Source organism: Altererythrobacter sp. Z27 (assembly GCF_052683155.1).
In genome coordinates, this window is sequence record NZ_JBQYMC010000001.1 from 1,553,027 (window position 1) to 1,610,003 (window position 56,977).

Sequence of the window (56,977 nt, forward strand, 5' to 3'; positions counted from 1 at the left end):
GCGATTGCGCCCCAAAGGCCCGTGTCGCCCAATCTGTTCCGCAATTTGCTTGTGGCGCTGGTGCTGGGGCTTGGCCTTGCCGCAGTGCTCGCGATCCTGCGCGAAGTCTTCGACGACCGGTTGCGCACACTCGACGATGTCGAGGCCAAGTTCGGCGCACCTTTGCTTGGCCACACGCCCTACATCGCCGAAAGCCAGATGGAGGAAGAGGCGGCAAAGCCATTCGGCGCGCTGAACGAATCCTATTCCTCGATCGTCTCGACGCTCGAATACATGCTGCCGCGCGATGGCCAGGTGATCCAGTTCACCAGCAGCCAATCCTCCGAAGGCAAGACGACAACCGCCAAGGTGGTGGCAGAGCGCTACGCCCAATTGGGCCGCAAGACCCTGCTGATCGACGCGGACCTCAGGCGCCCCGCACTGGCAGGGGAGTTCGGGCAGGAGGGAGCCGAGAAGGGGCTGACCGAAGTGGTGCTGGGGCATTGCGACCTGAGCACCGCGCTCTTGCCCGGCACGCCGGACAATCTCGACGTGCTGCCTGCGGGCAAGCTGCCGCCCAACCCGGTCGACCTGCTTTCTTCCGAAGCTTTCGCGCGCTTCGTCCAGTCGGTCAGGCCGCATTACTCGCGGATCATTTTCGATACATCTCCCGTGATGGGCATTGCCGACGCACCGCTGATCTCGCGCCATGCGGACGGCACAATCTTTATCGTCGAGGCCAATCGCGTCCACTTCGGCCAGGCCAAGGCTTCGCTGCGCCGCCTGAAGAGCGTGGGCGCGCGCATCTGCGGCGTGATCCTTACCAAATATCGCGCGCTCGAAGCGGGCCAGTCTTCGGGCTATGAGTATCGCTATTACAGCTACTCTTCCGATTGATCATGCAGCAGGCGGCCACAAAGCCCGCATCGCCCGGCGCAGTCACTTCCGCCTTGCCGTTCTCGGTGATCATTCCCGCGCATGACGAAGCCGCCGTTATCGGGCGGTGCCTGAGTGCAATTTTCGACACCGCGCCGCCATCCGCCGAAGTGGATTTGGTGGTCGCGGCGAACGGCTGTTCGGACCGCACTGTTGAGCTCGCACGCGAAGCCGCGCCGCAAGCCCGCGTGATCGAGATCGCCCAGGCTTCGAAAACCGCCGCGATCAACGCAGCGCAGGCGCACTGCCGCTATTTCCCGCGGCTGGTGGTCGATGCGGACATCGTCTGCGACTATGCTTCGCTGGCGGCGACCGCGGAGGCGCTGCGCGAGCCGGGAATCATGGCCGCCTCGCCATCGGTGCGGGTCGCGCTCGACGATGCGAGCGCATGGGTCCGCGCCTATTATCGAACATGGCTGCGGCTGCCCTATGTCACCGACAAGCTGGTGGGTGGAGGGGTCTATGGCCTGTCTGAAACGGGTTTGCGGCGGATAGGAGAATTGCCGAGCGTGGTGGCCGATGACCTCTATGTGCGCACCCGCTTCGCCCCTTGCGAGCGCGCGAATGTGACCGAAGACGGCAGAGGGCGGCCGGTCTTCACGACGATAATCCCGCCGCGCAACTGGTTCACCCTGCTGCGGATCGAGGCACGCCGGCTGCGCGGAAAGCGACAGATCGACACCGATTTTCCGACCGCGCATAGCGGAACAATCAATGGAATCAGCGTGTTGATGGCCGCAGCGCGGCAGGGCGCAGGGATCGGCAATATCGCGATCTACATCGCCACCAAGCTCCTCGCCCGGCTCCTCCACGCGTTGGGCAGCGCCGCCGGGCGCAAGGGCTGGAGCCGCGACATGTCGAGCAGGTCGTAGCCGATGACCAGAGCCGCCGTCCCAACCTATCCGGGGATCGAACCGCTCCAGCCGCAGGCGGGCCTGCTGGGCATCCCCTGGCATGTCTGGCCTGCCATTCTGGTCGGCTATGCAGCGATGATGCCGCGCGAGCTCGCGATCTCGATCGGGAGCGCCAATCTCGACCCCTATCGCCTGGTGCTCCTGGCGACGCTTCCCTTGATGATCCGGCAATTGGTCAAGGCTCCGCTCCGTCCGCACTGGATCGACCTCGTCGCAGCGATAGTGTCGCTTTGGGTGCTCGTCAGCCTCCTCGTTCATGAGCCGTTCGCGCGCGCCATGGAGACCGGGCTCGCGCTTTCGCTCGATTTCGGACTTGCCTACCTCATCGGACGGGTTTCGATCCGCAGGTCGAAGGATTTCCAGCAGCTCTTCATGGCGCTCCTTCCGGGCCTCGCGCTGATCACGCTGGTCCTGTTCGCCGAGTCCGTCGCATACCGCCATTTGCTGCGCCCGTTCGTCGCCAGCATGGTCGGTCTTCCGCCACCGGAAATCCACGACCAGGCGCGATTGGGCCTTTACCGTGCGACCGGCCCGTTCCCGCACCCAATTCTCGGCGGGGTCTTCCTTGCTACCCTGTTGCCAATCGCCTGGTTTACCCTCGACGACAGGCGGTTTCGGATCGTCGCGATCATGGTTGCTTTCGGGATGATCTTCACCGTCAGCAGCTCGGCCATTCTCGCATTTCTAGTGTGCGCTGGCCTGATCGCGATCCACGAGATGCAGCGCGTGACCGGCCTGCCGCTATTCCCGCTGGTACTGATCGGCACCCTGACCTTCGTCGCGCTCATCCTGGTCTTTTCGGAGAGCGGGCTGCTGTCCTTCGCTGCGCGCAGGCTGTCGCTATCCGAGGCATCGGGCCAGTGGCGGGTGCTGATCTGGCAATATGCGGGGGCGGAAATCTTCAGGAACCCGGTGATCGGGATCGGCCTGCGCGATTGGATGCGGCCCGGCTGGATGCAGTCGGATTCGATCGATGCGCATTTCCTCAACTGGTCCATGCGCTTCGGCCTGCCAGCCGGGCTCGGAGCGATAATCGTGATGCTTGGGTCTGCGCTGAACCTGCTCCGCAACTCGCGCTTCCAGACAGCCAATGCAGCACGGGTCTCTATCGGGATATCGTTCTCGATCATTGCGATCGTGTTCAGCGGCTTCACCGTCGCCCTGTGGGAAGGTCTGGGCGCATGGATGGTCATGCTGTGCGGGGCAGCGGTGACGCTCGGCACGCCTCCGGCCAAACTTGATCTTCGCGCCGCCGGAAGAGGCGACAATCCGGGATGAGCAGCTTCGCCTTCGTAACCAAGAGCTATCGCGGGGATTTCGAACTTTGCCGGAGCCTCTGCCAAGGCATTGACCGGCATATGCCCGAAACGACGCATTACCTGTTGGTCGATGCGGCAGACCTGAAGCTTTTCGAGCCGCTTGCGACAAATCGGCGGAAACTCGTCGATTGCAGTGCCCTTTTGCCCAAGTTCAAGGAACTGGACTTGCTGGGCCGAAGGTTGTGGTGGCGCTTTCCAGCGACCTTCGTTCGCGGCTGGATCTACCAGCAGCTTGCCAAGATCGCTTTCGTCGCCGAGATGGAGGAAGGCGCCGCCGTGCATATCGATAGCGATGTCCATTTCCGTGCCCCGCTTGACGAGCGCTTCATTGTCGAAGGAGCGACAGCGCGGCTGCTGCGCAATCCCGGTGGCGGGGCCAGCGCGCAGCACGACGATTGGCATCGCATCGCCCAAAAATCGCTCGGACTACCGATCACCGGATATTCCGGCTGCGATTACATCGGCCCCGGCGTGGTCTGGTCACCCGACCAAGTCCGAGCCATGATCGAGCGGCTCGAAGCCGTATCGGGGCGTGCATGGTACGATACGCTTGCCGGGCATTTCCGGTTCTCTGAGTACCTGCTGTACGGCACCTTTTGCGACAAGCTGGGGCTGGATGGACAAACTGGCCTTCCTTCAGGCGACTGGAGTTTCTGCCATTTGTGCTGGGGGCACGACCTGTCGACCGAGCAGGGAGTGCAGCGATTCGTCGAGGCAGCGCAGCCTCACCATGCCTGTGTCCTGATCCAATCCAACCTCGGCATCGACTACGCGAAGCGATCAGAGATCCTGCATCGCATCGACGCCAGGCTGGAGCCCACCGAGTGACCCCGCGCTTGAGCATCCTGATCGTCGGGTTCAATTCGTCCCGCTTCCTTCCGGACTGCATCGGTTCGCTCGATCTCGCATCAAGAAGGCACAGCTTCGAACTGCTCTTCATCGATAATGGCGGCGATGGGTCAGCCGAAATGATCACCCGGCTGCAACCTGCTGCGATCGTGCTGCCGGGCAGAGGCAACATCGGCTTCGCAGCCGCCAACAATCTGCTGGCGCGGCAAGCAAGCGGCGAATGGCTACTCTTGCTCAATCCCGATACCGAGCTTTACCCGGGCGCAATCGATCTCATGCTCGATGCAGCGGCGTCCGCCGAAAATTATGGCATCCTCGGCGGGACGACCGTGATCGACAAGCAAAGCCAGGCGCTGCTGCCAGAACTCGAACTGCCCGATCATCGCACGATCCTGCGAGGCCTGGTCGGTCGAGCGCCACGGAAATCGGCACTGCCCGGGACCGACCCGGTGGCTTCAGTTTCCGCGACCAGCGGCGGCTTCATGCTGATCCGTCGTTCGGTCTGGAAAGAGCTCTCGGGCCTTGATGACCGCTTCTTCCTCTACGGGGAAGACATGGATTTCTGCCACCGCGCACAGGATGCCGGATGGAAGGTCGGGCGGGTTGCGGCAGCACGGATCTTCCACGATATCGGCAGCGGGGAATTCGTTTCGCCACAGCGGCTGAAATACCGCGAAACGGGAACGGCGACATACCACCATAAGCATTTCAGCGGTCCGCGCGCATGGGCGCATGTGGCGCTCATGTGGCTGTCCATTTTCGTGCGCACGATTTTGGCCGGAGCAGCGCAATTTGTCGGCACCGGCCAGCGGGCCAGGTTTCGCTCGCTGGCGCCGCTCGCCTTCAAACCATGGAGCTGGATGCGCGGCTATCGCCGGCACGGAGACAATAACGCCCCATAGACATCAACCATTGAACCCAATCGGTTCTTAATACAGTTTCTGTTTTCCTACACGGTTCTTCATTTGATAGTCGCTTTGACGAATCGAATGGAGCGAACGATGCCAAAGGACAATTTCCAGAACTCTGCCGACAGCCTGATCTCCCCCGCGCAGATCTGCTTTCCGATCGCGCCCAGCGATAGCGAAGAACTGCTGCAGGTCACCAAAGCGATCTATGTCGGCGAAGGCGGCGATGTGACTCTGCGCACGATCGACGGGCCGGGTGACGTTACCTTTGCCAATGTACCGACCGGTGCGATTCTGGATGTCCGCGTGCGCGCAGTCCGCGCCACCGGAACTACCGCTACCAACATCGTCGGGCTCGCCTGATGGGGCGGCTCGGTATCGGGTTTCCGGCTGGCCGCAGGCGACGAGCGCAATCGGATGGAACCGTCATCGCCACAATCCAGCCTGGCGCGACATGGAACGGAACGCCAGGTAGCGGCTTTGGCACCATACCCGCCGACCCGGTCCGCACGACCGCCAAGCCGGGCCTGCAATTGCTGGTGCCGCCAAGGCAGCGCTTCACTGAAAGCCTGACGGTCGGCGTGTTGGCGATGGCCAACAACCAGGGCTCACTGCTGGCCAATCTGGGGCTTCGCCATGTGCGGGTTCACTACGAAGGCGGCGTGCACGATATCGCGGCGCCAAGCCTGCATCGTTTCGTCGATGTCAACGGCGTCGAGCGGGCATACTTCGGATGGTGGATCACGCTTGAGCACAATGGCTCGCATGGCGAGGCGCAGGTCTATTTCGAAGCCGTCCCGGCAGACCCGACGATGCAGAACCGCGTGATCGGGCCGTTCAGCTTCTTTCCTGCGGCGCAGATGCATGATTACCAGATCGAGATCGCCCCCTCGCAACCGGTCCTCACCAACCAGCGCTACCAGACCATCACTGCCGCCGGGAATGCCTTGCGCACGCTCAATGCCCAGCACCCCCGCATCCTCATCACCGAGCCGGGCAGCTACGATCTGACCCCGATCAACGCGACCTATGTCGGTGCGGGCTACTGCACCATTGAAGCCAGCGTGCCCGTCACTATTGCTAAGGCGAGCTACGTTCCCGCCAGCGGATCTGGCGCGACCAACGGCCTGCTCCGGCTTCGCTATGATGGGCTCTGGTTCCGCGGCGCGAACATCACGTTCGACTTCGCCAACGTCCATTACATCTACCACGAGTCTCCCGCGAACATCCAACATGTGTTCGAGGGCGTGAATTTCACGGACAGCAACGGTCGCGGGGCGCTTTGGCTAAAGGGGCAGAAACCGACTTTCTACGCTTGCCGCGACAATCCCTATTTCCTCGAATGCAGCGTGTCGGTCGTCCAGAACGCCTTCCTCAACGCATCGCTGGTGCGCGGCTGCGACTATAGCGATGGCGCTCATGACTCCTTCAGCTATGCACGGTGTGTCGTGTCAAACCGGGTGACGGGGCACCACAACGCCGATTGGCGGGCACCGCTCGATGCCATGACCGTGCAATATTCCGGTGCCGCTGCTACGGCCACGATCGAGCTCTCGGGTGCCAATGACGCCAATAATCGCGTCTTCACCGCGAAGGAGAATGGCGGAACTATATCCACCTTCACCGTCAGGAATACAGACGCAGACTTCAACGCGGGGACGAACTACGACGTCGCCGATGTCGTGGCCTGGCTCAATGGCCTGACAGGGTGGCACGCCACACTGCTCGATGATACCCGCCGGACGACTTCGCTGATTCACGCCAGCGCAGCGACGCTTGGCGGCTCATTCGGGGCTGTTGATACCAAGACCGCACCTGTCACCTTCCAGACCGTCTTCGACGTCCACGGGGATATGTGGGCGATCAACAATGCGTCGTCCAGGAACGGCATATTCTACTCGAACCTGATGTTCGGTAACGATCTCCCAATCATGGGGTTCGGAGCAAGTGGCTCGGAGGACATGTTTTTCGTCAATAATGCTGCGCATACGGACGAGAGCATCAATCCCTATTTCGCAAACCAGATCAGCCAATGGAACAGGCCCGGTAGCCAGATTGTCGTGGCTCACAATAGCCTGGCGAACCAGAAATTCCTTCTTCGCGCCGGCATGGGGATGACAGCTGACGCCTGGTCGCTTGTGGCCAACAATTGCATGCTCGGTATTGAGTGGGACGGCTCCCCTGCGGCTGCACTACCAATCGCAGGAAACCACATCCATGCCGGGCAACCGGTTCCCGCCGGCAGCGTGGGGACAAGCAGCGGCGGAGACCAGGCGAGCCTGTTCGCCGATGCCTCGACCGGCGATTTCACGCCTGCCGGCAGCATGTTGGCGAACCGCAAACCTCCCGTCGTAAAGCATGACCGGACCGGGCGCACACGCAGATCGACCAGTGCCTCGGCAGGTTCGGAGGCTTAGGCCAGCGGTCTGTCAGCCCCTCTCAGGCTTTCCCATTGGAGCTTCGCTTCGTCGAGCAATGGATGCCGGGTAAGCCAAAGCGCAAACGGCCAGACGATGGCGGCGGAAGCCGCCATCAGCGCCAGAGCTTGCGGGGCTGACAGACCCTCCCCAACCCACAGGTTCAGGGCATAGGGTATCCCGCCGGTCATGGCTGCTGCCCACCAGCTCTTGTCGAGGCTGGCAATTGCCTGCGCGATCGAGATACCAAAGTGACGCCGCACCAGCATCAAATTGACCGCCAAGCTGAGCCCGGCGGCGACGGCCATCCCGCCAGCCACCGCCAGCGTGCTCATGTGCGCAGTGAAGAAAAGGATCAGCAGCAAAGGCAATTGCAGCAGGCCATCGCGAAGCAGCAGCAATCTCGATTGTCCGAACGCAGCGTGGAGCTGAGCGGACCAAGCCGTTGCGCTATAGAGCAGCCCCCCCAGCGCCAGCAGCGTGGCCAGCGGCGCCACCATGGCCCATTCCTCTCCAAACACGGTAAGAGTGAGCGGGCCGGCGCTGAACCCGAGCCATGCCAATGATGGCCAGGCGAGACCGGTTAGCAGGCTTGTGGCGCGGAGATAGACACGCTGCAGTTCCGCCTTGTCGTGCCGCACCTTCGTGAACTCCGACAGGACGATCGGCTGGATCGCGCCTTCCACGCTTGAGCGGAAGAACTGGGTGACGGTGCGCGCGCGATTGAAGAAGGCGGCCATGGCCAGCCCCTGGAAGCTGCCGATCAGGAGCGGGGTGAGCGCGGTCGACAATGTGATGACGAGGTGCGCCCCTGAGTATGGCACGCAGAAGTCGAACACTTCCCGGCTGCCGCGCGGTGACGGCGCGATCAGCCTGCTCTCACTGTGGACATACCTCAGCGCCAACAGTCCCACGACGCTTTCAGCGACCAGCCCCCATGAGAGCGCTTCTGGCCCGAAACCCGCCGCAAGCAGCCCGAGCGTAACGACCGCCCTGCCAACAGCGGCCCAGAGCTTGATCGCCGACAGCACGCCATAGCGCATATTGCGTGCCAGCACGGCCGCAGCAGGCACCGAGAAGGGCCGGATCAGGAAACCGATGCATGCGATCAGGAGGCACTCGACGATGGCTCCATCAGGGTACGTCAGCTTGAACAGCGCAGCGGCCACCAGGCACACCGCCAAAGCCACAAGCGAGCTTGCCCAGGCCGCGAAGCTCACTGCGCGCAATCCAAGCCTGTCGATCTGTTGGCGCTGGATCACGAAGCTCTGGATCTGGAACTCGTGCAGCGGCAGTACGATCAGGATGGCGACATAGGCCATCAGGAACACCCCGACGGCCTCCGGCGACAGGATCCGGGATACGGCCACCACCAGCCCAAGCGAAATCGCCAGCTGGCCGAAATGCGCCAGCGAAGACTGGATCACCGATTTGCCGACTTTAGCCATTCGGGCGCACCATGCCGTCGATCGCTTGGCTGCGGCCGTGCGCGAGCACAGCCCGGTCGGGCTGGCCATTTGCGCCTGTGATCACGACCCTCATTGCACGGGACTGCCCGAACATATGCGCCAGTTCAACCGTCGAGCCAATCGATCAGCCGATCGCGCTCGAGTGCGGTGGCGACAAGTTCATCGTCATTTGCGCCCTTCCAATAGCGCGCGCCCTTCTCGGCCAGCCAGGCCGGATAACCGAGCCAGCGCCAAAGGCTGTCGGGCGAACGGCCGGAAAGCTTAGCCAGTTGATAGCGGTCAGGCTGCAGGACGCGGGAAATAGCGGCGAACGGCCCGCTTCCCATTCCGCTACGCCGGGCAAGCCTGCGCTGCTGCGCGTGGCTTTCGACGGCTTCATCAGAAGCCAGCATGGCGCGGGCCGCAGCAAGGACAAGCGGCGATGCGACCTCAGAACGTTCCGCAAGCGAACCGGGCATCCATCGCGCACCCAATGCATGCGCCAGCGCAACCACGACCTGCAACGCCCGGCCAAGCTCGAGCCGCGCGCAATCCCGCTCGACCCGGTCCCAATCGAGCTTAGCTTCAGACGCCAGGAAGTGAAAATCCGCCAGTGTCAGCGGGCCGTTGGCGAAGGCATGGTGAAGCGTTGCATGCTCGAGCAAGTGCAGGAAATTGGCATGGGGTGATGGCACTCGCATTTCCTCGCCCAACAACATCACCGTCCCGGCCTCGTCGCGGATCATGGCAAGCAAGCCACCTTCCTGCTCCCAACCACGGGCGTTGAGGCGGTGATGCAGTTCGATAACGAGGCCTCTTTCCGTGTCTTCGATTTCGGGCAGCTGGTGCCCGTATTCGACACCGTAACGCCCCGCCCATGAAGCCCGGCGATAATTCGGGTGCGCCAGAAGCAGCTTCTGCGCGGCCAGCGCGTCCCCCGCTTCGAGCAGGAAGTCCACATCGCGCAGCGGGCGCAATTGAGGGGCGGGATAGGCCCCAAAGGCCAATGCCAGTCCCTTGAGTGCAATCGGTCGGAATCCTGCCTCGCGCAGGATTGCGACAACCCGCGCAATCGCCCGGCCCTGCTGCAGACTGTCCAGTGCCTGTCGGCGGGCATAGCCCGCAAGCCGCTCGGAGAATGCCCCGATGTGCACAGGCAGTTCAGCCGAGCGTTGCCAACCATAATCAAGCAGGCCGAATGTGCGGGAGCGCAGCGCCAGCGCTTCGATCTCCCGCACTTCGCTGTCGCCAAATTCTTCCAGCCCTGCGGCATGGCCACCCTCAGGATCGGCGCAACAGCGCAGCAGCAAATGCTGGGCCGAGGACAGTTCGCCGATCATGGAACCTTGCCCAGCGAAACGACGCGATCCGCCCGCGCCAGCACTTCGCGATCATGGCTGAGAAGCAGCACGGTGCATTGTCCCCGAAGTACCTCGATCGAATCGAGGATCGCCCGGCTGCTTTCCGTATCGAGCGCGGCCGTAACCTCGTCGAGGATCAGAAGGTCGGGCTTTGCAACCAAAGCCCGCGCAAGCGCAATGCGCTGAAGCTCGCCGCCTGAAAACTGCCGCCCGCCTTCCCCCATTGGAGTGGCCAGACCGAGAGGCAGGGAGAAAACGAATTCCGCGGCCGCACTCTGCAACGCGCCGCTCAATTCGGCGTCGCTCACACCATCGCGCCCCCATGCAAGGTTCTCGGCAATGGTGGCATCGAGGAAGAAGGGGCTTTGCTCGACAAAGCCCACCTGGCGGCGCCATCGACCACGCGCCTTTCCAGACAGCGGCATGCCATCGATCGTCACACTTCCGCGATCGGGAATGAGCAAGCCCGACAGCAAGTCGGCAAGGCTGCTTTTACCTGCTCCGGAATGGCCGGTGATGCCCAGAATACTGCCAGCCTCAACAGTCAGTTCGAAGCGATAGAGCGCAGGCCGGTCACGGCCTTCGAAGTGCAGTGTGACTCCCTGCAACTCGATTGCGCGTGTGAACGGCAGGCGCCCTTCCCCGCCAGTCGCCGCATCCCTGTTTTCACCCGCTTCCCGGACATGATTCAGCAAGCGATCGAGCGCGGGGACGTTGTAACGCCAGCTGCGCCGCGATTGATGGATCGTGCTGGCGAGCGGCACTGCACGGATTGCGACCACGATAAACGGCAGTAGCAGCGCCAGCGGCACGCTCCAGACCGCAAGCGCCAGGTACAGGCCCGCTGCCAGCATTGCCGCTGCGGCCACCTGGAACAGCATCTGAGTGCGATGACCGATCCGGAAATATGCGCGCTCAAGCTCTGCCAGGCGATCCGACCTGTCCGCGAACTCGCGGGCCACGATGGCCTCGGCACCGGCGATCCGCGCTGCACGCAAATGTTCGATCCCGTCGGAAAGCAAGCGCTGAAGCTGGGAATAGGCGTCCCAATAAGCTTCGCCTTCCCGGGCGCGCCGCGTTCGCATCATGGCCATCACCGCTGCAACCGGAACGACGAAGCACGCGAGCGCCAATGTCAGCAAAGGCGAGATGATCACCGCCGCCAGCGTAAGCATCGCCAGCGTGACCAGCGCGCTTGCCAATTGCAGGGCATCATTGGCGAGCGAGGCCGCACGGTCGGACTCGCCGATGATCATGGCCGCATGGTCGGCGCTGTGCTGCCGTGCGAGCCAGCGCCACTCGGCGCCCGCCATCGCACCATGCGCCATGCGGCGAAAACCGCGCGAAAGCTCAAGGCCAAGATTGCGGCGGCTTTCATTCGACGCGAATACGATCAGCCCGCGCAGGCTGACCAGTCCAACCACAGCCAGGAGCAGCAAGGGGAAGGAAATCCCGGCGAGCCAGCCAAGCCAGGCCGGAAGTTCCGCAGTTCCATCGCCTGCAACCAGATGCGCGACGGGCAACAACATGAGCAAGCCGATGCCTTCAGTGAGACTGGCTGCGGCAGCGAGCAGCGCAAGCGGAACCAGCCGCCGCCGGCCCGCCATGGCCGCCAGTTCTGCAAGTGCCTGTCGATCGGTCAGCCGCTGCTCAGCCATCATTACGCCCTTCGACATGCCGCACGAAGTGCGCCAAGGCCAGTCCGCGCGGAACCATGGCGGCAACGCGCAGCCAATCCCGCTCGCCATCGCCCTGCGGGCCCTTGCTCGCTTCGGCTATCCGCGCCATTCGATCGAAATCGAGTAGTTCCGCAGCGCTTCCCGCCGGTGCAGGCAGGCGAAATTCCCTGAGCAAGCGATCGCGGTCGCGATGGATACGGCCCAGCATGTCGGCGGACTGGATCCCCACCCGCTTTTGCCGTCGGACATCCTCGGGCACCTTGCCCCTCAGCAATTCGCGTGCAAGCGTTCGCGCTACCCCGCCTTGCAGGAATAGCTCGTCCGGCAAGCGAGCGCAGAGCTCCCACAGGGGGCGGTAGGCGGTCGGATCGCGTCGCTCGATGCCGTAGAGCAAGCGCAGCGCCAGGCTTAGCTCCGGCCCTTCGGACAGCGGGGCAGCGATCATCGCGTCGCGCGCCGCACCGCTGCTGCAGAAGCTGAAGTGATGAATGTCATGCCCCGCCGCTTGAGCGCGTGCGAGTGCCGCAAGGGTCTGCGGATGACCTGCGCGCAGGGGCGACCATTTCTCGAATGGCGATGCCAATTGTCCGCGGAGTCGATCGATCAAGCGGCGCAGCGCAGACGGCAGGCATGGCATCACGGCGTGCGCACAGGCCCTGCGCCACAATGGCCGCCCATCATCAAAGGCCCTCAGTTCGCGCAGCAGCTGCCCCCAGCGCCCACGTGCAAGCCATTGGGGAAAAGCGGCAAGGCCATCATAGCTGATCCCGCTGTCGCCGAATTCGCCGTTTAGCAACACATCGCAGCCCGAGCGCGCGGCGGTGCGGTGGATCGCATGCAGCCAATGCGCATTCATCTCATTGAGCACCGGCCAGCTTCCCAACAGCAGCATCCTGTCGAGCGTGTCGCCCGTCGCTGCCTCTTCGCCGGTGAGGAAATGTGGCTCAAGCGCAGGATAGCATTCGGCCAGCGCGCTGACATGGGCGCGCTCGTCATAGACCAACCGATGATCCGGCTTGGGCAGCCACGCTTCGACCGGAACCGCCGTGAATGATTGCAACTTCCCCTCGTCGCCTATCTGGCGAAGTGCAAAGCTCGCGACTGCTTGTGAATCCAGCCCGCCCGACAGCGAGACAGCCGGTTTGCGCGCGCCCTCCAGCGTCACCTCGGTCGCCTGCTGCATCTCGGCATCAACCGCCTCGACCGCCGTTTGCGCATCCGGAATCTCTAATGGTGTTAGGCCATCCACCGACCAATAGCGGCGCGCCTCCTTTCGGTCAGGCGAATGGACAGCGATTGCGCCGCAAGGCACCCGCTCGAGCCCGACATAATAGCTGGCTGCGGCGTCCCTGAAGTTGAGCAAACCGGCATCTGCCAGGCGCGCTGGGTCGATTTGCGGCCTGACACCGGATGCAAAGATCGAGCGGGGCAAGGAAGCGGCGACCATGCGGCTTCCATCACGCCAGACATGCAAAGGCGGCGCCTGCAGCGGCGAACGCGCGAGCCGCAAACACCGCTCTTCGGGGAACCACTGGATCGCTGCATACTCTCCGACAAGCGCGCGATCGCACTCCTCTCCCCACGCATGATGGGCAGCTGCGTAGAGTTCGCCATCGCCTTCGGGCAACGCAATGCCAAGTCGGCTGGCGAGTTCCGCGCGATGCATGATCCGGCCAGCCAGAAGAGTGTAGCTTCCATCAGGCGAGCGCGAGCTTGTGAGCCGTCGTTCAGCGGGGTTTTCATCGCCCGGCAAGCGGTCGAGCCGCACCGCCAAACCTGCCCCGGTGAATTCTCCGCTGAGGATGTCTCCCGCCTTGCCCAGTCGCATGCTCGCGACGATCCGAGGCCAGCAATCGGCGAACCAATTGCCTCCTTCCAGATCGACTGCAGCACAGATGAGCAGGTTGCGCGACATTAGGGGTGAGCGGCCATCCTTCCCTTGGCGATGCCTAACCGAACTGGGCGAAGCTGGCGACGCTCGAATAATTCTCGCGGTCGCACTGCCCGATCACCATCTCGCCACCGCATTGCACCCAGGCATGGTATGCGTGGTCGCCCTCGCGGTCATGGCGATGGATCGCGATCACCAACGTCGACGCAATAGCTTCGGCCCGCAGTAGCCATTGCAATGCGACCGCCTGCGGCAGGCATTTGCTGTGACCGGGCAGCCGCATCGCCGATCGCTCGACGCGGCGCGCCAGCGCGCGGGCTTGCAAGATCTGGCCTCGCTCCATGTCCGGGACGGCGCCTGGATTGTCGTCATCGGCAAGTTGCCCCAGGCTCGCTCGCCATGACGATAGCGGCAACCAGCGCACCAGCATCCGCGCTGCCACAAGCAAGGCCGCCGCACGCAAGGTCTGCCAGCGCTGGTGCGCAAGGGTTGGGGCAATCGCCATTCGATCACGCTTATGCGCAATCACGCAAGTTCAGCAAAGCCCGCTTGCACCAGTTCGTTGGAAAAGCGCTCTACCGCTGCGCGGCATTCGCTGTCGTCAACTGCATAGATTGCAGCAAGCCGCTCGCAAATCGTATCCAGTTCGGCTTCTTCGTCGAGCAAGCGCCAGATGACGAGGCCCGTCTCGGCGATCGAGTAGAAGGCTCCGCTATCGCCATGGATCAGGATCAACTCGCCATCCAGTTGGCTGGCGATGAATTTGCTCGGAAGTTTGCGAAGCAAGCGCGCCATGAGTGATGCTGCCGTCGAGCCTATGACCCCGGCGGAACGAGCGACTTGCCGGACCCGCTATTTCCATCTCCGGGAGGGAAGACATGTCCGGACACGGCGCTGAGGTCCGCCGTCAAGCGCCTCAGCACAGGAGGCGACCAGGTTCTGAGGTAGTCTGACGATCCCGACTCCTTTTGCCCCATTGCCCGTCTCCAGAGTTCCCTAACAATCGTCTACGCGTTTTCACGTAGCATACGGATCAGCGGAACTCTCGGCAAGCAAAGCCGCAGAACGAGTCACAATGCTTGACTATCGCCGCGCGGCGCCTTCAGCCTTGCGCTTCAAGGCGCGACAGGCGGGTGGTGATGTCATCGGTCAATTCATCGAAGCGCTCCACATCCAGTGGACGGCGCAGGATCCAGAAACGCACATTCTGAGCGATCAGCAGCATCATATGCGCATGGAAATCATGGTCGCCGCGAGCAGTATGGACGAAGCCGCGATAGATCGCTTCGGCCAGCTGCTCCAGCTTGTCAGCGCCGGTGATCGGCTCGAGCGACACCTCATCCCCCTGTTCGAGTATGATGAAGTGCTTCAATGGGCACGGTTCGCAATGTGGAACCGGAGGCTCCGCGTAATGCTTGCCGGGGAGCAACGGCACCTCGCCTCCGGCCTCGACCCCTGCAAGCCCCAGCGCATCGGACCAAAGCTTCGCCGGTTTCCCGTCGAGTATCGCGAATGGCGTTCCATCCTGCTCCGCAATGACCAGCGTATCGTCGCACAAATGGCGAAAGCCGCGGCTGGCGAGAGCGGCAGCAAGTGTCGACTTGCCCCCACCCGAAGGCGCCGTGAAAGCGATCGCCGATCCGCCGTGCTCCACCGCGCTGCAGTGCAGTGGCATCATGCCGTTGAGCCATGCCACGGCCCCCATCACAGTGCCCCACAAGTAAAGCTGGCATTCGCCCTCCAAAGACGGGTCAGGGCATTCAAGCGTCACTTGCGCGCTCTGGCGATAGTGGATCCGCGCCCCGCCTGGGGTCGTGAACACAAAGGCCTCGCGGGTCATGCGGAAATAGGGATTCTCGTAGATCACTTCGCCCGTGAGTCGAGGCGACGGCCCTCTTTGGACACGCATTGCGTCACGCAAAATCGCTTGTGCACCTTCCGCTCGGTGGAATGGCGCCACGCCGGATTTGTCGGTTACGCGGTCGATCAACTCAGGTCACCAATCCTGCCACGGCTTGCTCCAAATCCCGCACGGGAATCGGCTTCAGGCCAAGCTGCGCGGTAACGCTTTCCTACAATTTCCTCGCGCAAAACTAAGTGGTTTCCCGTAAATTCGGTTGAAGAGTGGGCGGTCCGCAGATAGTTTTCGCCCGTCGGAGCCGATCCGGAGGAACATCGTGGCCTATTTCCTCAAGAATGCCTGTGCAGCACTTGCTGCCTACGCTGTAGTGGCTACTCCCTCGACAGCGATGGCCAACACACGAGCGGGAGACCGCGGGGCCTATTACACCGCAGCTTCGACAGCACAGGTGGCCGCTTTTCCCGAGAGTGTGTGGTTTCTCCCGGAAGAACGCGACTCCGCTGAGGTCTGGAAATGGCTGACCGCGGGGGCAGCGGGTTTCCTGCTGCTCGCGGCAGTCATCTCGAAAAGCCCGGACCGCCGCCCGCCCAACCGCTCGAACGGCGCCAACTGACGAAGATATTCGGAGCCTCGCAAGGCGAAGGGGACGCAAACTGGCGCCTTCCCCTCGGCCTCGCCATTCTCTTTGCTGCGGCGATCCTCTTGGGAGGCGGCGGCGTCGCCTATGGGTTCAACAACCTCACGGTACAGCTCGCGGCTTTGCTGATATTGGCGCTCAACCGCACTGCCTTCTTTCGATTTTGGCGAGTAGCGCCAATTTCACTGCGGGCGCTCACCGCGATGGCTTTGGCCCTGCCGATCATCCAGTCGATCGCGCTTCCGCCGCAAGTTTGGCAGGCATTGCCCGGGCGCAGCCTGGTGACCGAAGCATTGGCGGCAGCCGAATTGCCGATCGGTTGGCGGCCGATCTCGCTCGATCCGGCAAGGACGCTCCTCGCCGCGCTGGGGCTGATCCTGCCACTGACCCTGCTCACCCTCGGCTGGCAATTGCGGGGGGAGCAACTGGTTCGGTTGGCCTGGTTCGTCGTAGCGCTTGGGCTGTTGCATGTTGCATGGGGTATCCCGCAGGTCCTTTCGCAGGGCGAAACAGCCATCTTTTATCGGGAAAACCCCATGCCCGGCGTGTTGTTCGGCGGTTTTGCCAATCGCAATTCAACCGGACTTTTCCTGGCTGTGTGCCTGCTTTTCGCCTTGACCCTTAAGCTCCCGGATCGGCTCGCGCCCTGGACCTGGTTGCTGCGCATCGGTTTTGGCAGCCTGTTTTCTGTTGCCATAATCCTTACCCAGTCGCGCAGCGGCATTGCGCTAGGTCTAGTCGCGTTGGCCATTGTGGGGTCACGGCATGCTCTTTCCTATCTGTCTGCACGTCGGCAGGCTTCAGGCAATGCCATGTCGATTGCACTACTTGCCTTCGTTGGCGCGGCATTGGTTGCAGCCGCCCTCGCATTTGTCCCCGGGAGCCGCGTGGAAGATGCGTTCGACCGCTTCGGCAGCGGTGATGGCCAGAGGGCCGAATTGTGGGAGGATGCTGCATACTCGGCCCGACGCTATTGGCCGGTCGGAAGTGGCATGGGCACGTTCGACGAGGTGTTCCAGTTAGACGAATCGCTTGAGCATCTGTCGCTGCGCAAGGCCGGGCGCGCGCATAATGAATATCTCGAATTGGCGATCGAGGGCGGGCTGCCCGCGCTGCTGCTCGCGATCGCGTGGATCCTTCTCGTCGCTTCCTTCGCAGTCCGGGCAAGGAAGCAGCCGGGCAGATGGACTGCCTGGGTGGGAGGTGCAGCGCTGCTGATGATCGCTTTGCAATCGACCACGGATTACCCGTTCCGCAGCCAGGCCATGCTTGCCATGGCGGCATTGGCGATGCTGCTGCTTGGCAGGTTTTCCGAACCGGCGGCGAGCGAGACGACATGAGGACCGGCCTGGCATCCGCTCTGTGGCACTTCGCGCTGGCCATTATCGCGCTGGTTGCGATCGGGGCGCAGCTTGACCGGCAGTCACGATACCAGCCGGAACTTTCCAGGTGGGTGCCTGGCCCGCTGCGCGCGTTCAGCCAATACCATATCGCTCTTGAGGCCTCGCAACTGCAAGACAGGCAGGTGGCGTTAAGCGAAGCACGCAGGCTGATCGCGCGGCGACCGGTTCCGGCCGAGCATCTTGCGCTTCTGGCCGCGTTGCAATTGCAGGATAACCCGCAAGGTCGAGGCCTGGTTACAATCCAGCAGGCCGCAAAGCGTGGCTGGCGCGAGCCCTTGTCTCAGCAAGCGCGACTACGCCTTGCCCTCGCCGCCGGTGACTATCGTGAAGCGGCGCTGCGCCTTGCGGCGATATGGGCGCTCCCCCACGATGACGAGACGCTGGAAGAACTGGCGCCGCGTGTGTTGCAGCATGCTGAGGCACGGCAAGCTCTCGCCGGACTGCTAGCCGACAGGCCTAAATGGGAGGGCGCCTACCTGAGACGCGGCAAGGAAATACTCCCGCCGGAGATAATGGCTGACATCGCCGCACGCACCCGACGTGGGACGCTGGCCCCTGAAATCAACGGTTCTGCCGCCCCTCGATAAGCCGGTCGACCAGGCTCGGGTCGGCCAGCGTTGAAGTATCTCCAAGCGAACCATAATCATTCTCGGCGATCTTCCTGAGGATACGCCGCATGATCTTGCCGCTGCGCGTCTTGGGCAGGCCGTCGGTGAACTGGATGTGGTCGGGCGTTGCGATCGGGCCGATCTCCTTGCGCACATATTGGCGCAATTCGGCGGCGAGTTCGTCGCTTCCCGCTTCCCCCGCGTTCAAGGTGACATAGCAATAAATGCCCTGCCCCTTGATGTCGTGCGGATAGCCGACCACCGCCGCCTCTGCGACAAGCGGATGTAGCACGAGCGCGCTTTCGACCTCTGCCGTGCCCATCCTGTGGCCGGACACGTTGATCACATCGTCGACGCGACCGGTGATCCAGTAATAACCATCTTCGTCGCGGCGGCACCCGTCACCGGTGAAATATTTGCCTTTGTAGGTGCTGAAATAGGTCTGCACGAAACGCTCGTGATCGCCATAGACGGTCCGCGCCTGGCCCGGCCAGCTATGCGTGATGCACAAGTTTCCGCTGGTCGCGCCTTCCAGAACTTCACCCTCGGCGCCCACCAGCTGTGGCTGCACGCCGAAGAAGGGCAGTCCGGCGCTGCCGGGCTTCATGTCATGTGCCGCGGGGAGTGTGGTGATCATGATCCCGCCGGTCTCGGTCTGCCACCAGGTGTCGATGATCGGCAGGCGCTTTTCGCCGACTACGTCGAAATACCAGCGCCAGGCCTCCGGGTTGATCGGTTCGCCCACCGTCCCCAGCAAGCGCAGCGATTTCCGGCTTCGGCTTGTCACGAAGTGATCGCCTTCGCGCATCAGGGCGCGGATTGCCGTGGGCGCGGTATAGAGAATGTTGACCTGGTGCTTGTCGATCACATCCCAGAAGCGGCCATGGTCGGGGTAGTTCGGCACGCCTTCGAAAACGAGGCTGGTCGCCCCGTTCATGAGTGGGCCGTAGACGATATAGCTGTGCCCCGTGACCCAGCCGATATCGGCGGTGCACCAGTGGATTTCGTCCGGCTGGTAATCGAACACGTAATGGAAGGTCGTGGCGGTCCAAACGCCATAGCCGCCGGTCGTGTGGAGCACGCCCTTGGGCTTCCCGGTCGAGCCTGAAGTGTAAAGGATGAACAGGGGGTCTTCCGCGTTCATCGGCTCGCACGGGCATTCCGCATCGGAAACAAGCTCGTGATACCAATGGTCGCGCCCCTCGGCCATTGCGACATCCGTACCCGTGTGCCGCACGACCAGAACGCCGTCGACTTCGACGCCTTCGTGATCGAGCGCGGCATCGACATTGGCTTTCAGCGGAACGACTTTCGCGCCCCTGAGGCCGGTATCCGCAGTGATGACAAACCTGCTGCCGCAATCGACGATGCGCCCGGCCAGCGCCTCCGGCGAGAAGCCGCCGAACACGACGGAATGGATCGCGCCGATGCGCGCGCAGGCAAGCATCGCCAGCACCCCTTCGATCACCATCGGCATATAGATCGTCACGCGGTCGCCCTTGCGCACACCCAGCGCCTTGAGCGCGTTGGCCATGCCCACCACTTCGGCATGGAGTTGGCGATAGGTCAGGCTGCGGCCAGGGCTAGCCGGGTCATCGGGCTCGAAGATCAGCGCAGTCGTATCGCCGCGCTGGTCCAAATGCCGGTCGACCGCATTGTGGCAAAGGTTGAGCTTACCGTCGGCAAACCACGCGATTTCCACCGGGTCATAGGACCAATCGCCTCCCTTGGTCGGCGCCTTGAACCAGTCGAGCCTATTGGCCTGGCCCAGCCAGAAGGAATCGGGATCCTCAACCGACTGGCGGTAGAGGCCCTTGTACTGCTCTGCCGTGCAATATGTGGAGCGATCCTGCTCGGGCCGGATGACGAAATCGCTCATGACATGGTTTCTCCCTGGTCGCTCACCATAGCGCTTAATGCCCTCTTATCGCCTTCGGTCAAAGGCCAATGGGGCGTCGGCAAGTACACAACTAGCGCGGATTTCCGCAACCGCTTCCCCGCAAAAGGCAGAGGCAGCGATCAATGGAACGCCGCTTTATGCTTGCCACATCTGTAACCAAATTGCCGCATTTGGCGCACGAAACGATCTGCACCGATGCCCCTCACGGTATTGAATTGCCATTAGTTATGGACAACCAGAGGGAAACTATGGTGCTTAGCCAGCAAATCCCCCTCATTTGGCGGGATTTGTAAGTCAATGGGGGCAAAGATCATGCGCATTGTTACCTTTAAGTCCTTACTTGCAGCCGGATCAGCGCTGGGGGCGCTAACGGCGCTTCCCGCCGCAGCAATGGCCCAAGGCCAATCGAGCGACGCCACGGCTTCGGTCGCCGGAAATTCTGCGGCGCAAGGTGAGGAATCGAGCCCGATTCTTGTCACCGGTTCGCGCATCAAGCGCGATCCGACGCAGAGCGCCCTGCCGCTAACGGTGATCGGCACGGAGGACCTCCAGCGCGAGGGCATCAACAGCCCCGAACAGCTGATTTCGTTCCTTTCGACCAACGGCAACGGTGCCGATAACCTCGCCTCAAACAGCGACGTCACCAGCGGCGCCCAGCGCGGCACCAATGGCCTGTCAGCCGCGAACCTCCGCGGCCAGGGCTCGGCCGCGACGCTCGTTTTGCTGAATGGACGGCGCGTAGCCGCTCACGGCCTCACCGGCTCGGCCGTCGACGTAAACCAGATCCCCATCGCCGCGATCGAGCGCGTTGAAGTCCTCAAGGATGGCGCTTCGGCAATCTACGGCACAGACGCGATCGGCGGTGTCATTAACTTCATCACCAAGACCGACTTCGAAGGTATCGCGGCATCGGGCTTTGCGGACCTCACCGAAGCGGGAGGCAGCTCGATCTACCGCCTTTCGGGAACCGTGGGTTATGGCGACCTTTCGGATCAAGGCTTCAACATCATGGCCTCGGTCAGCAAGAGCTGGCACAAGATCTTGCGCGGCGAAGATCGCGATTTCGTCAATGGCAACCAGCCGGAACGCGGCCTTTCGATCGACACCCGCGGCACGCCTTTCGCAACTGCAATGCCTAACGGCGCGAATGCGCTTTTCGCACCCACCGGCAGCTTGCTGAGCGGCGTTTCGCTTCCCATTCCCGGCCAGACGTTCACTGCCAGCGGAGGCATCAACGTGCTCGATCTGCCCGGCGGTGCAGGCTGCGATTCGATGGACGGAGGCATGGCCTACGACCACGAACTGTGGGCGTTCAACGGCGCCTATTATGCCTGCGCATGGGACACCGGTCGCGCGGCAGTGCTGCAGCAGCCGCTCGACACGCTGACCTATTATGGCCGCGCTACCGTCGCGCTGGGCGATCACCAGATTTCCGCGGAAGTGACCGGATCGGACGCGGATTCATCGAAGCAGTTTTCGGCCAACCAGTATGCCGGAAACACGAGCACCACTCCGCTCTACTATCCGCTCAACTCGCTGACGGCGGATACCTATAATTCGATCTACAACCAGATCCTGGCGGAATTTCCGTCGATCGCGGTGAACTATGGCAAGCCGATCGCCTATCGCTGGCGCTGCACCGTGTGCGGTCCGCGCGAATACAAGACCAACACCAAGACGTTCCGTGCAGGGCTGTTCGTCGAAGGACCGCTCGGCGGCGATTGGGATTACCAGGCCGGCGGTTCCTATGCGGAAAGCAAGGCGGTTTCGGTTCTCGGCTCGGGCTATTCCTATCGCGGCATCTTCTCGTCGAGCGCGCGCGCAGCGGCATCCGGCATTCCCGGAGCGGTGTCGGGTGGAATCGACACCCGCGCGCCGACGGCACCGGGTGCAAGCGCACCGGGCATTGTCGGCCTGCTCAACAGCGGTATCCTCAACCCGTTCTCGTTGGAGCAGTCGGCTGAAGCGCTCGCCGCGCTCGACGCGATCTCGGCTGAGGGCGTGATGCTCTACGGCGGCAAATACGATGTCTGGCAGTTCGACGCCTCTGTTTCGGGCTCGCTGTTCGACCTGCCCGGCGGCGCAGTGCAGCTGGCCGTGGGCGTCGACTATCGCCGCGAGGGCTACAGCTTCAACGGCTCGCCCGATGCCGAATTCGATCGCCCGGAAATCTTCAACGTGGCTTTCGACAACGCCAATGCGCTGGCGTCCAAGAACCGTACGGTGAAGGCGATCTACGGCGAAGTGCTGCTTCCGGTGTTCGACACCTTCGAAGTCACTGCGGCCGGGCGTCTCGATGACTACAGCGGCTTTGGAACGACCTTCAATCCCAAGATCACGGCGAAGTACCAGCCGGTCGACTGGCTGATGTTCCGCGGCTCTTACAACACGGGCTTCCGCGTTCCGAACTTCAACCAGATCTTCAACGGAGTCAGCCAATCGCCGAACCCCGGCAACACGCTGGTCGACCCGACGACCTGCCCTTCGGGCGCGGTTAGCGCCACTCCTGGCTGTGAGGCGATCACGCCAGACACGCTCACCGGCGGCAACCTCAACCTCGGCCCGGAAACATCGGATCAATACTCGATCGGCGTCGTCCTGCGTCCCGCACCGCGCTTCAGCGCCTCGCTCGACTACTGGTCGATCGCGGTCGATGACACGATCGGGGCGCTGACCTTGCGCCAGCTGCTCGACAACATTTCGTTCTTCGGGGACCGGGTGACGCGCACCAACGGGATCATCACACTGGTCGATTTGCGTGCCGACAATATCGGTTCGCGGCGGACCGAAGGCCTTGAGGTTTCGCTTCGGGGCGGAGTCGACGGCTTCGGCGGCTCGTTCTCTGCCGGGCTCGATGGCACCTACCTGCTCGAGAAGAAGGAAAAGTTCCTTCCCTCGGCTCCGTATAATGATGTGCGCGGTGTGTTCACCTATGCGGGCGATCTTGGCCTGAAGTGGAAGCACAATGCGTGGATCAACTTCACCAAGGACAATTACTCCTTCAACTTCTCGCAGATCTACCGCAACGGTTATGAGAACCAGGCGCTGCCGGGTATCGCGAACGGAACAGTGACCAGGCCTGACTACAACCCGCGTGTGAAGGCCTATGTCATCTACAACATGTCGGCTTCGGTCGAGATTCAGGAGCGTTTCCGCATCACTGCGGGGATCAAGAACCTGTTCGATACCGATCCGCCGTTTGCCATCACCTATGACAGCAACACCGGCGCGGGCAGCTCTTGGGAGCCGCGCGTTGCCGATCCGCGTGGACGGTCGTTCACGATCCTCGCTGAAATGAAGTTCTGATCTGGATTCCCGGAGCCGAGTAGCACTTGGCTCCGGGCCTTCCCCATGGGAAACGCAGATCGTACGGATCGGAGCGCGGATTTCCGGCACGATTCCGACAATTACAGATGCAATGCAACTCGCTGGAAGGGTACCGGGAAAGAGCTTCGAATCCTCTTCGCCTACGGGCTCGGCGTCCAATTCTTGGCGCGAGCGGCTCACGCGATTTCAGCTTAACATTGAGCGGTAGCCTTTTGCCCGAAGCAAGCCTCGCTGTGATGTCTGCAGTTGCTTCGCCAGCAAGCTGTCCATTCGGAGCGATCGCGATGCCAATCAAGCCATGAGTGATTGGCCCCACTCCGCTAGTTCCGGAAGCTGGGATCGATCCGGTCGAGCTTGCGCAGCAGGGCGGGCCAGGCAAGCCCGTTGGCGATCAGGGCAATGCCTTCCTCGGGGGTCTGGGCGTGCACCTTCTCGGGCGTGCCCTGCGGCGGGTTGTTCAAACCCTCACGCCCTGCGGAGAGCATCTTCACCTGCGCATCGCAGGCGCGCTCAAGGAAATAGAGCCGCAGGAAGCACTCGCCCACGGTCTTGCCGATTGCCAGCGTGCCGTGGTTGCGCAGGATCATGAAGTGCTTGTCCTGCATGTCCTCGACCAGCCGCTCGCGCTCGTCGAGGTCGGTCGCGATGCCCTCGTACTCATGGTAGGCAAGGTCCGCGAGCGCCACCATGGCGGTCTGCGTGTGCGGCAGCAGGCCGTCGGCCATCGCGCTCACCGCCTGGCCTGCGGGCGTGTGGAGGTGCATCACCGCATGCGCATCCTCGCAATTCATGTGCAGCGCCGAATGGATCGTGAAGCCAGCGGGATTGACCGGGTGCGCGGTCGGAAGCACGGGGTTCCCCTCGACGTCGATCTTGACCAGCGAAGACGCGGTGATCTCGTCGAACATCATGTCATACGGGTTGATCAGGAAGTGATGTTCCGGGCCCGGCACGCGCGCCGAAAGATGCGTGAAGATGAGATCGTCCCAGCCATAGAGCGCAACGAGGCGATAGGCGGCGGCAAGGTCGACGCGGACCTTCCATTCCTCTTCACTCACGGAGCTGCGGATGTGGGAATCATCGTTGACGGATTGGGTCTTGAGCAGGGTAGCCATCGCAATTCTCCTCGAAATTATTCGACTGCGGCTTTGTAGATGCTGGCGCGGGGGCGTTCGAACAGGCGCATGACCATGGGTTCGAAGAATTCGAGCGGCAGCGTGTCGTAATCGGGATCGAACGCCGGGCAGTCGTATTTTTCGATGAACTCGACTGTGGCTTCGAAATAGGGCGAGTCGGCATATTTGTCGCGCATGTCGCGATCGAGCCCGACGAAGTGGAAGAAGTTGTTGCCCTGGAAGATCGCGTGGTGCTCCACGATCCAGTGCAATTCCTCCGAGACGAAGGGCTTGAGGATCGAAGCTGCGATATCCGCATGGTTGTAGGCACCCAGCGTGTCGCCAATGTCATGGAGCAGCGCCATCACGACATAATCCTCCGGCTTTCCGTCGCGATGGGCGCGGGTCGCGGTCTGCAGGCAATGCGTCAGCCGGTCCACGGCAAAACCGCCGCAATCGCCTTCCAGCAGCCGCAAATGGTCGAGAATGCGCGCCCCGCCGTTCTGCGCGAAGGGCTTCATATGCGTCATGATGATGTCCCAGTCTTCCTGGGTGCCTTCCGCCATGGTGTGGAAGGCGGCGGTCTTTTCGAGCAGGTCGGTCATCGGTCTCTTCCCTTGGACAATTTTTCGCAATTGCATTGCTGTTGTTGCGAATCGCCATTTAGGGGCGCATGGATCGGAAGAATGCAAAGAACTTATCATTTGTCGAATTTCAGCCAGACACACGCGGAAGGGGACATCTTCGCCGCGCTGGTCGCGGTGGGGCGTCGGCAACGCTTTCCGGGCGGAGCGCAAGTGCTGCACCAGGGCGATCCGGGCAATGGCTTCTGGCTGATCGAACAGGGGCATGTGATGGCATGCCGCTACGGTCGCGAAGGCGAGCGGACCGTATTTGCCGTGCTGGGGCCGGGGGATCTGGTGGGCGAACTCGCCTGTTTTGCCGGAGTTACCCAGCAAGTGCATGCCATCGCCGAAGGCGAGGCGGTGCTGGCGTGGATCGATATGGCGCAGGTCGACCAGCTATTGGCGGAGGATCCGCGCTTTGCGCGCTGGCTGCTCGGCACGCTGGCGAACAAACTGCGCGGCGCGCTCGACCGTGTCGAGGAGGACCACAACCTCCCGGCGCAGGCGCGCATCGCGCGCGTTCTCGCCAATATGGCAGCGAATGGCGAGGTCCGGGTCGATATGACGCAGCAGCAGCTCGCCGATTTTGTCGGCGTATCGCGCGTGACGATCGGTCAGGTCCTTGCCATGTTCGAAGCGGAAGGGCTGATCGAGCGCGGCTATCGGCACATCCGCGTGCTCGCACCGGAACGCCTCGCATCGATTGAACGTCTAAGAACGAACGGACATTGAAATGCCTCCGCGTACGAAATGGAGACATGACATACCTGGCGGGTAAGTTGCTTCAATGCCCGATCGCGGCGTTGCTCGTGGGAAAAATCCGCTGCAGGTCAGGACTTAGGGTCTTTTCTCCCGCGCTTCTGCGGGCGCAAAAAGGTCGGCAAAAAAATCTTCCTCGTACCAGCGCGGCTCGACCTCGGCGGTGGCGATAGCAGGAGCAATAGATGCATTGACATCCGCGAATTTTGCGGCTGCCTTCCAGTCGATTGGCAGCCCAAAATCATCCGTGGGCTTGTGATAGTGCTGGCCGATGAACTCCATCATCGACCTTCCACCATCATTTCCAAGGCCGGGAAACAGATAGACGCTCGGAACTCCCTGCCTGATGAACATATATTGGTCCGACCGGATGAAGAGCCCCTCTTGCGGCATCGGATCGGGGGACAAAGTGATTCCGGATTTGATCGCTGCAGCTGCAACAAGCCCGCCAAGCGTCGAACGCTCCGCACCGAATGCGATGACATCGGAGAGATCGGTCATGGCGAGCCTTATAAATACCAGGCTATCGGCCCATTCCTTTGGCGGCAGGTCGGTGGAAGCGACAGGCTCGGGGCAACTGTACGAGATGGGAAGGCCGTACGTTTCTCCAATGATCTCCTGGCCGGCTTCATGGTCTTTGAGCGCGCGCCTGGATCCGAGTCTGCCACGTGGTTGTTGCCGGCGCTTTTAGCAGCCATTGCGGTGCTAAGCCTGACCGTGCTGGCGTGGCCCAGTCGCGGCAATCGCAAGGCCCACTACAAAGCATCCTATCCCTACGCGGGACGATTGAAGCTCGGTCATTTTCTAACGCGTTGTTTCAGTCTCGCCGCTCTCGCCGCAATTGCCGGATGGGGTTACGTCACCATGCTGCCAATGAGCGGCCTTAGTGGGCATGGCGGGTTCGAAACGCTTTCGCAAATGGATGGCCTGTTGCTGCTGTTCCAGTTCTTGTCGATCACAGGCTTTGTCGGGGGGGCGCTGGTTGCGCTGTTTAATCTCTACACGACGTGCACAGGAGCAACGATGTTCTTGGCAAAGATATGGAGCATCGCGCTTGTCTTTGCATTCCTAGTCCTCGCTTGGGTCGGCTGGCTGTCAAAGCTGTATGCTTTCACAACCAACTTCTAGCGAGACTTGTGGTGCAGATCGGTAAGTCGTCTTCCCCCATTTATGACCCGATCCCTGGCCTCACCGCGTAGGCGACCGCACGCGCTATCAACGTAGCGGAGGTGGCCACCTGGACACCTCTGCGCGGCCAACGCACCTGCATGGTCGCCTCGACATTTTTCAGAGGGTTCGATCGCCGCTGAAGACTGTGGCGCGACCGAGGTGGATACTGGTTACATAAAGCGCCCGCACGGCAGTTCCCATGTGCCGCTTTGGTTTGTGGCCGGGGGTACTCAACCCAGCCGACCAGTGGCAACCGGGCCCTCGCAGGGGTGGCATGTGGGGCGCGGCGTGCTCCTTGATCTCGCGAATGCCAACGCATGTGATGGGCTGGTTTCGGCTTATCTCAAAACGATTCAAGCGGGCTTGAAGTTTTGATATTTTCACAATAGCTTAACTCGTAGCCTCTGGGTCCCGACGCAGGCTTTGCGCCTGTATGATCGCAAGTTTGTCGCTCGTATGAAGCAGACCCGGACGCACAAAAAGAGATCGACCGAAAAGGTCATCCGCAGGGACGCAGATATGACGCCAGACCGGGCACTCGATTTCATGAATGAGATGTTGTGGTATGCTGCTTTGGCTGCTGGGCCAATCTTGCTGGCGACACTGCTCGTGGGGCTGGCCATTTCTGTTTTCCAGGTGGCAACGCAGATTCAGGAAATCACGCTTTCCTATGTCCCCAAGATCATCACCGCAGGGCTGATACTTGTCTTACTTGGGCCTTGGATGCTTGCGCAAATCATCGGCTACGCGCGCGAACTTTACCTGACGATTCCGTCGCTGGGCCTATAGCGTGAACCGGCCGAGAGTCTGAGAGTAATGGCCGACTATATTCAATTCTGGCTTGCGAGCCTCATGGTCGCGCTCCGACTGGCTCCTGCAATGGCGTTCGCACCGCCTTTCACCTTGTTCCGGATTCCGGCCACGATCAGGGTCTTGATCGCAATCGGATTGTCATTTTGGTTGGTCGCCGCCCGTCCCGAATTGACTGCTGACCGCATTGCCGGACGAAATCTTATTGGATTACTTTTCGGCGAAGTCGCGATCGGCATCGCGATAGCGCTGGGCCTGCAGATCGTGTTTGCCGCGATCGCGTGGGCCGGCCAGGCACTCGACATCCAGGCAGGGTATGGGCTTGCCATGATTGCCGACCCCACCACCAATGCGCAGATTCCGTTGGCGGGTACGATCCTTTCTTATGTCGCAGCAATGGTGTTCTTTACGACTGGGGGCCATTATGACCTGCTGTCCCTGTGGGTCGTATCGGTGGAAACGTTGCCGGTCGGCTACGGTACTTTGCGCCCGGATATAACCGCGATTGGGGCCTTCATGGGCGCAGCCTTTTTCATTGCTGTCGGCCTAGTTGGGGTCTCGATGCTGGCAATCTTCCTTGCAGATATCGTCATCGCTTTCCTAAGCCGGACCTTGCCGCAAATGAACGTGCTCTTGCTTGGGTTTCAGGTCAAGGCGATCGCCATGATCATCACATTGCCCATTTCGATCGGGCTAGCCGGCGCTCTGTTTCTCCGACTGGTGCGATTGGCCGTGTGGGCGCCCTCAAGTTACTGGGGGCATGCGGCATGAGCGACGAAGGCCAGGAGCAGAACAAATCCGAAGAGCCGACCCCACACAAATTAAAGCGGGCGCGCGAAAAGGGCCAAGTCGCCCGAAGCATGGATCTGGGCTTCGTTGGCAGTCTGACAGCGCTGGCAATTGTTGCTACGATTGGCGGGCAAGCATTCTTTGTTCGCCTTGCCGAGATGATGCGCTACAGTTTCACGGCCGGAATAAGCGGGAAAGGTGACCCCCTCGAGGCCCTCGGAGTTGTCGGCGCGACCTACTGGGGGGCGTTCCAGCCACTAATTGTGCTCGGGTTGGCTACAATGGTGGTCATGGTGACACTGGAGGTCATCCAACTCAGAGGTTTCATTTTTACAACTCATCCTCTCAAACCCGATTTCAAACGGCTGAACCCTGCCGCGGGGCTGAAGCGGCTGTTCAGCGTCAGAATGATCAAGGAAACGCTCAAGAATGTCGTCAAGTTCATCGTCTACGGCTTCGCCGCTTGGCTGATTATATCGGCTGCAATCGACACCTGGGGCCTGCGGCTGGTCGATGCGAGCTGGTTGGCGCGGGCAATGGAAGACGGCGGGACACGGCTGCTGTTTGCTTTTATCGTGATCGCTTCATTCTTCATGGTGATCGATCAGATCATCGTTCGCGGTGAATTTCGCAAGCAGATGCGGATGGGCCACAGCGAGCTCAAGCGGGAAACGAGAGAGCGCGAAGGCGAGCCCCGTCAGAAGCAAAAACGCAAGGAAATACATCGCCAAATGCGCGAGCAGGCCGACTCTCTCGGGAAGGTCGCCGGCTCGGACGTCCTCGTCGTGAATCCCGAACACTACGCTGTTGCATTGCGATACGATCCGGAAACCATGGATGCCCCCAAAGTGGTCGCCAAAGGCCGCGATCACTTCGCACAGCTTATGAAGCGCAAGGCATTGTTGCATTCCCTGCCCGTCATTCGCGACGTTGCCTTGGCCAGAAGGCTTCACTCGGATTGCGCGAAGGACGCAGAGGTCATGCCTGAGCACTACCAAGCAGTCGCGCAGCTATATCGCCTGATACAGAAGAACAATTCTCCTTCCGTAACGCAGTCGGTCGAACTTGAAACAGATTCCTTAGAGTAAAACGATTTTGGGACGCAAATACTAATGATGGAAAAATTCATCAAGAATAACAAAGATTTGACGCTAGTCCTTGGGACCGTATTGATCCTGACGATCCTGTTTTCGCCAATCCCGCCGGCGATCCTGGATCTGTCTATCATCATGAACTTCGGCCTGGCGTTCACGATCCTGCTATTAACGTTTTACGTTGCCAAGCCAGTCGAGTTCTCGACGTTTCCATCCATCTTGCTGATTGCCACATTATTCAGGTTATCTCTAAACGTCGCTTCGACCCGCCTCATCCTGACCGATGCCGACGCAGGCGATGTGATCGATTCAATTGGTGGCTATGCTGTCCAAGGTAACATCGTAATCGGCCTTGTGGTCTTTGCGATTCTTGTGGTCGTACAATACCTCGTCGTCACCAGCGGCGCCCAGCGCGTTTCCGAGGTTGCCGCCCGCTTCACGCTCGATTCCATGCCCGGTCAACAAATGAGCATTGACGCCGACTTAAACCTTGGCCTGATCGACCAGAAGGAGGCGCAGGCAAGGCGCAAGGAGCTGGAAAGCGAAGCCGCCTTTTACGGGTCTATGGATGGTGCCAGTAAATTCGTCAAAGGCGATGCGATTGCTTCCATCATCATATTGCTGATCAATCTCATCGCGGGGTTGATTGTCGGTGTCCTGCAAATGGGGATGACTTGGGGCGATGCGATGCATCGCTTTACGCTTTTGACTGTGGGTGACGGGATCGCCACCCAGTTTCCGGCACTCATTATATCGGTTGCAACAGGCATCATCGTCACGCGCTCGTCTGCCGACCGCGAACTAAGCACCGAGATATTCAAACAACTCGGCAGTGTGCGGCGCGTTCCCTTGATCGTTGCGGGCATCTTGTTTGCGATAATGCTGCTGCCAGGCATGCCAAAATGGCCGATTGCGCTGGTTGTTACACTCGCCGCCTTTGGTTGGCTTCGTAGCCGCAATGCGGGTCGCCAGGAATCTGCCCTTACCACAGATGGTGAACATGGTGCGGAGGATGAGGAGCAAGGCGACCTACGTGCGATCGAGATCCGTCTTGGTTCCGAGCTCATGGCTGCCTGGCACGACCGGCAAGCGATCCTCCTAGATCGAGTTGCAGCCCAACGAAAAACGATCGAGGCCAGTTTCGGATTCGCCTACCCAAAGGTGGTCATTGTGGAGCAAAGCGCGTTAGGGGGGCACGACTACCAGATTGCAATCCACGGCAGTGCCTATGGAGCGGGCCAACTGTTCCCCGACCGAATGCTCGCACTGCGCCAGAATGAAGACAGCAAGCCAATAGAGGGCATTCGGGGGCGCGATCCTGCGTTCGGTCTTGACGGCGTCTGGATTGAACCACGTCTTGCGCAAGAAGGCCGCGATGCAGGCTATAGTGTCATTGACCCGGAAACTGTTCTTACAACGCACCTCAATGAAGTGATCAAGGCAGAGATTTCGGTGCTTCTGACACGCGCAGCCACCATTGAACTGCTCGATGAAGTCAGGCGGCGCCAGCCTGGCCTGGTCGAGGAGCTCGTCCCGAATGTCATGACTCCGTCCGACATTCAGCGAGTGCTGCAGAATCTTCTGCAGGAACGTGTTTCAATTGCCAATATTGACCTGATCCTCGAAACGCTGGTCGATATCGGCAGGCATGATCGCGATCCTCGCAGCCTTGGAGAAAAGGTTCGTCAGAGCCTTGCCGTATCAATTTGTTCCGCGCTGCGCGGACATCACCGTGAACTCGCGGTTCTCAGCCTTGAGCCAAGGCTTGAAAACCGGATCATTACGCAGTCAGGAGACGGCGCAACTGAGAATCTTATCGCAGTCGAGCCGCGCCTGGTCGAACAATTGCTCAAGGCTTTGGCGCCGCTGGTCGACAATATGCTGCGTCAGGGCCGTACGCCTGTCCTTCTTTGTGCGGGTTCGGTTCGCAGAACCATGATGCGACTGACGCAAAGGACGATGCCCCAGCTGTCTGTAATCTCAGTTGAGGAGGTCCCAATGCGTATCTCTTTGGTCAGCTTTGCGATAGTCAAACTTGAAGACAACCCTGTGCCGGAATTGGCGGGCTGAAGGAGCAATGCGCGTGACGAATAGTGAGGCAGAGCAGCGACTGGCCACTCTCGCTGGCTACTTGGCGGAAGACCCGGAAAATGTGCCGCTGCTTATGGATTGTGCAAGCGCTTCGCTTGATGCTGGCGATTGTGACCTGGCCACCGAACTCTACCTTAGGATTGATGCGCTTGCGCCTTTGTCCGGCGTACTGGCCAACGCAGCCGGCATTGCCGCGATGCGCAGCGGCAAACAGGAGACTGCGCAAGGCTGGTTCGGCCGAGCCCTGGAAGAGGCGCCCGACGATGTGAACGTAAGGTTCAATCTGGCTTGGAGCATAGCGCTTGCCGGCGATTTCACGGGCGCTCGCGAATGGCTTGACCGCAATGTCGTGTTGCAATTGCCACAAGCGGCGATGCTGGATCTTCAGCTGGTTCATGAACTCGGCATGTTCGATGAGGCTGCACCATTGCTCACACAATATCTCGAAGCGCATCCGGATTACGCTCCATTGAATGCCGTGGCGTCAGTGCTCGCAATTGACCTAGATCGAGCCGACCTTGCCCGCACGGCGGCCCAAAATGGAGGCGATCATCCCGATGCGCTGACTACTCTTGGGACGCTTGATCTGGGTGATCGCAGCCTTGATGAGGCTCGCCTCAAGTTCGAAAAGGCGCTCATTCTGCGTCCCCATAATCCCCGCGCCGAGATCGGTCTTGGCCTCGTTGAGCTGGCCGGCGGAAATAAAAAAGCTGCGGTCTTGCGGCTCGACAAGGGTGCTGAACAATTCGAGGATCATCTCGGATCATGGATCGCTGCAGGATGGGCCCACTTTCTCGATGGCGATTTGGACACAGCGCAAGCGCGTTTTGCTACGGCGCTTGAACACGATAACACGTTCGGCGAAGCTCATGGTTCGATGGCCGTCGTCGAACTATTAAAGGGCAATATCAAAGAGGCTGAACGGCGAATGGAAGTAGCCAAACGGCTAGACCGAAAGGCGTTCTCAACGGCGTTGGCCAGCATGCTTTGGGAACAGTCGCAAGGCAATCCTGACAAGGCCGATCAAATCTTCCGCACTGCAGTTCAGCAGCGTGTTGGAGTTGGCGGAACAACTCTGCTGGATGAGCTGATCAAGGCAATGTCAGGGACATCAACGCTGCAGGAAATTTAGGGGCCGTTTCACAGGTCTTTTCTGACTTGCCGGAACAGGGCAGCGGTTTGGGGATCGGCCTGCATGATCGCGGCAGTACGATCCACTATTTCCAGAAAATTCGCGGAACTGCCTAACCTCTCACCAAGTTCCTCTTCCAGCAGATACCGAACCATCCCCCTGGCAAACTCTTCATCATTGAGGCCGTCGATTGCATTGAGGGCTGACAGCCGCTCTGCTGGCGTCATCCTAGCCTTGGCGGTTCGCGCCGCATTTCCCGGTGACGAGACCTTCGAACTCTTTACCATTCGCTGCAAATGGTTGCGAATGACCGCGAGGACCTGGTCTGAATTGGTTATGCGTGTCATGGCCTGAGGTCCTCAACCATCTCCAGCATCAATTCAAGGTACGGTTAGAATTGAACTGGCCGAGCATTAGTGATGTCGCTGACAGCTGATCGTCACCATCCTGATGGTTGACACGTGATTTGGATTCCAGCTGGGAAATCTGCTTTATCAGTAGCCGGATGTCATTATTGAGCGGTTCGTTTTCGTGATTCAGTGAAATACCGTGCTCGAAAGTCCTGATTGCCGCAGAAAATTCATCACGGATCAAATGCGTCATGCCTTCAACGAATACGCGCAGATAGTCATCTGCAGGCCCAGTCAGCAGTGGCCCCCACGTCGATAGCGCGCGATCAGCCTCGCCACTTGTCAGTTCGAAGAAGCCCAACTGGTAGCGAGCAATTCGAAATCCCGGGGCGAGCTCAATGGCCCGCACCATCGCCGCATGGGCTTCGATCGGACGTGCTTGTCCGGCAAGCACTGAGCCCCGCATGAAGTGCAGACGAGGATCGCTCGGATAGCGGGACAACGCCCTGTCAAGCACTGTTAGATCATCATGCTCCCGGTCTTCCAGAAATGCGACGAGCTCGCTGATTTCCTCGTCCTTCGCCAATTGGTCCGCCATAAACAATTCCTGCCTCATCTGAACTTTTGTAAGGCTCGCCGCAACCTTTGCAGCGCCTGTGCGTGTATCTGTGAGACTCTGCCCTTGCTCAGTCCAAGCAGCCCAGCAATCTCTTTGAACTTAATATCCTGCCGGTAGTGATAATCGAGAACAAGTCGTTCGCGATCAGGCAACTGTGCAATCCTGGAGCCCAACTCCCCCAGCATCTGGCGCCAAGCCAGCTCGTCATAAGCGGAGGGTTCACGGTCGGGCAGCTGATCGATCCTGTCCTTTGGGTCAGCTTCAAGGATAAGTCCGATCGCGATCCCGACAGCCAGCTCACGCAGCTGCGCAATGGCATCATCTGGTGAAGACTCTGAGGTTGACCTTATCGACCGGATCCGGTCCCGCTCAACTCGTGCCCGATAGCCTGCAATCGCCGCAGCCTCGCTGGTTCGCTGCCATTCGTTGCGAACCGCTCCCCGTAGCCGTTGACGCACATAGGCCTTGAACGGAACACCCCGTGCCGGGTCGTACCGTTCGATGGACGCAAGCAAGGCCTCGTGGGCAACTTGCTCGGCGTCAGAGGATTCAAGACCCGTGAGATTGAGTTTCCGCCATTCCATGCGAGCAATTGTTCGCGCGAAGGGGGAATAGCGATCAAACAGCCTGATTTTGGTTTCGGGACAAGGATTCTGCCTGAAATTCCTCCATTCGGCGGCTTCGACGAGTTCGGTGCGCACGAGGAGCTTGATTCCGAGGCCGGAGGCTGGCTGCATCATCCAAAACTGCCCAGAAGACCTTCCAGGATTAGACTCCACCCATCGATCAATACGAACATCAGTATCTTGATAGGGAGAGAAATGGTCTGCGGCGGCACCATCATCATGCCCAACGCCAGCAAGATTGATGCAACCACAAGGTCGATAAGCAGGAATGGCAATAAGACGACAAACCCTATCGTAAACGAAACGCGAAGCTCATTCATCATGAATGCCGGGACGAGCTTCAGTAATTCGACATCGCCAGGTCGCGCAGGAAGCTCTGCCCGCGCAATTGAGTATACCACTTCGAGATCGCGTTCGCGCGTGTGCTGAAGCATGAACGCCTTCAACGGTTCGGAAGCGCCATCCATCGCTTGCTCCGCGCCGATGGTGCCTGTGAGGAAGGGAGACAAGCCTCGCTCATTCACTGCATCAAGCGTGGGTTCCATGAGGAACAGAGTCATGAACAGCGCCAGACTGGTCAGGACGATATTGGGCGGAGTTTGCGGCATACCGAAAGCGTGCCGCACCATTGCGAGCACAATGACGATGCGCAGGAAGCTTGTGCAACAGACAATGAAGGCTGGAACGAACGCCAATAGCGTCAGAACTATTGCGGTTCTTGTAATCTCGGTCGAAGCCGTCATGTCGGCAGCTAACACCGGAGCTGCCGCATTCAGACCGGCGGCATGAACTGGCACTGCGACCATGATTGCCGCCAGCACGCCTGCAATGCCCAAGGCTTTCCGGTTGGTCATACTCCGGCGCCCTGACTATCAGTGAAACGGTCAATTTCGGTGACGTTCGACGCTGTCAGATGAAGCAGGTAGGTCCGGGTTCCCAGCCGCACAAGTACAAGTTGGCTACCCGGAGAAATCGGAAGACGCTGGAGCAGCCGAAGACGATCGACGCCGAGCGGATCTTCGATATTGATGGCGCCCGTCCAGCGCTTGAACCGCTCGGGCAGCATAGACATGCCGTGCCGCGCTCTCAGCAACCATATCGACGAAGCCGCTACCGTGAGGCAAAATCCAAGCGCGAGCACAATTCGCAGCCATGGTATGTCGGGGGTTGAACCCTGCGCGAGGGAGGTGCCTTGCACGCCCGCAGCAATCAGAACAGCCAGCATGAGTTCCCGCCTCTAGGCTTCTGGTTCATTTGACCCAATTTCTGTAACGCGAACTGCGAAACGGTCATTGACCGTCACGATTTCACCGCGTGCTATAGTCTGTCCGTTGAGCCGGATATCGACCGGATCGGCCGGTGTCCGATCAAGAGTTATGATGTCACCCGCGGTGACCTGGCCAAGACGGCCAATAGAGATTATGCCGGTGCCAAGGATCACTTCACAGACCACCTCGACATGATCAACAAGCTGCGCCCAGTTTGTGGACGGCACGTCCGCTTCTTTGGCTTCGGTTTGATTTTTCTTGTTCATTTCAGTTCCGCAACCTCAAGGATAATCTGTCCATCTTGTTCTCCAGGGCACCCCAGAATCGAACTTTCCCGACTGGAAATCGAGAGTGTGATCGGCTGACTGCTGAGTTGGTCAAGCGTCACGACGTCACCGATTTCAAATTGCCTTATCTCTGCAACGCGCAAACGCGCTTTCCCAAGTATTGCCGAAATATCAATTTCTTGTCGCTGACAGGCCTGGAGCGGGCTGTGCAGTGGACCTCTAGGGTGCAATTGGGGAAAGCCGGCGCGAACCACCGGCACCAGACTGCTCGACGAGCATGTCAGGGCGATCATGGGTTGGCCCAGGGTTCCGATTAAGAGGCTGATCCAGGTGGTATCCTCATTGGCACCAGCTACTGGGGGGCGCTGAAAGGCAGAAAGCCGATCTTCCAGATCGTCAAGGATCTTCAAGCTGAATCGCCTGAGCAGGCGAAGATCTGCTTCGGTGTAATGCCGTTGGGGCGCGGCACCCAGCACATCTAATGCCAACCGCAATACAGCATCATTATCTGCCTGTATGGCAATCCCGTGCGCTGGGGATCGAAGTGTTGCCCACGAAGCCGCAAGCGATTCCGGATACCTCTCCCATTTGCCCATCACGGACCATGGGTTGCTTTGAAACCAGTCCGCAGCCCAAGCATGCACTAACTGTTCAAACGATTGCACCGCCGCGCGCGTTTCAAGACAGCTGGGCGGCAACCACTCCATGCCGGTTTCAGCCATTACTGTCCTCGGATTCCGAACAATTGCTGGATCATATCGTTGCTGACCGAAATGATCTGGCTGCTGGCCTGGAAGCCGCGCTGGATCAGAATAAGATCACCGAATTGTCCGCCGAGATCTACGTTCGATGCTTCCAGTCGACGGGACAGAATGGATCCCGCCCTGGGATCGCTTGCAGCCAGAAACTGACGCTGTCCAAAACCCGAATAGGCAAAAAGCGCATTGCTGCGCTGTTCAAGCGATTGCGGGTCGCGAAAATCAGCAATTGCAACCGCTCCAAGTTCCAGCTTTTCTCCGTTGGTGTAGTTGATTTCCAGGCGACCGTTTTCGTTAACGATCAGAGAGGCAAGCGATCCTGTGGCATGACCATCGTTCTCGCGTACACGCAAGGATGATACGGTACCCGACGAAAACGATGTAACGTTGCTAGAAAAATCGAAAGTTATTCGCAGGCCATTGCTGGTATCATCGAAGATCAGTTCCCCCGCGCCGGTCACGACCTGACCGCCCTGAAATCTGAGCGTCTGCACGCCGATTGTCCTTCCGGCGGCGTCCTTTACAGTGACAGCCCAGACGTTCGGCTCAGTCGCGGACCGAGTAAATGCGGCCGACCAAGTAAATTCTTCGCCATTCGCCCCATAAACTTTGATGTCGGGTATTGTGAAGCTGGTGGCAGTCGATGACAGATTGTCGGCGAACGTGATCCGTGTCGTAGGTTCGGGAGCATCGGTCCGGAAGCCATCAACATTTAGCGCGACTGGGCGACCGTCGGAATCAAGTACTGCAAGGCGGTAGTCCGTGCCTTGCAAGACAACGAAACCTTCGTCATTGACCACAAAACTGCCCGTTCGTGTATATATTTGCCTATCTCCGTCAATGAGTACGAAGAAGCCATTGCCATCAATAGACAAATCAAGATCTCTACTGGTTTGACGAAATTCTCCCTGGCCAAAGTTTATGGTCAAATCCTTCATAGTCACACCATGGCCGATACTTGAAGAATTATTTCCGTAGGCAAGCCCGTTAATATTTTTCGGGCTAAATAGATTACTAAAAGTTACATTGTTAGACTTGAAACCAAGTGTGTTTAGATTGCTGACATTGTTACTTACCGCCTGAAGGCCTTTGGAATAGGCTCCCAGGCCCGACAAGCCGACGTATATCGCTCCAAACATCACTGGATCTCCCTAATTTGACTTACGTTTCCAAGTGGCAATCCTGGAATGGTCCTGCCATCGACTGTCTCAATCGTAAGCGCGGGCGCTCCATCAGCGAAAGAAACTGCCGTAACTTTCCCGGTAAGCGTTGCCGCACCGGCTGCGACATCAACTGTGCGCCCAATCAGGCTGACAGCTTGACCGGTTGTCTGCGCCCGCACGAGCGCTTCAATGTTATCGCTCATCGTTTGGGTTTGCTGAATCTGCGAAAACTGGGCCAGCTGAGAGACAAACTGAAAATTGTCCATCGGCTCAAGTGGATCCTGATAGGTCAACTGCGTAAGGACGATCTGCAATAGGCTCTGGAAGCTCAGGCCAAACTGGTCGGTCGCGTTGCTTTCAGCCTGTACGCCGGTCGAATTGGCTGCCGGAGCGATACGCTCAATACGCACGGGAGGGACTTCCTGCATGTCAGCCCTCCCTTCCCTGACCCACAATAGCTACAGGCTTGTCAGGTAGGCCATAGGCGCCAAGCATGTTCTTTATTGCGTTTTGGAGCGCATATTTCTCACGGTGATCAAGCGTGACCCCGCGGACAAATATTCTATATTCGTCAGTTGCTTCCAACATGCTTGCCAATACTTGAGCCCGAGAAATCTGTTGGGCCGTTGATTGACGAAATCGTCCTTCTGTGCGCGGATTATTACTTTCGATGCCATCTTGAACGCTCAACTTTTCAGCAGCGTCGCAGCTTTCAGACGCGCCTTGCGCACCTGCTTTATTGTCTAGCGCCGGTTCGCTGGTGTGGGTGGCGTGCAGTATCGGGGCACTGGCTCTGGTTCTGACTGGCGGTGCAAACGGAATCTCCAGGCGATTTGGCGCACCGCCGAATGAAAGATATGGCTGAAATTCAACAGAATAGGTTCCGCCAATTTGCTGTCCGTGCCCCGGCGATCTGTGCAACGGATTACCTTGCCCCTTGCTTTGATGTAGATGCCCCAAATGTTCTTGCAACACCTCGACTGAAGTCGGCCCCACTACAGGACGCGCATCGAACGCGACCGCACGACCAGAGGTGGCCATGGCAATATTGAAGCGTCCGCCACTGGCATCAAGCTCCATTCCACCCTCTAGACCTTCGGCCGCTACGCTTCGGAAATGTCGGGCCACTGGTGGACCCTGTGAAGCGTCAGACAATATCTGCCTGAATTCTTTACCTGCGTCGGTCTGGCGCGAGTTCGCGACACCTTTGTTGGTCGGCCGATCAGAATAATTTGTAATTCTACCGGAAGAGACGCTCGGCGTGTTCATGCGCAATTTCTTTCACCTAACGCGTTGCGGAGGGATCTCACATCACGCAGTTTGGCCTCATCTTTTTTCGCCTCAAACTTGAGGATAGCCTTTCGCGCCCTGTCGCCAAGTTCCTGACTTCGAACGATCTCGCCCTTCAACCTGTCCTTTGCCTCAGCATATAGATCGGCAGCCACGGTCATTTGCGCCGACGCTTGGCCTGTGCAATCCGCTGCTAGCTTCAATTGCGCGGCAACCACGCTCCAGCGGTCAAGGCACATGGCCGGAACGCCGCACAGTGTCATGAGCGCCTCGTGGATTTCGTCTTCCGAGTTCATGGCGTGACGATGCGCTTCTTCGGACAAAATGAGGGCGGAACGCGCATGCTCGGTACTGACGCGTTCACGTCGTTCACGCAGCAACTGCAATCGTGCCAGCGAAGCAAGGCGGTCTGGCAGGTTCATAGAGTTTCACCCAATTCCGCGAGACGCCCGAGCTGCCGATCGACTGACGCAAGATCCGGCTTGAATGGACTATGCTGACGCAGAAAATCAGCGATTTCAGATTGTAGCCGTACCGCACGGTCAATTTCGGGATTGGAGCCGGACTGATAGATTCCACTTTCGATCATATCGCGCGATTCCTGGTAGACGGCGAAATTGCGCCGAACGGACTGTGCCGCCTTGAGTGCTTGGGGCTCAAGCACTCTGTCGCTGGTCCGGCTGACTGACGCCGCGATGTCAATTGCGGGAAAGTGACCTTTCTCAGCCAGCCTTCGTGAAAGCACAATGTGACCATCGAGGATCGATTTCATCGTCTCGACGATCGGATCGTCGACATCATCGGTCTCACTCAGGATCGTGAAGACCGCGGTTATGGCCCCGCTACCCTTGATGGCGCCACACCGTTCGATTACTGCGGGCAGGGCAGCGAACACATTGGGCGTATATGAACGGACTGATGGCACTTCGCCGGCGGCAAGGCCGATCTCGCGCATCGCTATCGCGAGCCGGGTAACGGAATCAACAAATAGCACGACGTGCTCCCCGCGACTGCGCCACTCTTCGCATAGGGCCAACGCCTGGTAGATGGCACGTACGCGAACGCTCGGGCTGTCGTCTGACGTCGCTGCCACCAAGGCCACATGACCGGCACGGGCACCCTTTTCATGGGCTGACCACAACTGCTCTACTTCCCGGCCGCGCTCACCGATCAAGCACAAGACGACCCGGTCACATGCCACGCTGTGAGACAGTTGTTCCACCAGGGTGGTTTTGCCAACACCTGCCGCAGCGAAGATTCCGATGCGCTGACCGATTGCGATCGGCAGTAATCCATCAATTGCTGAGAATCCGGTCGCCAGACGGTCGGCAATTATGGTCCTGTTCAGTACTCCGGTGCGGGCATCGGTTCGGTGCGGGGCAGCTGCTATTGCTTTCCCTCCATCGATTGGCCGACCAAACGCGTCAACTGCGCGACCAGCGAACCCCGCGCCGCTACGAAATGCCGAATGCTCCGGTGATTTACGAACCTGTGTGCCTGGCCGAACGAGTTCTACCGGCCCCAGCGGGAGCAGTCGGATTCCGACTTCATCGACTGCCACAACCTCTGCCAGCAAGGCATCATCGCCCGCGCCCAACTGACAGAATTCGCCGACCGACGAGATGGGTCCATTCGCTCGTATCCAGCCCTGACCGACAGCAACAACTTCGCCGCAATACTGCGCAAAGCTGGCCGACCTGATGGCTTGTGCAAGTGCGTTCTGATCGGTCATCCGGCAGTTTCCGGGGAGTTTGCATGCTTCATCAGAAAATCTTGCGCGGCCTTCGCCTGAACCGGGATGGATGCATCAACATGCCCGAGTTCAAGATCAAAAAGACATGAACCTGAAGGCAAAGTTTGGTCGACTTCTACCGCCATTCTACCTAACCGATCGCACAGGCTGGAAAGATTGGAATCCTCCGAGAAATCAGCTCCGCTCACCTGCACCCGCAAGACCTTGGAAGACTTGAGCATCTCGGCCCATTTACACGCCGTCTGCAAAACCAGCTCTGACTGCCTGCCGGAATCGCCGAGAATCGTGGACAGTGTGGCAAGCGCCAGTTCGATCGCCAGATCCCGCTCACCATCGAGACGTTGATCAATAGATACCAACGCGTCCTCGATCGCTTGGGACAACAGGGTCGCGCGCTCCTTCTCCTGTGAAACTGCGTCGCGCAGCCCCTTTTCATATCCCTCTGCATTTGCCTCGGCTCGCGCCGAGCTAGTCTCCGCCTTTGCGGCCTCAAGTTCGTCGGACAACTGGCTCACCCTGCTTCGCAAGGCCTCCAACTCATCCGCCTGATCGGGCAAAACTTGTGCCGCCAAGTTCTGCGTCGACGGCGATGTCGGGCGCGTATCTTCGGCATAGTCCCCGATCGATCGGCGAAAGGCGAATGGGCGTCCGATACGTTGGACCGATGATGTTTGCTTGATAAGGCTCATCGCGGGCTCGATTCCGCCGGGAGCAGCAGTTGCTGAAGACTCGTCAAAAGTAGTCGCCAGCCCATTGGTTCCGGCACCTGGAGCAGCTCGACACCCGCCCGATGCTCGGCGACGAGGGTGTTTTTTGCCAAGCGCGTCAAGTCAATGTTGTCATTCTTATCGCTGTTCTCAATTAAATCCCCAAGCCAGGCTGAATATGCAAGGTATTGCCGATCCAGCGCACGTAGCCGCTTTGCCTCATCGGCGCGTTCAAGTTTCTCAGATGCGACCGCCGCTTCGAACGCTGTCCGTTCATCATCATCGAGGAGTTCAAGAATCGCCTTCTTGTCGTTGCGCCCCAAGCCTTCGAAACGCCGGTAGAGGGCGGCATACTCGGTGCAGTTACTAGTCACGATTAGCGCTCCGCCCATTAGCCGCTGCGTCTTTGAGCAAATCTGCAAAACGGACGATCTCTTCGTCATTGAGCCGTTTGCGCGGCCATGCGGCAAGACCGACCAGTGCAAGAAGCACGAGCCCGATCCACAACCACTTCGACCAAAGCAGAGTGGCCGCGCCATCGCCCCATTCGGTAGCAGCACCCAACTTCGGCGCCATGGACGGTTGCTCGACAGGCGTCGCGCCAGGCAAAGCGCCTGGGTTAGCATTGATCGAACGGGACAATGCGCCTGTAGAGAAGATCAGCACGTCGCCGCGCGACTCGACGATCTGCAGGCTATCCGCCAGTGCATTCTGAATGAGGGTCCTTTCCTCCTCATCCAAAGCAATTGGCGTTCTAACTAGAATCCGAAAAGCAAACCCATCGCGAAGAACCTCTGGCTGTCTCGAAACGATAGGCCCGGTTGCACCTTTAGCGCTCGCTTGACCGCCTCCCCCTAGGGCCAGCGGACGCAGCGCAAACTCGATATCAAAGGATGTCTTTGGCAAGTATTGTTCGATTACCGTGCGCCCTTTGGCAGCAAAATAGCTCTCAAGCGCTGCCAGCTCAGACATTGCGCCCAACCCGCCCGCATCCCCCATTGCGGTAATTCCACTGACCAAATTCCCATCGCTGCTAAGAACGGCAACATCTGCGACAGTCAGGCCCGGAACCGAAGATGCAACGAGCTGCTGAATTCCCTGAATTTTCTTGTCCGTCAGCGCTTTTCCTACGGTAGTCTCCAAAGAAACCGCCGCCGTTGGCGATTCTTGTCCTGCGCGAAAAATGGACCGCTCCGGTATGGCCAAATGCACTCGCGCAAACTCAATGCCGTCCATCATCATGATCGAGCGCGCGAGTTCGCCCTGCATGGCCCGCTGAAAATTGATCTTTTGGGCGAACTCTGTGAGGCCCATATCGCTGTCGTTGAACAGCTCAAAGCCGACAGTCCCTCCCATCGCCAAGTTCGAACCTGCGACTGATACCCGAGCCTGTGCGATCTGGTCTTCAGGCACAAGAATGTCATGCCCTTCATTCTCAAGCCGGTAAGGGATGCCCACCGCATCCAACTCAGCTACGATCGCCGATGCATCGGTTTCGCGAATATTCTCATAGACCGTTGCATAACTGGTCCGCAGAAACGCGAACCACAAGATCGACAGCACGCAAATAATGGCCAGAAGTATCGCTATGAAAAGGCGCGTTGAGGGGGATCGCATGGACATAACACAATAGACCGATCAAAGTTGTAGGTTCATAAGTTCCCGATAGCCTTCCAGCAGCCTCTGGCGCACTTGCATTGCCATTTCGACAGCAAGTCGAGCTTCCTCGAGCGCAATGGTCACATGATGAATTGGCGTGCTTCCATCGAGCGCAAATTGGGTGACCATCTGATCCGCATGAGCGACTTTGGCATTCATTCGCGCCAGACCATGGGCGATCAGGTCGGCGAAATTTCCTGAAGCCGCGCTCGTGCCTGCAGCACCTCCTGATTGTGCAGCCGGATCAAGCAGGTGCACTGAATAGATTGAGTCCAAAATACGGGCGGCCGGATCGGCACCTACTGCGCCAAGGGCGACGATCTCGCTCATGCCTGACGTCCTAGCTGCAAGGCAGCAGAATACATCTGCGTTGCTGCGGTCAGCGCGACGAGGTTGGCTTCATAGGAGCGCTGTGTTTTGATCATCAGCGCCATTTCTTCCGCCTGGCTGATCGCCGGCAGCGTCACGAAGCCAGCTTCGTCTGCATGGGGATGTCCGGGATCATAGACTTGCCGTGATGCCGCGTTGGTCGCCGCAATGTCGTAAACCATCACGCCCTTGCGCGGTATCCCATCATAGGCGGAGAGGGTTTGGCGCAACGCTTCTGGAAACCCATCGACCGGCCCACTTACGAGTCGACGGGTGACATACGGTCCGCCATCGGCAGTGCGCGTTGTATTCATATTGGCAATGTTTGCAGCGATAACTTCAAGCCTACGCCACTCGACATCAAGGCCAGAGCGACTGATTTCCATTGCTTCCATGATTATTGCCCCCCTCGAACCACAAGGTGCGCAAGGCTCATTTGTCGCCCAAGAATATCGGACAGGGCCGCGAACCTCATGGCGGTTGCTGACGCGCCTTGCATTTCCAGGTCGAGCCTGATTTCGCCGCCTGACTGGGCGGAACCAAGGGTCGTCATCCGGGGCACAAAAGTGCGGACCGCATCGGGCCCTTGTAAAAACGCAGCCTGTAGCGCGGCTTCGAAATCTACAACCTTGCGGGCATAGGCTACCGAACCGGAGTTGGCGATGTTTTGCGCAATTGCGGACTGTCGCTGAACAAGCGCGTCCATGACCTTGATGGTGACAATCTGGGAAAGCTCGGACATAATCCCTCGTGGGCAAGATTATTGAACAACAATTTCGGCGTGAAGTCCCCCGGCGGCGCGGATCGCCTGCAGGATTGATATGACCCGTCGCGTACCCACTCCGGTGGCATTTAGCCCCTGAACTAGCGCTGCCACCGTCGTGTTGGGGAAGGTGGCGACAACATCATCAGTCCCCTCATCGACGGTAAGTTGAGAGTTGGTAATTACCAGGCTGGAGATATCGTTCGAGAAGCCAGCAATGAAGCTCGGCTGGCTGGCGAAACTTTCGGATTGCACTGTCACTTTGATGTCGCCTTGGCTGACCACCACGCTCGACAGCCGTACTTCGGCACCTGCCACGATGGTTCCAGTGCGTTCGTTGATCACTATCCGGGCGACAGTGTCTGGGGTGACCGGCAGGTTTTCCAACCGCGCCAGAAACGAAGGCAGAAGAGATGGGGAGCCACCAAAGGCAATTACCACCTCATCGGCATTCTTCACATAAGCAACCGGGCGAGATTGCGAGGCGTTGATTGCCATGGCAATACGTTCAGCCGTGGTGAAGCTCGGTTCTTTGAGCAAGAACGAAACTTCGCCGGAAGGCTTCAGCAGCTGCGCATCGACCGGAAACTCGATCGTCGCCCCACCTGCAAGAACGGCGGTGGTCGGAAAATTCCGTTGCTGCCGCTGTAGATTGACCTCGAAATCATACCCGCCCACTGTGAGCGCTCCCTGGGCCAGGGCATAAGGCTGCTGGTTTGCTCCAAGCAAAGGCGTCATCAGCAATGTGCCGCCAGCGAGCGACCGGGCGTCCCCTACCGAGGAGACCACCGCATCGACCCTGTCGCCGGGATTTGCTGAAGGCGGGAGTATCGCGGTGACGATGACAACGGCAACGTTCCGGCTGTTGATCTGGTCTTCGGTCACAGTTGTGCCAAGCCGGGCAAGCACATTGCGCAACGCAATCTTTGTAACCTCATTGCGCCGGGTGTCGCCAGTCCCGGCAAGGCCGGTGACCAATCCGTAACCGATCAATGCATTGTCACGCCACCCATCGAAACGGCCAAGGCCCTTGAGAGGAACGTCCTGAGCGTAGGCCGCTGGCGCGAACAGGCATACGAACGCAATCAGATTGACAGTCAAAGAGCGTCGCATCATCCGATCCCCAGGAAACTGAAAATACGGTTGATCAACCCTGGCTCGGCGCTCTTTGAGACGAAGCCTTTGCCATCGTACTGTATCTCAGCCCCCGCCAGTCGGTTCGACAGCACCATGTTTTCAGGCGAGATGTCGACGTGGCGGACGCGGCCGCGCAGCCGGATATTGCGTCGTTCGCCGTTTACCAGCAGGAATTGCTCGCCTTCGACCATGAGTTCGCCATTGGGAAAGACCTGCGTCACGACTGCGGTTATGCTGGCGGCGAAGCGGTCCGACCGTTCGGTCTCGCCCCCTCCGCGATAGGAGCTGTCGAAACCGAAGTTTAGGGATTCGTCGACTCCGCCAACCCGTGCGCCGCCACCAAACGTTGTCCCTTTGCTCGAGCGGGTTCCAATCCGATTGGTGGCGCTAGCTGCCTCGTTGATGACGATCGTCAACAGATCGCCCACCTGACGCGCCTTGATATCGGCGGCGACCCCAGCCCACGAATTGCCTGAGTAGAGTTGCTCAGCCGAGGCAGAAGTGGCGTTAAAGAAAAGCACCCCCCCTAACACGAGCATCGATTGTGCCTTCATTGGGAAGCTCCTGTTTGCTCGAGTGAAAGTCGTGTTGTGATAACTTCGCCATCGTCGGTCTTCACGAAAACGCGCCCGCCCCGTACTCCGGGTTGAAGCATGGTCACCTTGCGCTCGACGATGACCGGGCCAGCGGCATAACGGAGCGTGATGGCTTTTCCTTCGGGTACGACCTCGCCTTGATTCAAGCGCAAGGCGCCAAGGTTGGCCCCGGCAGGAATAAACTCACGCGCAAAAGTCGAACTGGAGGCTGCATCGTACCCTAATGCTGCTGCGACCTTGCCGGAAGGGCACTCTACCGCAGCAGCATTGGAAATTGTGATTGGCTCACCAGCCGGAAGATCGATTAGTGCGGCGTAACAATTCCCGCGGTGAACCGTCCGGAGTGCGGGGCGAGACAAGCGGACTCGCCCGTTGAAACGCAGCACGAATTGAAGTGCAGGGAAACGATTTCGCAGCATCCGCCGCACCGTGCCCTCATCTAGCTCAAGCGACGTTCGCTGTTGCGAGAGCATTCCAAGAACTTCCGATTCATATCCTGGCGCTTGGGCAACATCTCCAACGCGAATGTAGCGATCTGGCAGCACGATCTCGTCGGAGGTCGCTGCGGGAAGCCCTGCCGTCAGAAGAAACAACGCAAGCATGGCTTCCCTTTCCCGCCCGATCTAACGCTGAAGGTTGTTGGCGACAGCGGACAGCTGGTCCGCGGCCTGAATGACCTGCGCACTCGCGGCATAAGCGCGCTGCAGGACGAGCATCTCCACCATCGAAGATGCCATATCCACGTTGGACCCTTCGATCATTTTCTGTGCGATCTTGCCGCTGCCGTCTTCGCCCGGGACGGCTTCAATGATGCGGGCATTCTCAACTGTCTTGAACAGGCCATCTCCTGCACGAACCAGGTCCGCGTCGGTTTCCGTGCGGACCAGCATGATCTGCCCGAGTTCCACCGCATTTCCAGCTTCTGCCCGTCCGATCACGACCCCATCTGGATCAATTCTCAGCTCCGTAATGTCATCAGGCACGGCGATGAGCGAGCGCAGGGGAAGCCCGCCTTCAACCGAAAGGTAACCGTCCCGATTGATGCCAAGGCGTCCACCGCGCCAAAGATAGCTTTCACCCCTCGGCGCCATCAGTTCGATGAACCCGCGACCATCGATCGCAATGTCCATCTCAGAGGCTGTTGGGCGCAGCTCACCGGTTTCAGAATACATCGAGCGCGACACCATCCTGACCCCGCCCGCCGGGCTCGAGACTTCCAAAGCCTGCCGCTCGGTCTCGGTATTTGGCTGCGGCCTGACCGCCATAACCTCGGCAAACCGCACGTCCTCTCGCTTGAAACCGGCGGTGTTGACGTTGGCAACGTTGTTGGCGATGGTTTCAAGCGCTCGCTGCTGTGCTCGCAGCGCAACCGCGCCCACTTCATAGGCCCCGTTCATCAGCTGCTCCTGCTGAAAGTTGAAACCGCCTGGCTGATCAGTCGGTCGTAGGCACGCACCAGCTGTGCGCCGCTTTCAACCTGCCGCTGAGAGCGCATGAGTTCGACCATCTCGTCCGAAAGGGTCACGTTGGACGACTCCAGCATGCCCTGCCTGAGTTCGCTGCCAATGGCTTCAGGCAGCGCCGCTGCCCGATCAATCGGGAACTGTTCACCAGGCGCCTCAGGGCCACTTGCATAGATCCCGATCGCTCCGATCGGTGCGCCATCTTCAAGGACCGTGCCGTCGGCCAGAAAATCGATCGCACCGGCACCAACCACGAGATCCCCCCCGCCCGCTTGCTGCAGAACCCGGCCAAGCGGGTCGGTGACCGTGCCTTGCGGCCCCAGTGCGAACTGCCCGCCGCGCACGAGAGAGTAACGGTCGCCGCTGCGAAGGAGCAGGAAACCCGTGCCATCAATTGCAAGATCCAGCGCATTGCCGGTTTCAACGAGGGCTGATTGCGTCATCTGGCGCAAGGATGTGACTTGCGGGAGCGGCTGTGCCTGCCGAACCGGAACGCCGGATCCCCCGAGCAACTGCGTAAACGCAACTTCGCGCTTATAGCCCGGCGTATTCACGTTCGTGATATTCCGCGCACACGTCTCCACTCGCCGCTCACCACCAATCAAGGTGGCGGCAGCCGTTTCCAGCAAGCCCATAGATTTGCGACCCTTTGAAATTCTCCGAATCAATGGTTATCCAATAGCTTCGGCTTGTCAACCTGAGTTTTAGATACCACTTTTAGACGTTACGGAATCCGACCAAAAGGCGCGCTGAAGGGCGTGTTGAGAGACGATCGCCAGGGCAGTTTCACCCAAGCTTGGGCGACTTTTCGAGTCGCATCGAATGTATTGCTTGGTAAGATTCTGAAGCTTGCAACCTAGCCGCGCGAAGTCGAAACCCGCCGGAATAATCGCGGTTGAGTACAGTAGCATCGACTCTGGAGTCGAACCCTTCCAGGTCGTCAAGCGCTCCATGCCAACAAGGGCTTCCGGGCATTACCGCGCCGGTCGGGAATTGATCGGACTCTGGCCCGGCCTGATCGGGCCAGCCGCTTCGCTGATGGCTTCCAAATTACCATCGTCTCGGCATCTTCGCGGCCGTTCATCGCAGCCATCCGTCACTATGCGGACACATGGCAACCCTATGCAATCATGACGAATAGTTTTGAATCAGGCTCTTTTGCGCAATGGCCATGCGCGTTGTCTTAGCCCGCCCGCGATTTGACTGGCCGAACCCGTCAATCAATCGAAACATAGTTGGCAGGCACGATCCGAGTTTCACGCACATCGCCGGTTTCAGCCGTTTGGCCATCCTCAGGCCAGGCGTGAAGATATCGGCCTGACCAGCCGATCCTTTTCAGAATACAAGCGAAAATCCAATCGACTACCCGGTCATTGTGATCTCCCTCGCCGTGAATGAGATCCGGCATATCTTTTAGCTTCTTTAGGCCTGCATACAACTCAGAATGCTGATCCAGCATTTCGGAACATGCCCTATCCGACCACTGGCCGGTAAGAACTTCAAAGTGAAATTCCGTCAGCTTAATAAGTATATCGGGATATCTCTTATTGTTTTTCGCACGAGATAGAGAATTATTTAGTTCATCCCTCGCAAATGATGAAATTCCCATGCAGGTAAGAATCAGTTTACTGTCGAACCACGGCTGATACCCTTGATCGCCGTGTCTAGAAACTCCATCTGGAATCGGAGCTACTGTAAAATCCCCACCGCAAAGATAGGCGGCAGCTGCCGGAAATGTTTCATCACGAGAATTACCTTCCCAGAATTCTTCCCAAAATCCATCTCTTGAGGCGAACTCGCTCGCGTCGCTAACCATCCGATTGTACGCCTCAACGCAGTCGGAAAAGTTTCGGCGCGCGTTAGACATATCGCCCCTGCGCCAATCGAGCAGGCCGAGCTGGAATAGATTTTTCTGCGCCGACGATAGATTGAAGAGTTGATGTTCATCCCCCTGCGCCTTGTGTTTCGCGTAGGCGGCCAGGGCAGTGTTTGTCCGATTGCTCAGACTAGAAACCAGAATTTCGAAATCACTCATGATCTATTTCTTATTGCCTTACGCCAGTAAATTTCTTGGCTGTAATACTGCCAGTAAATTCGTATGTTCTCCGCGAACCATAGAACGTTGCATAACTTGAAATCGATTTGGGGCTTTCTTGGTACATATTGAGCATTTTCTCTGCCAACGCCCTCTGTGGGTTATTTACGTCTGCGGCAGCTCTCTCAAATCGACTGATATTATACGCGTGAGTTCCCTGCTGGTTGCCCGCCTGATCGACTGATAGGACGCTGGGCCTTTTTTGTGTCGACCCACCCTTCGCTTCAAAGACGGCATAACGCCCCTTGCCATCACTGACAATCATATCAACGCCATGCCCGCTGGCATTGGGCATGAAGCCTTCTATCTTTCCATAGCCAAGCCGTTCCGCCTGGCGGGCCGCATATATAATCCCTTTTGCCTCTTTAAACATGTTCGCCCTGTATTTAGGGGACTCCGAACGCATTCGCTTGGTGAGAATCCCTGCAACTTCATCTCGCAAGAGATCACGTGAGCTGGGGCCTGATTTGCCGATCCTGGCTGGCTTTGAGTCCGGGTCTACACCATGAGGCAAGTCTGCCCTTGCACTGCGAAGCCGCCCCAAGTGCCTGAGGTTTGGCGGCCCAGCAACAGCAAGTGCGGCTTGCATGGCTTCGCTGGTCTGATATTTTCCGGCCGCGAAGTTACCGGTAAAGTCACGCGCCCATCCATCTGCAGAAAGATATCGCCTGGCTTGCTCCAATTGTATTCCGGCTTCCCAAACATTGGCCGTAAATGTTATTTCGTCGATGGCATTAATGTCACCTTTGAGTGCCTTGTCAGCAAAATCCAACAGCTGTTTGCCGGCCTCGCGTGCGGCTTCGTATGTGTCGACCGGGTGGAGTATCGCATTCCCTATGCCTACCAATGCGCCTAGCGCTGATTCCCCTGCGCCGGTGAGAAGTCCGGTCCCATTCCCCCAGGCAATTCCAAGAGACGTGGCAGCTCTAGACTCAGGGCCGCCAGAATGCGCAAGTTCAGTGACCTCAGCGTGCAATTTCGCCGCTTCTTCGATTGCGGCCACAAGTGCCAGTCTTACTTCTTCAGTCTGTTCTTGCTGACCCAATGCTTCGATATAGATTTGGAGATCTTCAACATCCGCGCGTAGCTGACCTCTTCTGTCGAGAACTTCAGATACGTCCGCCACACCGTATTGGTTGTGGACCCAAGTACCGGTCTTACCCACGAAGTATGTGTGGAAGCCTTCGACAGCAAAGTTATAAACAGTCGAGGTCGATCTAACGGGCTCGATGGCAACAACCATGCCGAACCGCCCGTTGATATCGATGACATAGTCACCCGGGCTGAGCTTTCCTGCCGGTTGCCAGGCATAGGATTTCGGCCCGCTCGGACGTACTTCGTCCGCTGCGAACGCCAGATCTCCATCAGATCCGAAGGCAATAATGGGATCGGAAGCAGTGCTATCCTTTCCGATTGTGGCGATAGCGAAGGGGTGTTCCGGCGTCGCGCGGAACGTCTCTTCGCGATCCGGATAGGCTATGGTCAGATCAAGCGTTACTCTATCTTCGAAACGATAGAGTTCCATCACACGGCGAACCTGTACGCGATCGTCTTTGAACCCTTCATCACGCGAGTTCACCAGGTCGCCCACGCGAATTTCGTCGATGCGCTTCAGTCCCTTTGGCGTGTGGATAAGCGTTTCGCCGGTGAAGCAAGCCGAAGCCAATGATTGCAAAGTACTGGCAACAACATCTGGGATGGCGGCGATCACACCGTCTTTGAAACTGGTTCCCTCTATTGCGGATCTGGTTGCCGCACTTGCAATTGCCGAGGCGCTTCCTCTCAACAGGGTTCCAGTAGCCTCTGCAATTCTTTGATAGGCGTTACCCTCTGCTCCAACGGCTTTTGCAAAGCGATGGCCCAGTTCGCCAGCCTTATTACTAATTCCTGCGCCAACGGCGGCGCCGACTCCGGCAGCTGCGACGCCCGCCCAGCTGAATTTATCCTGAAGTCCGGTAGCAACGCCGATCCCTTGCGTTATCGCACTTCCTGCTGCACCTCTGACTCCAGCTGCCAGCCAGCTATCTCCGGGAATCTGGCCCAAGCCCGCACTTACAAGCGACCCGATGCCGGCCATGGCCACAGACTTCCAGCTAAACTTCTCCTGAATGCCGGTCGCAACGCCTACAGCCTGGCTGACGATGGAACCGGCCATGGCAGCGCCGGCGCCGATCGCGAGCGCCCCAGGCACACCAGCGGCGGCGACGAGACCTCCGGAAAGGACAGTTCCGATGCCCGCCCCCACGCTGGTGATAGTCGGCGCTATCGCAGCAAGCGCCGCCCCTGCCGTCACCACCGTCACCGCGATCGCGACAACAGCGATGAGGATGGCCCCCATCGTACCGCATTTCTTGCCCTTCGGCGGTTTAGGCGATGTGGACGGCGAGATATCGCCGATGGCTTCGCTGGGATCGTATGGCCGCGTGGTCTCGGCGTTGTGTGTATTCTTGGCAATGCCCGTTGGCAGGATCAGGCGCTGGCCTTCAATCAGGCCGGTTTGGGCCCCAAGTCCATTGGCCTCAGCAACCTTGTACCACAGCGATGAATCGCCCCACAGGTTTTGCGCGATTCCCTGCAGCGTGTCGCCAGCCTGGACTGTATATGAGCCGCCAGCCGAGCCCTGATAGTAGGAGTTGATGGGGTCATAGCTTTGCGCAAAATCGGCATAGGAGCGGGCGAACGTCTGATTGTTGCGAAACGTGCCCTGATTTTTGGGGCTGGCCACCTGGCGATCGGCAATTGAATCAGGCGCCGAAAGTTTTGACGTGCCGTTGTTGCCGGTATAGCCCATCTGCCGCCCGCCGAACCGGTACCACACCTCATGCGGAGATCCGGTTTGTTCCGAAGGCGCATTAGAGGGGCGGCTCTCAGTGCGGCGAATAATTTGGCCCAGTTCGTCATTAACGAACGTAACCGTGCGCGCCTTGCCATCATTGATGAAGGCTGAGCTAAGCCGCCCCATTCCATCATAGTTTAGCGTGGTCGTGTAGGTGGTCGACTGGCTGGTATTGGGCTGGTTGCTGATCGTCTTCTGCACCGCACCGTCGTACCACTCGAACGTGTTTATCGTGCTGGAGTACGTCCATTCTTCGGTGTTCACACGGCTCAATCCGCGCTGCGAAACCACCGAGCCCAATGCATAATCTGCACCGGTGCCATATTCGTAGGTAGTAGAGCTGGAATATGTCTTGCTGTCGCTCTTGAGAACGTAGCTAGTGTCGCTGGTGAGCTGGCTCTTGTTGTTGTAGACCGCCGAGCGGTAGAACACGATCTGGGTGCCGGTGGTGTTGTAATCCTGTTGTAGCGTCTGGCGCCCCATCACGTCATAGCTGAACTGGGAGCGGAGCATGCCCGAACCGACCGCGCCGGTTCCTTCAAGCTGGCGAATTTCGACAAGGCGACCGGCGGCGTCGTAAGTGTAGAGTTCCTTACTGTCGATGGTAACCGGGTTGTACTCATCGTAATAGGTGGTGGTCGTCGTAACCGAAGTACGCTGGCCAGCTACATTGTAGGAGATGTCCTGGCCGCCGTCGGCCATTCCGGGAACGTTGACCCCGCGGGTAATCACCCCGTTCACCAGCTTGCCGCGATTGGTCACCAGGCGGTTCATGCTGTCAAAGCGGAACCAATAGTCGGAAGTGGAAGGGGTTGCATTGGCCTGGCCGGAAGCAGCAAGCGTACGCCATGATGCCTGAGTGCGGCGCACATTGCCGGCCGCGTCATAATGGTGGGTGATGCTTGATGCCGGGCTGGTCGCCGTTCCGGCTTCCGCCCATGTCCTAAGCCGCCCGATCGCGTCATAGCTAGCGCTCTGGTTCTTCAGCAGTACGCTCGAGACGTCATACGATGCTTCATGCCAAGAGCCGTTGGCTTGATCCCACTCCCACCATTCAGGGGTCCCGGGATCGTAAGGATTGGACTCTGAGTACCAGCCTGCAGGAGTATAGACGCCGGTCTCGCGAGACAGCTGCTCGGTCAGTCGATTGCCAACCCGATCATAGCTATAGGTCGCAAGTTCGCGGTTCCAGCTGGAGTTCACTTGCCCGGCATTCGTGCTGCCGGTCCACATTTGCCCCACCAGCCCGGTATTGAGCCATGTATAGCCCGTCGCCAAGCCTCCCTTGACAAAGGATGCGAGGCGCCCGGCAGCGTCATATGTGTAGTTGGTGTCCCTGCCGCCCAGATCGCGGCTGAAGGTGACGCGGCCAAACAGGTCAGTCTTCTGGGTCGAGGTCCGGCCATTCGCGAGCGTGGTGGTCTCAATCCACCCGCCGAACGTGCCGAGACCGCCGGTGGCCATCCCTGCGTCCCAAACATAGGTGGCGCTTGTGGTGTCCCCGCCAAAGTTGCGGGTCGCGATCACCCGCCCCATGATGTCGTAGTCGGTTGTCTTGATATCGGGCGTATAGCCTATGACGGGGGAGATCCAGCGCCCGGTTGGCTCAGGTGAAGGGTTACCATCTAGAGGGTCTGGATCATATGGATCTTCAACCCACACCGGATCGCCGAGAACCGGCGTTTGGTGAAAATTGTTCCAATGCCTGAGCTGCCGCCCGAGCCCGTCATAAGAGTAGTAGTTGATATAGTCATCGGTGGTGGTGGCGGCGCTGCGCACCTCTTGGACCACCGTTACCCGGCCCATTCTGTCGAACGTCTGCAAGGTACGGAAACCGAGCTCGTCGACCAGCTCTCGCATGTCGCCGTGGATGTCGTACTTGAACTGCTTGATCCCGCCATCGGCATAGATGGTGCTGGTCACCAACGCCTCGCTGCCGCCATGACCGGACCCTGCCAGCAATGTAATCCGGGTTAGGTTGCCATTGGCGTCGCGCGAGGCGACCATACGGCCTGAAGCATCATAATAATAGTGCTCTGTCGGCCTCACCGCCGTCACGGTGCCGTTCTCAAGGGTGATCTCGACTGTGGGGCTCTCGCTCCTAATCAGCCGACCCATGGCATTGTAAGTGTAATCTATCCGCGCATTCAGTGCATTGGTTTCGTATGACAGCTCACCAAAGGCATTGTAGCCGCGCACGGTTGTCAATGTTTGCGCCGCGCCGCCGACTGTCAGCTGACGGCCTTCCTCGATGACCTGGGTCGCCATCCCCCGCTTGTCATAGAGAGTGTATGTCGCATTGACGTTAGTCTGACCGATCTGGTTGAAAGCAGCCTGGAAGGTGGTGGCGGCGCCAAACGCTGCCCCCGCGCTGGTGATCGCGATCGTCTGGTTGCCGTTCTTGTCGTAGCCGAGGAACTTCCAAAGCCCGTCGCCCGAACTGGTCGCCCAAACGCGTCCTGCATCATCATAACGGTTCTGCTGCTGCGTTACTCCGCCCACAGCAACGCTCACGACCTCGCCATGCGCATTGTAGGTTGTAACCGTCCTCGGCCCGTAATCGACCGACACGCCGTTGTTGTAGATAGCTAGCCAGTTGCTCGTCACCCGGCCGGCCGCATCATATCTCCGCTCCACAACATCGAAGCCCGCAGTATGCGTTCCGCTGCTGTTGTATCGAGTGTAGTATTCACCCGTCTGTCGCCCAGCACGGTCATACCAATAATAGATGGTCAGGCCATCGGTGATTACGCCCTCCTGCGCTTCGGCGTTGGTCATCCAGCGGAGCTTGCCGCCGTCATAGCCATAGGTGGTTACTCGCTCGGCGGCATTAGCGTTGCCGCGCTGGCGTGTCCGCGTGAGGTTGCCCAAGCCATCGTAGTAATAATCCACCGTTGGCGTCACGCTCGCGCCGGTATGATCGATGAACGCCTGGCGCGCTTCGACCATCAGCCGCCCGCCGACATCATAGGTATAGTTGACCTGATCGCCTGAAGCCTCGGTCTTGCGGGTTACCTGGCCCAAACCGTTGTAGAGAAAACTCACTGTCGCGGTGACCGTGCTGGTCCCGCCCGAACCATTGTGCACCACAACTCCGGTGCGTGCCTCGGTCAGCCGGTTGCCATTGAGATCGTAGGTAAAGTTGGTAACCCGGTCGAGCGCCGCATCGGAGGCTACCGCCGGCGGCGCCGTTGTGCCGGCAGCTGCCGCCTTGTTCCAGTAACGCCGCTCACTTAGGACATTTCCGTTGGCATTGTAGACCCAGTCGGTCCGGTATCCCTCACCATCGATCTGCGTCGTCTTGCGCCCGAGCAGATCGTAATAGGAGAAGGTCTGATTGCCGTTGGGATCGGTGACCTTCACTACATTGCCTACAGCATCATACTGATACGAAGTTTCGAGCGCTGTAACGATGGTTGCCCAGGAAGAGCCATTGAACACCCCGGTCTGGACCGCACCCACCACTGCGGTCGTCGCCAACCGCCCTAGCGCATCATAAGTGAAGATCGTCTCGCGATGGCCCCCAGCAGGCACCGCCGGAGCTTCTGCCCGCGATCCGCCATCAACCGGTACCGCCACCGATGTGTTGTAGACCCTGACGCTGGTCACATTGCCGCCGACATCATAGGCATTGGTCGTGTAGGTACCGACCGGACTGATCGTGGCCGTCACCCGGCCCAGATCATCGTAAAAATATACCGTCGATGCGCCCAGCGGATCTGTCATCCGCGTCCTGTTGCCACGCGCGTCATAGGTATAGGTCGTCACTGGCGCCGGGTAGCCGAGGAAAGCCTGACCAGTGGTGGAAACCATCCGGTTTGCCTTGTCATAGGCGAAAGTGGTCGTGTGCGCCTCAGCCAGGCCCGCCGCCTCGGTCACCCGCGTGCGGTTGCCACGCGCATCATAAGCATAGGTGTTGGTGACGCTTGCCGCCGCTAGCGTGCCGTTGCTGTTGTACGACCCGATCGGCAAGGTTTCGGAGGTCAGCAACCCACGCCGGTCATAAACATAGGTAGTGACCCCACCCAACTTGTTGCGCGAGGTTATGCGGTTGCCCAGCCCGTCATAAGTATAGGCCTCATAGAAGCCAAGCGCATCGGTCGTACGCGTAACACGGCCAAGCTTGTCATACTGGAAGCTGGTCACAGCGCCCGCCCGGCTAACCGTCGCCAGCTCGCCGAATGCGGTATAAGTATTGTCGATGTGGAGTCCCAT

General features: G+C 59.2%; 54 protein-coding genes (2 of these 54 cut by a window edge). 18 read left to right on the forward strand and 36 right to left on the reverse strand.

Features of this window, described 5'->3' with window-relative positions; translation table 11 throughout:
- The 7 genes from ACUJ47_RS07615 to ACUJ47_RS07645 all read left to right on the forward strand — a co-directional run.
- Positions 1-876, forward strand: partial view of a GumC family protein gene (locus tag ACUJ47_RS07615; RefSeq protein WP_445537808.1) — the end only. It extends 1,326 nt beyond the left edge of the window; 876 of the gene's 2,202 nt are visible here — the last part of the coding sequence; the start codon falls outside the window, past its left edge; its stop codon occupies positions 874-876.
- A 2-nt stretch (positions 877-878) separates the two neighbouring features.
- Positions 879-1,787, forward strand: a complete 909-nt coding sequence (locus ACUJ47_RS07620) for a glycosyltransferase (protein ID WP_445537809.1) — start codon at positions 879-881, stop codon at positions 1,785-1,787.
- Positions 1,788-1,790: 3 nt separating this feature from the next.
- Positions 1,791-3,107 carry an O-antigen ligase family protein gene (locus ACUJ47_RS07625; protein ID WP_445537810.1) on the forward strand — a complete coding sequence of 439 codons (1,317 nt, stop codon included), beginning with the start codon at positions 1,791-1,793 and terminating at the stop codon, positions 3,105-3,107.
- Complete coding sequence (locus ACUJ47_RS07630) at positions 3,104-3,976, forward strand: DUF6492 family protein (RefSeq protein ID WP_445537811.1); 873 nt, start codon at positions 3,104-3,106, stop codon at positions 3,974-3,976. Before ACUJ47_RS07625 ends, ACUJ47_RS07630 begins: the two co-directional genes overlap by 4 nt.
- Positions 3,973-4,899: a glycosyltransferase family 2 protein gene (locus ACUJ47_RS07635; RefSeq protein ID WP_445537812.1), complete on the forward strand. Its 927-nt coding sequence runs from the start codon at positions 3,973-3,975 to the stop codon at positions 4,897-4,899. The genes ACUJ47_RS07630 and ACUJ47_RS07635 overlap by 4 nt, the downstream gene beginning before the upstream one ends.
- 99 nt (positions 4,900-4,998) lie before the next feature.
- Positions 4,999-5,268: a spike base protein, RCAP_Rcc01079 family gene (locus ACUJ47_RS07640; protein ID WP_445537813.1), complete on the forward strand. Its 270-nt coding sequence runs from the start codon at positions 4,999-5,001 to the stop codon at positions 5,266-5,268.
- Positions 5,268-7,322, forward strand: coding sequence for a hypothetical protein (locus ACUJ47_RS07645; RefSeq protein WP_445537814.1), 2,055 nt, complete (start codon positions 5,268-5,270; stop codon positions 7,320-7,322). The genes ACUJ47_RS07640 and ACUJ47_RS07645 overlap by 1 nt, the downstream gene beginning before the upstream one ends.
- On the opposite strand, the gene ACUJ47_RS07650 is transcribed toward ACUJ47_RS07645, so the two are convergent.
- The 7 genes from ACUJ47_RS07650 to ACUJ47_RS07680 all read right to left on the reverse strand — a co-directional run bounded on the left by ACUJ47_RS07650 (position 7,319) and on the right by ACUJ47_RS07680 (position 15,610).
- Positions 7,319-8,770, reverse strand: coding sequence for an oligosaccharide flippase family protein (locus ACUJ47_RS07650; RefSeq protein ID WP_445537815.1), 1,452 nt, complete (start codon positions 8,768-8,770; stop codon positions 7,319-7,321). The genes ACUJ47_RS07645 and ACUJ47_RS07650 overlap by 4 nt on opposite strands.
- Before the next feature lie 125 nt (positions 8,771-8,895).
- Positions 8,896-10,110, reverse strand: a complete 1,215-nt coding sequence (locus tag ACUJ47_RS07655; RefSeq protein WP_445537816.1) for a nucleotidyltransferase family protein — start codon at positions 10,108-10,110, stop codon at positions 8,896-8,898.
- Positions 10,107-11,807: an ATP-binding cassette domain-containing protein gene (locus ACUJ47_RS07660; RefSeq protein WP_445537817.1), complete on the reverse strand. Its 1,701-nt coding sequence runs from the start codon at positions 11,805-11,807 to the stop codon at positions 10,107-10,109. The genes ACUJ47_RS07655 and ACUJ47_RS07660 overlap by 4 nt, the downstream gene beginning before the upstream one ends.
- Complete coding sequence (locus ACUJ47_RS07665) at positions 11,782-13,725, reverse strand: asparagine synthase-related protein (protein ID WP_445537818.1); 1,944 nt, start codon at positions 13,723-13,725, stop codon at positions 11,782-11,784. Before ACUJ47_RS07665 ends, ACUJ47_RS07660 begins: the two co-directional genes overlap by 26 nt.
- 34 nt (positions 13,726-13,759) lie before the next feature.
- On the reverse strand, positions 13,760-14,206 hold the full coding sequence (locus ACUJ47_RS07670; RefSeq protein ID WP_445537819.1) for a lasso peptide biosynthesis B2 protein: 447 nt from the start codon (positions 14,204-14,206) through the stop codon (positions 13,760-13,762).
- 20 nt (positions 14,207-14,226) lie between these two features.
- The gene (locus ACUJ47_RS07675) at positions 14,227-14,496 is read right to left on the reverse strand and encodes a PqqD family protein (protein WP_445537820.1); all 270 of its coding nucleotides are present in this window, start codon (positions 14,494-14,496) and stop codon (positions 14,227-14,229) included.
- A gap of 307 nt (positions 14,497-14,803) precedes the next feature.
- Positions 14,804-15,610, reverse strand: a complete 807-nt coding sequence (locus tag ACUJ47_RS07680) for a hypothetical protein (RefSeq protein WP_445537821.1) — start codon at positions 15,608-15,610, stop codon at positions 14,804-14,806.
- Between the two features lie 340 nt (positions 15,611-15,950).
- Between ACUJ47_RS07680 and ACUJ47_RS07685 the strand changes: the two genes are divergently transcribed.
- The 3 genes from ACUJ47_RS07685 (at position 15,951) to ACUJ47_RS07695 (ending at position 18,189) form a co-directional block, all read left to right on the forward strand.
- A complete protein-coding gene (locus ACUJ47_RS07685; protein WP_445537822.1) occupies positions 15,951-16,175 on the forward strand; it encodes a hypothetical protein in 225 nt (74 codons plus the stop codon).
- A gap of 227 nt (positions 16,176-16,402) precedes the next feature.
- A complete protein-coding gene (locus tag ACUJ47_RS07690) occupies positions 16,403-17,539 on the forward strand; it encodes an O-antigen ligase family protein (RefSeq protein ID WP_445537823.1) in 1,137 nt (378 codons plus the stop codon).
- Entirely contained in the window at positions 17,536-18,189 is a 654-nt protein-coding gene (locus ACUJ47_RS07695; RefSeq protein ID WP_445537824.1) for a hypothetical protein, read from the forward strand. The genes ACUJ47_RS07690 and ACUJ47_RS07695 overlap by 4 nt, the downstream gene beginning before the upstream one ends.
- Here ACUJ47_RS07695 and acs read toward each other — a convergent pair.
- Complete coding sequence (acs, locus tag ACUJ47_RS07700; protein ID WP_445537825.1) at positions 18,164-20,089, reverse strand: acetate--CoA ligase; 1,926 nt, start codon at positions 20,087-20,089, stop codon at positions 18,164-18,166. The genes ACUJ47_RS07695 and acs overlap by 26 nt on opposite strands.
- A 411-nt stretch (positions 20,090-20,500) precedes the next feature.
- Here acs and ACUJ47_RS07705 point away from each other — a divergent pair, with 411 nt between their 5' ends.
- Positions 20,501-23,416: a TonB-dependent receptor domain-containing protein gene (locus tag ACUJ47_RS07705; protein ID WP_445537826.1), complete on the forward strand. Its 2,916-nt coding sequence runs from the start codon at positions 20,501-20,503 to the stop codon at positions 23,414-23,416.
- 341 nt (positions 23,417-23,757) lie between these two features.
- Here the strand turns inward: ACUJ47_RS07705 and ACUJ47_RS07710 are convergent, their stop codons facing one another.
- Together ACUJ47_RS07710 and ACUJ47_RS07715 are read right to left on the reverse strand one after the other, a co-directional pair.
- Complete coding sequence (locus tag ACUJ47_RS07710; protein WP_445537827.1) at positions 23,758-24,552, reverse strand: class II aldolase/adducin family protein; 795 nt, start codon at positions 24,550-24,552, stop codon at positions 23,758-23,760.
- Positions 24,553-24,569: 17 nt separating this feature from the next.
- Positions 24,570-25,157, reverse strand: coding sequence for an HD domain-containing protein (locus tag ACUJ47_RS07715; protein ID WP_445537828.1), 588 nt, complete (start codon positions 25,155-25,157; stop codon positions 24,570-24,572).
- Positions 25,158-25,238: 81 nt separating this feature from the next.
- Here ACUJ47_RS07715 and ACUJ47_RS07720 point away from each other — a divergent pair, with 81 nt between their 5' ends.
- The gene (locus tag ACUJ47_RS07720; RefSeq protein ID WP_445537829.1) at positions 25,239-25,910 is read left to right on the forward strand and encodes a Crp/Fnr family transcriptional regulator; all 672 of its coding nucleotides are present in this window, start codon (positions 25,239-25,241) and stop codon (positions 25,908-25,910) included.
- A gap of 105 nt (positions 25,911-26,015) precedes the next feature.
- On the opposite strand, the gene ACUJ47_RS07725 is transcribed toward ACUJ47_RS07720, so the two are convergent.
- Positions 26,016-26,438, reverse strand: coding sequence for a M28 family peptidase (locus ACUJ47_RS07725; protein WP_445537830.1), 423 nt, complete (start codon positions 26,436-26,438; stop codon positions 26,016-26,018).
- Between the two features lie 171 nt (positions 26,439-26,609).
- On the opposite strand from ACUJ47_RS07725, the gene ACUJ47_RS07730 reads away from it, so the two are divergent.
- The 6 genes from ACUJ47_RS07730 (at position 26,610) to ACUJ47_RS07755 (ending at position 33,023) form a co-directional block, all read left to right on the forward strand.
- Positions 26,610-27,065 carry a hypothetical protein gene (locus ACUJ47_RS07730; protein ID WP_445537831.1) on the forward strand — a complete coding sequence of 152 codons (456 nt, stop codon included), beginning with the start codon at positions 26,610-26,612 and terminating at the stop codon, positions 27,063-27,065.
- Between the two features lie 498 nt (positions 27,066-27,563).
- Complete coding sequence (gene fliQ / locus ACUJ47_RS07735) at positions 27,564-27,896, forward strand: flagellar biosynthesis protein FliQ (protein ID WP_445537832.1); 333 nt, start codon at positions 27,564-27,566, stop codon at positions 27,894-27,896.
- A gap of 27 nt (positions 27,897-27,923) precedes the next feature.
- Positions 27,924-28,688, forward strand: a complete 765-nt coding sequence (locus tag ACUJ47_RS07740; RefSeq protein ID WP_445537833.1) for a flagellar biosynthetic protein FliR — start codon at positions 27,924-27,926, stop codon at positions 28,686-28,688.
- Positions 28,685-29,794 (forward strand): EscU/YscU/HrcU family type III secretion system export apparatus switch protein, encoded by a 1,110-nt coding sequence (locus ACUJ47_RS07745; RefSeq protein ID WP_445537834.1) that lies wholly within the window; start codon positions 28,685-28,687, stop codon positions 29,792-29,794. The genes ACUJ47_RS07740 and ACUJ47_RS07745 overlap by 4 nt, the downstream gene beginning before the upstream one ends.
- 24 nt (positions 29,795-29,818) lie before the next feature.
- Complete coding sequence (locus ACUJ47_RS07750) at positions 29,819-31,870, forward strand: flagellar biosynthesis protein FlhA (RefSeq protein WP_445537835.1); 2,052 nt, start codon at positions 29,819-29,821, stop codon at positions 31,868-31,870.
- A gap of 7 nt (positions 31,871-31,877) precedes the next feature.
- Positions 31,878-33,023, forward strand: coding sequence for a tetratricopeptide repeat protein (locus tag ACUJ47_RS07755; RefSeq protein ID WP_445537836.1), 1,146 nt, complete (start codon positions 31,878-31,880; stop codon positions 33,021-33,023).
- 8 nt (positions 33,024-33,031) lie between these two features.
- On the opposite strand, the gene ACUJ47_RS07760 is transcribed toward ACUJ47_RS07755, so the two are convergent.
- From ACUJ47_RS07760 to ACUJ47_RS07880, 25 genes are all read right to left on the reverse strand, one after another.
- Positions 33,032-33,370 carry a hypothetical protein gene (locus tag ACUJ47_RS07760; RefSeq protein ID WP_445537837.1) on the reverse strand — a complete coding sequence of 113 codons (339 nt, stop codon included), beginning with the start codon at positions 33,368-33,370 and terminating at the stop codon, positions 33,032-33,034.
- A gap of 28 nt (positions 33,371-33,398) precedes the next feature.
- Positions 33,399-33,971, reverse strand: coding sequence for a tetratricopeptide repeat protein (locus ACUJ47_RS07765; protein ID WP_445537838.1), 573 nt, complete (start codon positions 33,969-33,971; stop codon positions 33,399-33,401).
- A 14-nt stretch (positions 33,972-33,985) separates the two neighbouring features.
- A complete protein-coding gene (locus ACUJ47_RS07770) occupies positions 33,986-34,732 on the reverse strand; it encodes a sigma-70 family RNA polymerase sigma factor (protein ID WP_445537839.1) in 747 nt (248 codons plus the stop codon).
- Complete coding sequence (gene fliP / locus ACUJ47_RS07775) at positions 34,729-35,472, reverse strand: flagellar type III secretion system pore protein FliP (protein WP_445537840.1); 744 nt, start codon at positions 35,470-35,472, stop codon at positions 34,729-34,731. Before fliP ends, ACUJ47_RS07770 begins: the two co-directional genes overlap by 4 nt.
- Positions 35,469-35,843: a flagellar biosynthetic protein FliO gene (locus tag ACUJ47_RS07780; RefSeq protein WP_445537841.1), complete on the reverse strand. Its 375-nt coding sequence runs from the start codon at positions 35,841-35,843 to the stop codon at positions 35,469-35,471. Before ACUJ47_RS07780 ends, fliP begins: the two co-directional genes overlap by 4 nt.
- Positions 35,844-35,855: 12 nt before the next feature.
- A complete protein-coding gene (locus tag ACUJ47_RS07785; RefSeq protein WP_445537842.1) occupies positions 35,856-36,152 on the reverse strand; it encodes a FliM/FliN family flagellar motor switch protein in 297 nt (98 codons plus the stop codon).
- Positions 36,149-36,895, reverse strand: a complete 747-nt coding sequence (locus ACUJ47_RS07790; RefSeq protein WP_445537843.1) for a FliM/FliN family flagellar motor C-terminal domain-containing protein — start codon at positions 36,893-36,895, stop codon at positions 36,149-36,151. The genes ACUJ47_RS07785 and ACUJ47_RS07790 overlap by 4 nt, the downstream gene beginning before the upstream one ends.
- The gene (locus ACUJ47_RS07795; protein ID WP_445537844.1) at positions 36,895-38,070 is read right to left on the reverse strand and encodes a flagellar hook-basal body complex protein; all 1,176 of its coding nucleotides are present in this window, start codon (positions 38,068-38,070) and stop codon (positions 36,895-36,897) included. Before ACUJ47_RS07795 ends, ACUJ47_RS07790 begins: the two co-directional genes overlap by 1 nt.
- Positions 38,070-38,522 carry a flagellar hook assembly protein FlgD gene (locus ACUJ47_RS07800; RefSeq protein ID WP_445537845.1) on the reverse strand — a complete coding sequence of 151 codons (453 nt, stop codon included), beginning with the start codon at positions 38,520-38,522 and terminating at the stop codon, positions 38,070-38,072. The genes ACUJ47_RS07795 and ACUJ47_RS07800 overlap by 1 nt, the downstream gene beginning before the upstream one ends.
- A gap of 1 nt (position 38,523) precedes the next feature.
- Positions 38,524-39,363, reverse strand: coding sequence for a hypothetical protein (locus ACUJ47_RS07805; protein WP_445537846.1), 840 nt, complete (start codon positions 39,361-39,363; stop codon positions 38,524-38,526).
- The gene (locus ACUJ47_RS07810; protein WP_445537847.1) at positions 39,360-39,806 is read right to left on the reverse strand and encodes a hypothetical protein; all 447 of its coding nucleotides are present in this window, start codon (positions 39,804-39,806) and stop codon (positions 39,360-39,362) included. Before ACUJ47_RS07810 ends, ACUJ47_RS07805 begins: the two co-directional genes overlap by 4 nt.
- Positions 39,803-41,116 carry a FliI/YscN family ATPase gene (locus ACUJ47_RS07815; protein WP_445537848.1) on the reverse strand — a complete coding sequence of 438 codons (1,314 nt, stop codon included), beginning with the start codon at positions 41,114-41,116 and terminating at the stop codon, positions 39,803-39,805. The genes ACUJ47_RS07810 and ACUJ47_RS07815 overlap by 4 nt, the downstream gene beginning before the upstream one ends.
- Complete coding sequence (locus ACUJ47_RS07820) at positions 41,113-41,826, reverse strand: FliH/SctL family protein (protein ID WP_445537849.1); 714 nt, start codon at positions 41,824-41,826, stop codon at positions 41,113-41,115. The genes ACUJ47_RS07815 and ACUJ47_RS07820 overlap by 4 nt, the downstream gene beginning before the upstream one ends.
- On the reverse strand, positions 41,823-42,218 hold the full coding sequence (locus ACUJ47_RS07825) for a hypothetical protein (protein ID WP_445537850.1): 396 nt from the start codon (positions 42,216-42,218) through the stop codon (positions 41,823-41,825). Before ACUJ47_RS07825 ends, ACUJ47_RS07820 begins: the two co-directional genes overlap by 4 nt.
- On the reverse strand, positions 42,211-43,467 hold the full coding sequence (fliF, locus tag ACUJ47_RS07830) for a flagellar basal-body MS-ring/collar protein FliF (protein ID WP_445537851.1): 1,257 nt from the start codon (positions 43,465-43,467) through the stop codon (positions 42,211-42,213). Before fliF ends, ACUJ47_RS07825 begins: the two co-directional genes overlap by 8 nt.
- A gap of 15 nt (positions 43,468-43,482) precedes the next feature.
- Positions 43,483-43,833 (reverse strand): flagellar hook-basal body complex protein FliE, encoded by a 351-nt coding sequence (locus ACUJ47_RS07835; protein ID WP_445537852.1) that lies wholly within the window; start codon positions 43,831-43,833, stop codon positions 43,483-43,485.
- Entirely contained in the window at positions 43,830-44,267 is a 438-nt protein-coding gene (gene flgC / locus ACUJ47_RS07840; RefSeq protein ID WP_445537853.1) for a flagellar basal body rod protein FlgC, read from the reverse strand. The genes ACUJ47_RS07835 and flgC overlap by 4 nt, the downstream gene beginning before the upstream one ends.
- 2 nt (positions 44,268-44,269) lie before the next feature.
- Positions 44,270-44,614 (reverse strand): flagellar basal body rod protein FlgB, encoded by a 345-nt coding sequence (locus ACUJ47_RS07845; RefSeq protein WP_445537854.1) that lies wholly within the window; start codon positions 44,612-44,614, stop codon positions 44,270-44,272.
- An 18-nt stretch (positions 44,615-44,632) separates the two neighbouring features.
- Entirely contained in the window at positions 44,633-45,736 is a 1,104-nt protein-coding gene (flgI, locus tag ACUJ47_RS07850) for a flagellar basal body P-ring protein FlgI (protein ID WP_445537855.1), read from the reverse strand.
- An 11-nt stretch (positions 45,737-45,747) separates the two neighbouring features.
- Positions 45,748-46,326 carry a flagellar basal body L-ring protein FlgH gene (locus ACUJ47_RS07855; RefSeq protein WP_445537856.1) on the reverse strand — a complete coding sequence of 193 codons (579 nt, stop codon included), beginning with the start codon at positions 46,324-46,326 and terminating at the stop codon, positions 45,748-45,750.
- Entirely contained in the window at positions 46,323-46,970 is a 648-nt protein-coding gene (locus ACUJ47_RS07860; protein WP_445537857.1) for a hypothetical protein, read from the reverse strand. Before ACUJ47_RS07860 ends, ACUJ47_RS07855 begins: the two co-directional genes overlap by 4 nt.
- Positions 46,971-46,991: 21 nt before the next feature.
- Positions 46,992-47,765, reverse strand: coding sequence for a flagellar hook-basal body protein (locus ACUJ47_RS07865; RefSeq protein WP_445537858.1), 774 nt, complete (start codon positions 47,763-47,765; stop codon positions 46,992-46,994).
- Positions 47,765-48,466 (reverse strand): flagellar hook-basal body complex protein, encoded by a 702-nt coding sequence (locus ACUJ47_RS07870; RefSeq protein WP_445537859.1) that lies wholly within the window; start codon positions 48,464-48,466, stop codon positions 47,765-47,767. The genes ACUJ47_RS07865 and ACUJ47_RS07870 overlap by 1 nt, the downstream gene beginning before the upstream one ends.
- A 581-nt stretch (positions 48,467-49,047) precedes the next feature.
- Positions 49,048-49,866, reverse strand: coding sequence for a hypothetical protein (locus ACUJ47_RS07875; RefSeq protein ID WP_445537860.1), 819 nt, complete (start codon positions 49,864-49,866; stop codon positions 49,048-49,050).
- Positions 49,867-49,876: 10 nt separating this feature from the next.
- Positions 49,877-56,977: the 3' portion of a LysM peptidoglycan-binding domain-containing protein gene (locus tag ACUJ47_RS07880; RefSeq protein ID WP_445537861.1), read on the reverse strand. Its footprint extends 3,864 nt past the window's final position; the window shows 7,101 of its 10,965 coding nt (coding positions 3,865-10,965); its start codon lies beyond the right edge, outside the window; the stop codon is at positions 49,877-49,879.

Bases quoted from the DNA above. Each gene is read 5' to 3' on its own strand.
- ACUJ47_RS07800 (WP_445537845.1), bottom strand. From the start codon at position 38,522: ATGCAGGAAGTCCCTCCCGTGCGTATTGAGCGTATCGCTCCGGCAGCC.
- ACUJ47_RS07845 (WP_445537854.1), bottom strand. From the start codon at position 44,614: ATGTCCGAGCTTTCCCAGATTGTCACCATCAAGGTCATGGACGCGCTT.
- ACUJ47_RS07785 (WP_445537842.1), bottom strand. From the start codon at position 36,152: ATGAACAAGAAAAATCAAACCGAAGCCAAAGAAGCGGACGTGCCGTCC.
- ACUJ47_RS07670 (WP_445537819.1), bottom strand. From the start codon at position 14,206: ATGGCGATTGCCCCAACCCTTGCGCACCAGCGCTGGCAGACCTTGCGT.
- ACUJ47_RS07820 (WP_445537849.1), bottom strand. From the start codon at position 41,826: ATGAGCCTTATCAAGCAAACATCATCGGTCCAACGTATCGGACGCCCA.
- ACUJ47_RS07715 (WP_445537828.1), bottom strand. From the start codon at position 25,157: ATGACCGACCTGCTCGAAAAGACCGCCGCCTTCCACACCATGGCGGAA.
- ACUJ47_RS07655 (WP_445537816.1), bottom strand. From the start codon at position 10,110: ATGATCGGCGAACTGTCCTCGGCCCAGCATTTGCTGCTGCGCTGTTGC.
- ACUJ47_RS07640 (WP_445537813.1), top strand. From the start codon at position 4,999: ATGCCAAAGGACAATTTCCAGAACTCTGCCGACAGCCTGATCTCCCCC.
- ACUJ47_RS07665 (WP_445537818.1), bottom strand. From the start codon at position 13,725: ATGTCGCGCAACCTGCTCATCTGTGCTGCAGTCGATCTGGAAGGAGGC.
- ACUJ47_RS07675 (WP_445537820.1), bottom strand. From the start codon at position 14,496: ATGGCGCGCTTGCTTCGCAAACTTCCGAGCAAATTCATCGCCAGCCAA.
- ACUJ47_RS07745 (WP_445537834.1), top strand. From the start codon at position 28,685: ATGAGCGACGAAGGCCAGGAGCAGAACAAATCCGAAGAGCCGACCCCA.
- ACUJ47_RS07780 (WP_445537841.1), bottom strand. From the start codon at position 35,843: ATGCTGGCTGTTCTGATTGCTGCGGGCGTGCAAGGCACCTCCCTCGCG.
- ACUJ47_RS07710 (WP_445537827.1), bottom strand. From the start codon at position 24,552: ATGGCTACCCTGCTCAAGACCCAATCCGTCAACGATGATTCCCACATC.
- ACUJ47_RS07720 (WP_445537829.1), top strand. From the start codon at position 25,239: ATGCAAAGAACTTATCATTTGTCGAATTTCAGCCAGACACACGCGGAA.
- ACUJ47_RS07810 (WP_445537847.1), bottom strand. From the start codon at position 39,806: ATGAACCTGCCAGACCGCCTTGCTTCGCTGGCACGATTGCAGTTGCTG.
- ACUJ47_RS07625 (WP_445537810.1), top strand. From the start codon at position 1,791: ATGACCAGAGCCGCCGTCCCAACCTATCCGGGGATCGAACCGCTCCAG.
- ACUJ47_RS07620 (WP_445537809.1), top strand. From the start codon at position 879: ATGCAGCAGGCGGCCACAAAGCCCGCATCGCCCGGCGCAGTCACTTCC.
- ACUJ47_RS07860 (WP_445537857.1), bottom strand. From the start codon at position 46,970: ATGCTTGCGTTGTTTCTTCTGACGGCAGGGCTTCCCGCAGCGACCTCC.
- ACUJ47_RS07760 (WP_445537837.1), bottom strand. From the start codon at position 33,370: ATGACACGCATAACCAATTCAGACCAGGTCCTCGCGGTCATTCGCAAC.
- ACUJ47_RS07870 (WP_445537859.1), bottom strand. From the start codon at position 48,466: ATGGGCTTGCTGGAAACGGCTGCCGCCACCTTGATTGGTGGTGAGCGG.
- ACUJ47_RS07815 (WP_445537848.1), bottom strand. From the start codon at position 41,116: ATGACCGATCAGAACGCACTTGCACAAGCCATCAGGTCGGCCAGCTTT.
- ACUJ47_RS07695 (WP_445537824.1), top strand. From the start codon at position 17,536: ATGAGGACCGGCCTGGCATCCGCTCTGTGGCACTTCGCGCTGGCCATT.
- ACUJ47_RS07685 (WP_445537822.1), top strand. From the start codon at position 15,951: ATGGCCAACACACGAGCGGGAGACCGCGGGGCCTATTACACCGCAGCT.
- ACUJ47_RS07680 (WP_445537821.1), bottom strand. From the start codon at position 15,610: ATGCGTGTCCAAAGAGGGCCGTCGCCTCGACTCACGGGCGAAGTGATC.
- ACUJ47_RS07740 (WP_445537833.1), top strand. From the start codon at position 27,924: ATGGCCGACTATATTCAATTCTGGCTTGCGAGCCTCATGGTCGCGCTC.
- ACUJ47_RS07875 (WP_445537860.1), bottom strand. From the start codon at position 49,866: ATGAGTGATTTCGAAATTCTGGTTTCTAGTCTGAGCAATCGGACAAAC.
- ACUJ47_RS07770 (WP_445537839.1), bottom strand. From the start codon at position 34,732: ATGATGCAGCCAGCCTCCGGCCTCGGAATCAAGCTCCTCGTGCGCACC.
- ACUJ47_RS07660 (WP_445537817.1), bottom strand. From the start codon at position 11,807: ATGTCGAAGGGCGTAATGATGGCTGAGCAGCGGCTGACCGATCGACAG.
- fliF (WP_445537851.1), bottom strand. From the start codon at position 43,467: ATGTCCATGCGATCCCCCTCAACGCGCCTTTTCATAGCGATACTTCTG.
- ACUJ47_RS07750 (WP_445537835.1), top strand. From the start codon at position 29,819: ATGATGGAAAAATTCATCAAGAATAACAAAGATTTGACGCTAGTCCTT.
- ACUJ47_RS07805 (WP_445537846.1), bottom strand. From the start codon at position 39,363: ATGAACACGCCGAGCGTCTCTTCCGGTAGAATTACAAATTATTCTGAT.
- ACUJ47_RS07650 (WP_445537815.1), bottom strand. From the start codon at position 8,770: ATGGCTAAAGTCGGCAAATCGGTGATCCAGTCTTCGCTGGCGCATTTC.
- ACUJ47_RS07790 (WP_445537843.1), bottom strand. From the start codon at position 36,895: ATGGCTGAAACCGGCATGGAGTGGTTGCCGCCCAGCTGTCTTGAAACG.
- ACUJ47_RS07855 (WP_445537856.1), bottom strand. From the start codon at position 46,326: ATGAAGGCACAATCGATGCTCGTGTTAGGGGGGGTGCTTTTCTTTAAC.
- ACUJ47_RS07835 (WP_445537852.1), bottom strand. From the start codon at position 43,833: ATGAGCGAGATCGTCGCCCTTGGCGCAGTAGGTGCCGATCCGGCCGCC.
- ACUJ47_RS07645 (WP_445537814.1), top strand. From the start codon at position 5,268: ATGGGGCGGCTCGGTATCGGGTTTCCGGCTGGCCGCAGGCGACGAGCG.
- ACUJ47_RS07690 (WP_445537823.1), top strand. From the start codon at position 16,403: ATGGCTTTGGCCCTGCCGATCATCCAGTCGATCGCGCTTCCGCCGCAA.
- ACUJ47_RS07725 (WP_445537830.1), bottom strand. From the start codon at position 26,438: ATGACCGATCTCTCCGATGTCATCGCATTCGGTGCGGAGCGTTCGACG.
- fliP (WP_445537840.1), bottom strand. From the start codon at position 35,472: ATGACCAACCGGAAAGCCTTGGGCATTGCAGGCGTGCTGGCGGCAATC.
- acs (WP_445537825.1), bottom strand. From the start codon at position 20,089: ATGAGCGATTTCGTCATCCGGCCCGAGCAGGATCGCTCCACATATTGC.
- ACUJ47_RS07865 (WP_445537858.1), bottom strand. From the start codon at position 47,765: ATGAACGGGGCCTATGAAGTGGGCGCGGTTGCGCTGCGAGCACAGCAG.
- ACUJ47_RS07630 (WP_445537811.1), top strand. From the start codon at position 3,104: ATGAGCAGCTTCGCCTTCGTAACCAAGAGCTATCGCGGGGATTTCGAA.
- flgC (WP_445537853.1), bottom strand. From the start codon at position 44,267: ATGGAAGCAATGGAAATCAGTCGCTCTGGCCTTGATGTCGAGTGGCGT.
- ACUJ47_RS07705 (WP_445537826.1), top strand. From the start codon at position 20,501: ATGGCCCAAGGCCAATCGAGCGACGCCACGGCTTCGGTCGCCGGAAAT.
- ACUJ47_RS07795 (WP_445537844.1), bottom strand. From the start codon at position 38,070: ATGTTTGGAGCGATATACGTCGGCTTGTCGGGCCTGGGAGCCTATTCC.
- fliQ (WP_445537832.1), top strand. From the start codon at position 27,564: ATGAAGCAGACCCGGACGCACAAAAAGAGATCGACCGAAAAGGTCATC.
- ACUJ47_RS07765 (WP_445537838.1), bottom strand. From the start codon at position 33,971: ATGGCGGACCAATTGGCGAAGGACGAGGAAATCAGCGAGCTCGTCGCA.
- ACUJ47_RS07755 (WP_445537836.1), top strand. From the start codon at position 31,878: ATGCGCGTGACGAATAGTGAGGCAGAGCAGCGACTGGCCACTCTCGCT.